This is a genomic window from Citrobacter telavivensis (genome assembly GCF_041807075.1).
Taxonomy (GTDB): Bacteria; Pseudomonadota; Gammaproteobacteria; order Enterobacterales; family Enterobacteriaceae; genus Citrobacter_A; species Citrobacter_A telavivensis.
Genome location: NZ_JBGUBF010000006.1, coordinates 173,015 through 221,426 on the forward strand (window position 1 = coordinate 173,015; position 48,412 = coordinate 221,426).

A 48,412-nucleotide genomic window follows, 5' to 3' on the forward strand; every position below is an offset into this window, starting at 1 on the left:
GATGACGGCGCAGGTCTTTATTCAGACCGCCGAAGCAAAAAACGTCTTGCGCGTGCCGGTCGCCGCGCTCGGGCAGGCGCTGGACACCGAGCGATACACCATCACCACCGTTGAAGACGGAAAAACGCGCACCAGCACGATCCGCATCGGGATCAACGATCGGCAGTACGCCGAGGTGCTGGAGGGATTGCAGGCTGGCGATCGCGTGGTGCTGGCGCAGGACACGGTGCGAGGGTAGCGGATGGAACCGATTATCGTCTTACGCCAGGTTTGCCGGACATTCAGCGCGGGGAGCGAAACGCTTGCGGTACTGAGCGATATTTCGCTGACCATCCACGGCGGTGAGATGGTGGCGATTGTGGGCGCCTCTGGTTCGGGGAAATCCACGCTGATGAACATCATCGGCTGTCTGGACAAGCCTTCTTCCGGTGAGGTGTTGATCAACGGTACGCCGGTGCATGACGCTGACAGTTTGCACCTGGCCGATCTGCGCAGCCGCTATCTGGGGTTTATTTTCCAGCGCTATCACCTGATGCCGTATCTGACGGCGGAAGAGAACATCGCCATTCCCGCGCTGTACACCGCGATGTCGGAAGCCGAGCGTAAAGCGCGCACCCAGCGGCTTGCGGGCCAGCTCGGCCTGGAAAACCGGCTCCAGCATCGTCCTGCCCAGCTTTCGGGCGGGCAGCAGCAGCGCGTGAGCATCTGTCGGGCGCTGATCAACGGTGCGCATATCATTCTGGCGGATGAACCTACCGGTGCGCTCGACAGCGTCAGCGGCAAAGCGTTGATGGACGTGCTGCACCAGCTACATGCGGTGGGGCACACGGTCATCATCGTCACCCACGATCGCGACGTCGCCCGACAGGCGCAGCGAATTATTGAAATCAGCGACGGGCGGATGATTAGCGATGTTCAGCATGCCGCCGCCCGCCAACCGAGTGCGCTGCCGGAGCAGGATAACGGGCGCGCCTCGTTGGGGCGCCGTCTTCGTGAGTCGGTCCGCATGGCCTGGCGTTCGCTGCTCGGACACCGGATGCGCGCGTTTCTGTCCATGCTGGGGATCATCATCGGCATTGCGTCGGTGGTGTCGTCGATGGCGGTAGGCGAAGGCGCACGGCAGGCGATCATGAGCGAGATTGGCAAGCTGGGAAGTACCACGCTGGAGATCCATCCCGGTACGGGGTGGGGCAGTAAGCGCCCGGACATGGAGCGCGCGCTGTCGATGGACGATGTGCGCAGTTTGCAGGCGCAGCCGTGGATCATGGGCGTCTCGCCGGTGGTCAGCAGCACAACGCTCGCGGTACGCAAGGGGCTCGACTCCTCCATGATGCTCTCCGGCGTTTCTCAGGACTTTTTTGCTCTGCAAGGGCTGCGTTTTGTGCAGGGAAATGGTTTTACCGCGCGCGACGTCGCGGAAGGCGAACCGGTGTTGATTCTTGATGAGACCGGGCGCGATACGCTGTTCCCCGGTGGTGAAAATCCGCTTGATGAGATAGTCCAGATTGGCGGCGCGCCGTGGCGGGTAATCGGCGTGGCGACGCGACCCGGTCCGAAAGTGGTGGGCGGATTTATGACTGCCTGGGTTCCGCATACGTCATTACAGCAGCGGCTCACCGGTGAAAAGCCATTGGAATCGTTGATTCTGCGTTTTCAACCGCCGCTGGAACCGCATGAGGCGGCGCAACGAGCGGAGCGTCATCTGCTGCGGGAACATGGCCGAAAAGATTTTTTTATCCAGACCGACGATCAGCTGGCAAACGCGCTGCAAAAAACCTCTGACTCCCTGTCGCTGTTGATCACCGCCATTGCGGCGATCTCCTTGCTGGTGGGCGGCGTCGGGGTGATGAACATCATGCTGGTATCAGTGACCGAACGGACCCATGAGATTGGCATCCGCTTATCGGTTGGCGCGCGTCCCTCGGACATCATGAACCAGTTTCTGATTGAGGCGGTGATGATCTGCGCCCTCGGCGGCCTGCTGGGGGTTTTGGGATCGTGGGTGGCGGGGCATCTTTTCGCCTTTGCGACCGATGCGTTCTCGATGGTGTTCACCGCGTTCCCGGTGCTGATGGCCTGTGGGTTTTCCGCCCTGATCGGTCTGACGTTTGGCTATTTTCCGGCGCGCAGAGCGGCTCGCCTCAATCCGACCGAGGCGCTGGCTCGCGAATGAAAAGACTCCTTTTGTTACCCGTATTCTTATTGCTGGCAGGTTGTAGCTCGCTGACCCGCAGCGACTACCAGCGGCCGCTGTTGTCATTGCCCACCCGGTGGCAACCTGCAACCGACACGGTGTCGGAATATGGCTGGCAGCGCTTTGGCGATCCCCGGCTGTCGCGGGTGATTGAACAGGTGCTGGAAAGCAATAACGATCTCGCTGCGGCGGCGATCACCGTGCAGCAGGCGCGCGTTGCTGCAGGGTTAACCGACACCAATATGACACCTGACGTGGCGGTTAGCGGGTCCGCCAGTAACAGCAAAAACGTGCGCCGTGGGACATCGTCGCAGGAAAGCTACAGCAGCGGCATCACCATCGCCTGGGAACTGGATCTGTGGGGAAAGCTGGCGCGAACCCGTGAACAAAGCGAATGGGAAGCGGTGGCGAGCGAGCAGGATTACCATGCGACGGTACTGACCACGATGGGCACTACCGCCCAGCTTTACTGGCGTATCGCGCTGTATAACCAACAGATTCGCAATCAGCGTGACGGTCTGGCTATCTCGCAGCAAACCGTGCAGCAGGTGCAGTCATGGTTTAACGCCGGGAAGGTTGGCCAGCTCGATGTGTTGCAGTCGCAGCAGTCCCTGCTGGAACGAGAGAATCAGTGGCGAACGCTGGTTCAGCAGCGCCAGAACACGCGCAATGCGCTGGCGCTGTTGCTCAACAGACCGGCGGAACAGCATGCCGATGAATCGCCCGCGCTGGATGCCAACCAGCAGGTGCCGATCGCGCAAAAAACACCGCTGCGGGTGATCGCGCAGCGGCCTGACATTCAGGCGGCAGAGTCGCGCCTGCGTGCGGCGCTTGCCGGTTACGACGCCTCGCGACTGCAGTTCTATCCCGCACTTTCTCTTGATGCCTCGCTGAATGCCGGCAGCCAGATCTTCAGTCAATGGTTCAGCGACCCGATCCGCTCGATTGGCGGCGCGCTGACGCTGCCGTTTATCCAGTGGAATACCCAACAGCTCACCGTGAAGCAGGCAGATCTCGCGGTGAAACAGGCGGCGATAACCTTTCGCTCGACGGCCTATGCGGCGCTCGCAGAAGTGGATGAGGCAATGGAGAACCGCCTGAGCGCCGATGAACAACGCGCGCGACTTCACCAGTCGCTGGTCCTCAGCCAGCGGCGTTTAACCCTGACGGAAAGCCGCTATCGCGCGGGCGCCGTGGATTTTCAGACGTTGTTGAACGCGCAGGACGATCTGTTGACGTTAGAGAACTCCCTCGCACAAACCCAATACGACTACCTCTACGCCACGTTGCAGCTCTGGCTGGCACAAGGGGGTGGCGAAACGCAATACAGGATGATGCAACATGAAGCTGAATAATGAATTTAAGCGGGTCGTCGTTACCGGGTATGGCGCCGTGACCCCACTTGGCGCAACGGCGGATGAAAGCTGGCAGGCGATGATGGATAACCGCCTGGGCTATCGCTACGTCGATAAAACGGCGCTGAATATCAAAACCCATTTTCTCGGGCTGGTGGATAACGAACCGAGCTTGGCAGGTATTCCTGCGGTTATTCGCCGTCGGCTGCCGCGCTTTGCCCGGCTGACCGTCGGCGCGGCGCGTCAGGCGATGACGATGGCTTTTGGCGTCAGGCCGCCGCAGGAGTACTACAGCACGCTCGACTGCGGCGTGATCATGGGGACCGGCTGGGCGGGGCTGGACGAAAGCTACGACGCGCAAAGTGAGTTTGCGACCACGGGCGTCGCCTCGCCGTTTAACTGTTTCTACTCGATGCCCAGCGTCACCACCGCGGCCTGCAGCCAGTACTGGGGACTCAATGGCTATCAGAACACCGTGATTGCCGCCTGCGCGACGGGGACGATCGCCATTGGCGACGCTTACGAGGTGATCCGCAGCGGCAGGGCGAAGATGATGCTGGCCGGTGCCGGAGAGTCTCTCACCAGCCACTGCGCGGTGTGGAACATTGACGTGCTGGGCGCACTGAGTAAGGAGGCGTCGGATCCGCAGCGCGCCAGCTGTCCGTTTAGCGCCCATCGTAGCGGCTTTGTATTGTCGGAAGGGGCGGCGGTGCTGTGCCTGGAAGAGCGCGAAGGGGCGCTGGCACGCGGCGCGACGATTCTCGGCGAGATTACGGGCTACGCCAATTTCTCTGACGCGTGGGATTTCACCTCGCCGGCGGAAGACTGTCTGGCCCGCGTACAAACCATTACCCACGCGTTGCAACAGGCGGCGCTGGAGCCGGATCAACTCGACTACATTAACGCCCACGGCACCTCGACGCCGCTGAACGATATCAATGAAACGCAGTCGCTGAAAATGGCGCTGGGGGACGCAGTGTGGTCTATTCCGGTTTCCAGTACGAAATCGTACTCCGGACACTTAATCTCCGCGGCGGGCACCTTCGAGAGCATCGTCTGTCTGCAGGCGATCGCCAACGGCATTATCCCCGCAACGGCCAATTTCCAGCAGGCGGATGAATGCTGCGATCTGGATTATGTGGTTGAAGGCCATCGGGCGGGCAATGTCCGTCGCACGCTGAATCTGAGCTTCGGCTTTGGTGGCGCGAATGCGGCGCTGGTTCTGGAGAAGCACGTATGATGCCCCTTCATTACGGTCAACGGGATGCCCGACGCTGGGCCGCGTTTTCGGGCGATTACAACCCGGTGCATTTTGACGAGGCGTGGGTGAAAGCGCAGGGGGGAAGCGGGCTCAGCGTGCATGGCATGCGCGCCTTGCTGGACGTAAAACGGTTTATCAGCCCGCCGGTTGATGATGCCCCGTTTCTGAAATGTACCGTGCGTTTGCGCCGACCGCTGTGGCGGGATACCGCCTATCGCCTGACGCGCGATGTGAATAAGCGTGTTGCGGCATCGGTGCGCGAGTTTTCTGCCGAAGAGGCCTGCCTTTCCTGCCAGCTTACACCGGAAAACCACCTGCCGTTGGCCGATGGAGAAAGCCGGCGGGTGCTGGATACAGCGGCGCTGGCCGCGCTGCATCAGACGTTCATGCCGTTGCTTCCCGATGCTCAGCAATGGCACTTTCTCGATGCTTTGCTGTTTCGTCATCTTCTTCAGGATACCGCGCTGTTACGCCAGCAGGCCATTGCCGCCATTTTGCCGACGTGTCGGACGCTGGATGCGCTGTTTTCTCACTTTCCTGTCGTGCAAACCCATCAGGAAGTCATTTTCGACAGCCATCTGCTGGCTCCCTGGCAAGCAGAGTCGCTACCGGAAAACCTTGAAATCGACACATTGCCCGCCCTGGTGGTTGGCGATCTTGCGAGTGGCGCGGTGGTGGTGCGAATCGCCGCGCGAACCTGTTATCAACATCACTACATTAGCAATGCCGTGACGCTTAAAGTCGGCGCGCTGACAAAAGGAAAATCGAATGAGCCAGCATGAAATGATCTACGACAAAATCAGTGAAATGATCTGCGACGCAAAAGACCTGACGCCGGAGGCGTTGACGCCAGAGACGACGCTGCCTGAACTGGAACTGGACAGCCTCGACTATGTTGAGCTGATGGTGCTGGCGAAGCGTGAATTTAACGTCACGCTTAACCCCGAAATGTTTATGAAAAATCCAACCATGACGCTTCGCGAACTCAGCCAGCGTATTGCGCAGGAAATGGCGGATTGATATGGCAAAGAAATGGATGCTCATCACTGGCGGCAGCCGGGGAATCGGCCAGGCGCTCGTGAGTCACCTGCTACCCGAATGGAACATTGTCTTTACTGGTCGTAACGAGGTCGGTATCGCCCACACGCTGGACATCGCGAAAAGCCAGAGTACATCGACCTGGGTAAAAGGATTTCGCTGTGACGGCAGCGACGAAGCCAGCGTTGCGCAGTTAGCCACGTCACTGCTTGACGTGCATGGCGCGCCCGCCGCCATCATCCATAACGCTGGCATGACTAATGATGCGCTGCACATCCACCAGAAAGCGCGCGACTGGCAGGAGGTGCTGGGAAATAATCTGGTCGCGGTGGTCAACTGGAATCGTATCCTGCTGCCCGCCATGATGACCCAGGGCAACGGTTCGATTGTGTTTATGTCGTCCGTGACGGCTATTAAAGGCAACAGTGGACAGACGGCTTATGCGGCCAGCAAGGCAGCGATGATTGGGCTGACGCATTCACTGGCGCGAGAAGTGGGGCGCTTTGGCATTCGGGTTAACTGTCTGGCACCGGGATTGATTGAAGGTGAAATGGTTCAGGCTATTCCGGAAGCCCGATTAAAAGCGATGCGGCAGAATATTCCTCTGCGCCGTCTCGGGCGTACGCAGGATGTTGCCCGCGCGGTCGCATTTCTGGCTGGAGAAGGGAGTAGCTACCTCACCGGTCAGACGCTGGTGCTGGACGGCGGTTTGTCCGCCTGAGAAGGGGATATCGCGAGAACGACGTCTCGCGGTTCAGGACAGGCTGAGTTGGTTTATTCTCTGAACCAGGGCGCGTCGCTCTTTGACGGACTCCTGAAAGATCTGCAATAACGCCCCACAATTTTGTCGCACAATGCCCGCCAGTTCGGGGGCGATTTCTGCGGTTTCTCCAACGCGCGCTTTAAATTCTGACGACAGCGTGACGCCCTGCAGCAATGACGCCAGCCAGATGCTGGCTTTCAGAATCTTCACCTCCGGAGGATGCGCGGCTTGTGCAATCACCGTCTTCTGGATCTGGCACCAGCGGGAAATATCCCGAATGGCTTCAATAGGATAGAGTTCATCCCAGACGGCATTTTCTTCCCCGGTATGTGCTGGCGCGGCGCACAGCGCCAGAGACGTCAGGTTGTGCAGCAGGCCACCTATTTCGATTTTCAGACACCGGACCGGGGGAATCCCCATTTCTCTGGCCAGAAAACCGGATATACGACCGACGACCAGAGAGTGCTGGACGCCGTTCTGGCTGAACCCATCAATAATAAACGCCAGCATGGTGGCGATATCGCGAAAGTTATGCAAAGAGATGGAGTCGTTATGGATGCGGGGGATGTCCTGGATGTAATCATCGAACTCTGTGGATTTAATTTTTAACCAGAAGTGCTCGCAGTTTGCTATTTTTCTGAATGCGTTGATAAATTCGGGGTTATACAGGATGTGTTCGCCGCCAACAATTATATTAATAATTTCATCTTTTACCGATATTATATCGCTGGAGCGGTAATGGGCGATTAAAACATCCAGACGATCCGCCAGATAAACAACATGGCTCTCTTTGGGCACTTTTTCACCGTTAACATGGTCACCCTTCCCATTATCCCAGTGGGTGTGGTGATAGCGAACAATGGGACTTAACGGGGTCAGTAAAGGGACACTGGCCAGTAATTCAGCGCCGACGGCCGCGTGATTATTGAGTTCATTGTCGTAATAGCTGAGGGGCTGAAGGCGTGACTCCTCGTTCAACCCTCCAATATCATGAAGCAGGGCCGCCAGCAGGGTTTTCCTGCACTGTGCCGGCGTGAACCGGGACTCACGGGCCAGGTGCCAGGCGATAAATGCCGTTCTGACATGATGCAGGTTAAGCCTGGGGTTAATCATGTCTATTATTTTTGAGATGCAAGCCAGTGATTCTATTAATTTTATATTCATATAATGAGCAATTTAACTTTCGCTGTGCTTCATGAAAGAAAACCACGCAAATTAATCTCGTTTGCAACCATATTGCGGGAATGCGTGGTTACCAAATAGTATGACATTTTTATTGAGTTTTTTTAGAAAAATTATTTTATCGTTCGGGCCTTTACCAAATAACAAACTATTAGCAATCTCATCATCAACATTGTCAGTATTATCATGTATAGTTTTGACACTCATTATCTTATACAGATTCGCATTGGCATTGTACGTTTCATATTTCATTTTAAGCGTTCGCGAGATTAAATACTTTTTTTCATTATGTGTGAGAAGGCCATCAATATTGACAAGAAGTTGCTCGTCCGTCATGTGAACAAAAATTAACCCTTCGGCCCGAATGTTGTCACCGTTGATACTCTGAATGACAGAAAACTGTGACTCGCAAGAGAAAACCGGAACCCGGGTTAAACAGTAAACGGTGCCGATCAATAAGAGACCGACACAGCTCAAAAGCAAGATGGCTTGTTTAGGCATTATTTTTTTCTCTGTAATAAAAACTCATGCAACTGTCTTTATCACATTTGATCAGGAGCAATTGTACAGTATCGCCCAGGGCACCTTTTACCTGCTGCTTGTAAATGTACAACTCCTTTTGCTGTGAGCAATCGAACGGTTGCGGGACAAAGTCAAAACTTTTTGTCACTTCTCGCAACGAGAGTGAAGAGGGCATAAAAATGACGCACTGGCCCTTAACCATTTTTTGTATATCGGTGTCGGCCCTGAATGACTCGGGATTTATTATGAGAAGGAGAAAGGCGATTGCCAGGGCGATAATGCGGGTAAACCGCTTCAAACCGTTTTTTTGCGGTTCAACGGGTTGCGGCTCAGGCTCCTTTTCTTCGAGAAATGGGGTTCGATACTCACGATCGTTATTGATAATGGCATCTTCCGCTATTTTGAAACCAATACGGGGAACCGTGACGATGATTTCTTTTTCGACACCCAGATCATTCAGGTTTCTACGCAATGTTGAGATATATTGATTTAGATTACTATTTGACGCTCTGGCACCGTATTTATCAAAAACGGCCTGAAAGATTTCATTTCTCGAAAGGATATCGCCGTGGTGATTGAGCAATTCTGCCAGCAGGCGCGTAGAGGTTTGGGATAATTCAACGCAATCCCCAGTCAACAGGTTTACGAGAGACGCATCCTCGGTGTCAAAAGTGATAAATCCCTCAATGTCGAACCTCATGTTCATCTCCACCCTAAACCTTGCTTTTTTCTAACACACAGCTTTTTTTTAATAAAACGGCGTGAATGTTAGATAAAAATTCTGAATTTACATTCATTTCAAGCTAATGTTGCTGGTTGACACAGGAGAACGCATACTGCTAACACCTTCAAAATCCAGGAGTCTGTAATGAAACTCTCGCTGTGTTCATATAACCCGGGTGCAGTACATCCAGGCTACAACGTACCTCATGACAATCTGCAGATGTTAGCGGCGGAAATGGGAATAAGTGACCTGGCGATGATCAGGGGTCCGGAACAAGTTTTTATTCTCAATCTATTAAAAGATCGCAGTACTCAAGGCCTGTCGACCAGGGAGCTTGCCGATCTGTGTGGCGTTTCAATTTATAAAGTCAGACACTTACTTCTTCCGCTGGAGAAATATGGTCAGGTTATAAGAGATAAAATGCAAAAACACCATCAGTGGTTTTTGTCAAAGGACTCTACAGATATTGATTGGCATTCTAACAAGCGGTATTTTCATTTGCAACAATGACCAGGAAGTCAATAAGATAACCCTGGGGATATGGAAAATACTGATTATTATCTCGCAAAATGTTAGGAAAAATCTCAATAAAATTTTAATATTCTCGCACTCACACTATTGCCTTTAGGGAACAGGTGGACCATATTTTACCGATAAGAACAAGAGTAATGCTTAACACTTTTTAACGGTGTATTACATTTTTGAACGGCTTGCTTATCAGATGCCCGTGAAACAGGGTGGCAACGGGCAACCATTTTCGCTAATTTTCTTTATATCCAGGCAAGGGTTCTTTCATCTGACTACGCCATGTGACTGCACTGGCATCCTGACTTCGTGCTGATGAGTTTATACGCCGCGGCGAGGTAAAATAAGATGACGACAATGCCCAAAGCAGCGATCCGCGAACAAAAATATATGTAGACAGACGGACCCGTGAAGGGCTATCGACCAAAGAGATCCTGAGATGTCTAAAGCGCTATATCGTCCGTGAGCGCTATCCACTGATTTTATCGGACCTCGCACATGCAAATCGTTAGCTCTTGACCTGGGAGCGTCAATGCGGTGGTCGAATCACTCTTCAGTTTGCTGAAAAAAGAACGCATCAGGAAGAGAATATACAAAACCCGGGATCTGGCCCAGGCGGATATCTTCGATGACATTGAAGTATTCTACAACCCGGGCCCGGCACCACAGTCACCCCGGCGGCGTCAGTCCGGAGGACTTCGAACAGGCCTCGTCGTGAGGACAAAATTTGTCCACTGTCGCGGGGGCAGTCCAGTACTATCGTTGCTTTACTGACATTTATTGTTCACATGGTGGTGGATATTCCATTCCATGGCGGGGTTTCTTAATTCAAAATAACATAATTTGATAACGCGATTTTTGAAAAATTATATATAGCTCGATGTAATATAACAGGATGGAACCATTTTATTTTACATCGAGTATTTTTTTTCAATTAAAATAATTGCACATGGCCTTGAACACAAAATGTAGTCATAGACTAAAAAACCTTCAAGAATAACGCTTACCGCTCATGGGCTCCGCTCTTTAAGCCACCTTAAATGACGCAGAGGTGTCTGTTAAAATCGTACGATTCAGTATCCCATTTTTGACAGGGTTCAACTATGTCGGCTTGGTTAATTACAAACAGCGCCTGCGGTTGATAAGTCTGCATCACACCACGCCAGAACTGCTCGTGGTACCGTTGTTGCCCATGATGCCAGTCACCGGTTCGTAGTGCGTTAGTTTCTGAATACGTTCTAGAATAAGCTGGTGAAGTATGTGAGGAAGTGATGCCAGCGGTTGTTCAACGGACTGGAGGCTGTCAGGTTTTTTCATGCGGGGTTCTCAGCGTGAAAAACAATAGTCCCCACGTCCCTGTCAGGGAGGCGGGGGATTCACAGAGATAAGATCTTTCTGGAATGATCAATAGCTTCCAGTCCTGGGGGCGATGACTTCGTTGACGGGGGTTAATACTCGAGCGCAGTCGACAGGATGCTGTGCAGCAAAACGTTAGCACCTTTTTCTGCCCATTCCGGCTGAATGTTTTCTGCTTCGTTATGACTGATGCCTTTTTCGCAAGGGATAAAAATCATGCTGGCGGGTGCGATTTTGCTTATATAACAGGTATCGTGACCGGCACCAGATACCATTCTTTTGCTGCTATATCCCAGTGCCTGGGCTGCATTTGCACTGCGCTGTAGGCTGGTCTCGTCAAATGCGATGGGGGCGTAATCGAAGATACGTTCCACATCGAGTTGAATGCCGCGCTGATTCAGATCTACCGCGGCCTTGCGAAGCGCCGCTTCCATTGCCTGGAGGGCGACAGTTTGTGGATGACGAAACTCCACGCTGCAATGTACTTCCCCTGGTACTACGTTACGCGATCCTGGTGAAATCTGCGCCATGCCAATTGTCGCTCTGCCGTCTGGTTCGTGTTGATTACCAATGTCTTCCACCGCCAGCGCCAGACGGGCGAAGGCGGTCAACGCATCGCGGCGGCTGGCCATTGGTGTGGTGCCTGCATGGGCGGCAAATCCGCGGATTACAACGTTGAACCAGCGCTGGCCCATAGCGGCATGCACCAGGCCGATATCAATACCTTCCTCTTCGAGGATCGGGCCTTGCTCGATATGTAACTCGTAACAGGTGTAGACAGGGAAGGCGATGGCAGGCTGGTCGCCACGGTAACCGATGGCCTCAAGCGCCTCGCCAACGCTGATGCCGTCCTGATCTTCACGCGCCCACGCGTATTGTTGTGAGAACTGCCCGCTCCAGACGCCGGAGGCCAGCATTGCTGGCGCAAAGCGCGCGCCTTCTTCATTGGTCCAGTTGACCAGTACAATATCGCGTTCGGTCTCAATGTTCTGATCGTTTAAAGTACGCAGCACTTCCAGCCCGGCCAGCACGCCGTAAATTCCATCATATCGCCCACCCAGCGGCTGAGAATCAACGTGTGAACCGGTCATAACCGGCGCAAGCTGTGGTTTTCTACCGGCGCGGCGAATAAACATGTTGCCCATGCTATCGATTTTGCAGCGAAATCCGGCTTCCTGCGCCCAGTCGCGCAGTAAATCACGGGCGAGGCGATCCTCATTGCTTAACGCCAGTCGGGTGACGCCACCGGCTGGCGTGCTGCCGATTTGCGCCATTGTCTCAAGCGTCGACCATAAACGTTCTGCATTCACGCGGATCATACGTCTTCCTTTTGAGTGCGATAGCGAAAGTCACAGCACGCGCCACCCTGCATGATGGTGGTCGTACGGGTCAGCTCCACGTCGGGCGCGTAGCCGACGATAAATTTCTCATCGCGGGCGCAGGAGAGCAGGTGGCCAATCTCGCCGAGGCCCATCTCGTGGTACATCTCGGCGTAACGGCAGCGGGTGACGTTATAGTTGTACTGCTTGTCGTCGGCGTCGATCACTTTGACATCCAGCGCGTTATCCTTCTCCCACAGGTATTGCAGGGCGATAAAACTCTTCACGTCTGTGCCATTCGGCTCCTTGCGCGCAAATTCTTTGCCGGCATCGATCGCCGCCTGCTCAATGGCTTCGCCAATGACCGCCTGGGCGCGGGCTTTCCCTATCTCGCGCACCAGGATTTCATAGATTGGTTTAATAATCTCTGCTTCTATTTTACGGCGGGCGAGAATGCCCAGCTCGTTATTATCACTCATCACATTGCCTCACTGCGTTACTTCGTTTTGGCGCCGCCCAGTACCGTTTGCGGCTGCCATTTGCCATCCACGACTTTGTAGACGGTGAAAGACGGCGATTTCAGGTTGCCTTCATTATCAAAAGCGATCTGCCCGGTAACGCCGGAATAGCTTATTGCGCGCAGAACGGGCAGATACTCAGACGGATCGACAGAGTCGGCTTTTTCCATCGCGGCAACCAGAACGCGGGTGGCGTCATAGGCGAATGGGGCGTGGAGTTCAATATGGGTGTGGTAGCGAGACTGATACTCTTGCTCGAACGCCTTACCGCCCGGCATCTGCTCAACCGGCAGGCCCGGCTCCAGCGCCACGACGCCTTCACCTTCTTTCTGGGCCAGTTGCAGGAAGGTCTGGCTGACGAAGCCGCCTGCGCCCATCAGCGTGGCGTTCATACCCAGCTGTTTGATCCGACGCGCCAGCGGCGCGGCCTGGCTATCCACGCCGCCGAAGAAGATCAGGTCAGCGTTTTTGCTACGAATGGCGGTCAGCACAGCGCTGAAGTCCACGGTTTTGTCGTCAACGTACTGGCGGTCAACAATCTTCACGCCCTGCGCTTCAAGTGATTTTATAAACTCGTCAGCCAGCCCCTGACCGAATGCGGTACGGTCGTCGATCACGGCAATACGTTTTGCCTTCAGGGTATTCACCGCGTACTGACCGGCAAACTGGCCGCCGTCATCGTCATGCCCCATCACCCGGAAGCTGGTATCAAAGCCCTGTCTGGTGTAGGCATGACCAGTCGCAACAGGTGCGACCTGGGCGATACCCGCATCGTGATAGACGCGGGCCGCCGGAATACTGGTGCCGGTATTCCAGTGGCCTACAACGCCTGCCACACCGCTGTCCACCAGACGTTGCGCTACGGCAACAGCAGTACGCGGGTCAGACTGATCGTCCTCGGACTGCAGTTTGAAGGTTACGGCTTTACCTCTGATGGTCGGGTGCTGCTTGTTGATATCGTCAATCGCCAGTTGGGCACCGTTCTCCAGATCTTTACCAATACGGGCAGACGGGCCGGTAAGCGGGCCTGCAAGACCGATTATCACGGTTTCGCTTTCCGCTGACCATGCACCTGTTGAGGCAAAACTACTGAGTAGAATAGCGGCGCTGAGCGCACTGATTTTTACTGTTTTCATTGTTTTTCCCTGCTGTTGGTGAGTGTGTTAAACAGGCATTTCGCCCAAATAAATCTGTGCAATTTGATCGTCATTAAGCATTGCTTTCGACTCGCCGTGATGCACAATGCTGCCGCTGTCCATCACCCAGGCGCTGTCGGTTACTTCCAGCGCCAGTCGGGCGTTTTGTTCAATGAGCAGCAGGGCGACGCCGCGTGCGCGCAGCCCGGCGATCACGGTAAAAATGTTTTCCACCATCCTGGGGGCTAGCCCCATAGACGGCTCGTCGAGGATCAGTAAACGCGGGCGGCTCAGCAGGGCGCGGTTGAGCGCCAACAGCTGCTGTTCGCCGCCAGAGAGCAGTCCTGCAAGCTGGTGCTGGCGTTCGCCAAGACGCGGGAAACGCTCAAAAATCTCTGCCATTTCGCGCTTAACGCTGGCGGTGTCACGCCTTAACCATGCCCCCATCTGCAAATTTTCAAGCACCGTCATGCGGGTAAAGATGCCGCGACCTTCCGGCACCATCACCAGCCCGTTGCGCAGCAGCGTCTCCGGTTTCTGTTTGCGTACGGCTTTACCATTGAATTCAATGTTGCCGTTAAAACTTTCCAGCCCGCTGATGGCGCGCACGGTGGAACTTTTACCCGCGCCGTTGGCGCCAATCAGCGTGGCTTGTTCACCCTCATGCAGGGTAAAGGAGATATCACGAACGGCCTGAATACCGCCGTAATGTACATCCAGGCGTTCCACCTTCAGTAACTCAGACATGCTTATTGCCTCCAAGCCAGGCAGCGATAACTGCCGGATCGCGACGCACGCTATCCGGCGTGCCGCAGGCCAGCGTTTTGCCGTAATCGAGTACCGTCAGGCGGTCGCAGATGTTCATCACCAGCTTGACGTCGTGCTCGATCATCAGCAGGGTTTTGCCATCTTCACGAATACGGATTAACAGCTCACCAAGCGCGACCTTCTCGGCGGCATTCATCCCCGCAGCAGGTTCGTCAAGCGCCAGAAGCAGCGGATCTGTAGCCAGCGCGCGGGCGATCTCAAGACGACGCTGGTGGCCGTAGGCCAGATCGCAGGCGCGGTAATGGGCAAACTTTGCAATGCCGGTGTACTCCAGCCAGCGCCAGGCCTGTTCGCGGGTTTGCGCTTCTTCCTCACGGGCGCGCTTATGACGGCTCAGTGCAGCCCATAGCCCATTACGGGTACGAACGTGGCGACCGACCATCACGTTTTCCAGCACCGACATCTCGTTGAACAGACGCACGTTTTGAAAAGTGCGTGCAATCCCGGCGGCGGTGACTTTCTCTATCTGTTTTGGGTAATAGGGGTGGTCTGCAATAAAAAACGCCCCCCTGTCTGCCGGGTAAAGTCCGGTTATCAGGTTAAAACAGGTGGTTTTTCCGGCTCCGTTGGGGCCGATCAGACCGTAGATCTCGCCTTTATTAATGGAAAGCGAAACATCGTCCACGGCGGTCAGGCCGCCAAAGCGTTTGGACATATTGCTCACGGTTAACAGGCTCATGCTTTCACCTCTTTGTGGCGAACCGGCCAGATACCGGATGGGCGAACCAGCATTACCAGCACCAGTGCAAGGCCGTAGAAGAGCTGACGCAAAATTTCTGGGTCAATCAGTACCGTGCCGAACAACATCTGTTGAACAGGGGCCGCCTGGCTACGGAGCAGTTCCGGCAGGGCGGTCAGGAGCACCGCACCGAGGATCACGCCGGGGATATGGCCCATACCGCCCAGCACCACCATCGCCAGCACGGCAATGGACTCTTGCAGGGTGAAGGATTCCGGGGAGACAAATCCCTGAAACGCGCCAAACAGCGCGCCAGCGACGCCGCCAAACGAGGCGCCCATAGCAAAAGCCAGCAGCTTATAGTTGCGCACGTTAATGCCCATCGCACGGGCCACGTCTTCGTCTTCACGAATCGCGTGCCAGGCGCGACCGATACGTGAATGTTGCAGGCGCAGGCAGACAAAAATGATCGCCACAATGACCAACATCAGCAGGTAGTACCACAGCCACAGTGCGGGCACTTTAAAGCCTATCCAGTGATAAACACCGCTGAATTTCAGGCCAAACAGGTTAAGCGTATCCACGCCGGTAATGCCTTTGGCGCCGTTGGTGATATTCACCGGGCGATCGAGGTTGCGCATCAGAATGCGGATAATCTCGCCAAAGCCCAGCGTAACAATTGCCAGATAATCCCCGCGCAGCTTCAGCGTTGGTGCGCCAAGCAAAATGCCGCATACGGCAGCGACCAGTGCCGCAGCCGGAACGATCAGCAGATACGAGGTATGTAGCCCGTCCGGGAACCAGACGGCGAGGATGGGGAACACCTCAGCCAGATGGGGAGAGGCCAGCAGAGCGGCCAGATAAGCCCCAACGGCATAAAAGGCAATAAACCCCATATCCAGCAGGCCGGTATAGCCCACGACGATATTGAGCCCCAGCGCCAGCATGATGTAGAGCAGGGCGAAATCGATCACGCGGACCCAGTAGTTACCGCCAAACTGGCTGGCAACGACAGGAGCAATCAGCAATGCGATGCAAAACAAGGTCATGCCTGACCAGAATTTGCGCGTCGTGGCCGGAGCTTGCAGTTGTACGGTTGTCATTGATTTTCCCTTACGCTCTGTGCGCCACGCGCTCGCCCAGCAAACCTGCAGGACGGAATACCAGCACCAGGATCAGCACGATGAAGGCAAACACGTCCTGGTAATTACTGCCAAAGACGCCGTTAGTGAGTTCACCGAGATAGCCCGCACCAAGCGCTTCTATGACACCCAGTAAAATCCCGCCGATCATCGCGCCGCGAATATTGCCAATGCCGCCAAGCACGGCGGCGGTGAACGCTTTTATTCCGGGTAGAAAGCCCATTGAGAAGCTGGCGTTACCGTAGTTGCTTGCCATCATCACACCGGCCAGCGCCGCAAAAATGCCGCCGATAGCAAACGTCAGGGTGATGATGGCGTTTGGGTTAACGCCCATCAGCGTGGCGACCCGCGGATTCTCTGCCACTGCGCGCATGCCTCGCCCGAGGCGAGTGTATTCAACCAGCAGCCACAGACCGGTCATGACCGCCAGTGCCAGCCCGACGGTGACAATGCCGGTGAGAGTGATAATCGCGGGGGGGTGAGTTTCGCTTCCGGAGGTCACGGCGATCGGGGCCATCGACAGGATCTGCGGGAACATCAGCGGATTGCGGGTCCAGACGATCATCGCCATGGTTTGCAGTAATACGGAAACGCCGATACCGGAGATCAGCGGAGCCAGCCGCGGGGCGTTACGCAGCCTGCGATAGGCGAAACGTTCAACCGCCATCGCCAGCAGGGCGCAGACGGCCATCGCAATGAGCAGCGCTACACCGAGTTGCAGTAACTGCGGCATAGCAGGGAAGGTATGATTCAGGACGTTGATGGCGGAGAGCGTAGTAAGCGCGCCAACCATCAGGATATCGCCGTGAGCAAAGTTAATAATACGCAAAATACCATACACCATGGTATAGCCCAGCGCGATCAGCGCGTAGATGCTGCCCAGCATCACACCGTTTATCAGTTGTTGTATGAGTGTGTCCAACGTTTGTACCCGACAGATTGCTCTTTCAGTGGGTACCATCTAATAATTGAATAAAATTGTAAAATACACATATATTATTTCTTATGATAAACAGATATTTTTATATCTTAATGATTAATAAGATTATTTTGTTAATAACAAAACAAGGTTATAGCCTAAAGAAATCAATATATGAATAAAACAGAACAATTGACGACATTACCCTCCTTTGCGGAGAGTCGCCTTGCCAACGATCCTCCGCTACGGGCGGTGCGTGCCTTTGAAGCCATTGCCCGATTAGGAAGCGTGACCCAGGCCGCGAAAGAGCTGGCAATTTCGCCCTCTGCGGTTAGTCATCAGCTCAAATTACTTGAAGGGTATCTGCAAATCGCGCTCACCGAACGGCATGGACGACGACTGGCGCTGAGCCAGCAAGGACGTGAATATTATCGTTCGATCCGTGCGGCGTTTAACGTTTTGCGTCAGGCGACGGAGCATCTGGTGGAGCAGGAGCAGGCCCGGCAGGTAACGATTAGCCTGATTCCTCTTTTTGGGATGGGGTGGTTTATTCCTCGCCTGCCGATGTTTACGCGCGCGAATCCGCATACTGAGATTAACGTGGTGTATGCCAATCACCGCAACTATCTGAGTGACGCTTCAGATATGTCGATCCGCTTCGGAGATGGCAACTGGACGGGATACCAGAGTGAAAAACTGATTTCCGGGCGCATGGTACCGGTATGCAGCCAGGCGTTTTTGCGACTGCATGGTCATATTGATACCCCGGAGCAACTGATGCAGATGCCGCTGCTGCATGATGAAGAACGAACCACCTGGCATCAATGGTTTATTCAGCAGGGCGTGAAGCGTTCCCCGCCGCGCAGCGGCCCCTTGTTTGAGGACGGTCTACTCACGCTGGCTGGCGTACAGGCAGGACTGGGATGCGCCCTGATGCGCGAGCCCCTCATTATGCCGTACCTGGACAAAGGCGAGCTGGTAAAGATTTTTGATCTGCCAATAGATGACGGGCGCGACTACTATTTGTGCGTTCGCCAGGATAATGAGATGACGCAGGATGGCAAGCTATTACAGAACTGGTTAAGGCGCGAAGCGTCTGCCGTATAATGATGTCACTGCATATGAAGAGAATAAGGAGGCGGCATCATGAAATGCCGTTTTCAGCGCAGCGTTTCATCGCCTCTATTCCCACTCCATCAGCAGACGACTTGCCGCAGGCCTCGCCAGGGATTATTGCTGCCAGTATTTTTGTCTTCCTCGAATCGCTGGATAAGTTTACCGGTACCTTTTCTGTCGGCGTGCCGGATATCACTACGCTACCGCTGCTACTGTATAACGCCAGTATGTCGGGTAACTATCAGGTATTGTCCATTACCGCCCTGATTCTGTCTGGTTAATCAGTTCAATGCGAATCGTGCGCCGTCAGCACGCCCGTGATCGTCAACGAGCGTACTCGATATTGTCCGCTGCACTCTGGTCGCCAGGCGAGTTCCTGCATATAGCTAACCCGACCGGCCACATCGTAATGTCATCCAGTCATGCATAACATCATGCAGCGTTCCATTAATGAGTCGGGAATGACATTCAACACTTCTCAAGTGTCATTCCAGTCCTTTGTAAGGTACGTACAGAGCGGCTATTTGGATTGACCCCACTCCGGTAGGTGTTTCTGGCACATAAGCGACAGTCAGCCTGAATATTGTTAAGAACAGGAAAGTGTCAGTCCTGAATTTCTGCTCAGCAGTAAGCACTGCAGAGATATAAACGTCGCCATTAACCTCGCTTGCCGGAGGCATAACAGTGGCGGGGAGTAAGTTGGTTGAAGGAGGGGGTCATAACCGATTTTATTGAGAACCGTGAACAAGGTCGGGAATCCTTCCCGGCGTTGTGAGGGGGCGAGCAAGCCAGGCGGCGCGGTAGTGTTTTGCATAGATCAGAATCGAAGGGATGACGCTTGCGTTCCCCAGACCGGACAAAGACCGGATTCGGCCTTGCTGTGATGAATCCATCAGCCAGGCATACAAGTTGGAGATCGTGTTTATTGGCCGTTTGAAGCCGAACAGGCAACGACATCGGGACCGGAAGGGCAGGGAGCCGCTAAAGGGAAATGCTCAGGTGGGATTCAAGAGATAAAGCAGTGACACCTGTGGCTAAGACTACCAGATATCTACCGGAAGGAACCTCAGAAAGCAAAAAACCCGCCATAGGCGGGTTCTTCTAAATAGTGGTGCCCGGACTCGGAATCGAACCAAGGACACGGGGATTTTCAATCCCCTGCTCTACCGACTGAGCTATCCGGGCAACGGGGCGCATTAAACCGTAATCATGCCTGACAGTCAACCAAATTTAGGGGAAAGCTGTTCAACTGCTTAAGTTTGCGGCAATCTGTGCGTTTCTGCATTCAGTTTGCACAAATATTCCAGACAGACGCGTTCTGAACAGGCAATGCTGACAGCGAGAGGAGGGCAGTATGGCAAACGACTGGCTTGAGCTGCGACAACATGCCGATACCGGTATTGAAACAATCAAAGCCCATTTTGAAGGGCATGCGTTCGATCCGCACTGGCACGACAGCTATCTGGTCGGCATTACCCTTTCCGGCACGCAGCAATTTCACTGTCGGCGTGAACGTCACCGCAGCCAGCCTGGTGATGCTTTTTTACTGGAACCGGGTGAGATTCACGATGGCGATGCGCCGGTGGCCGGTGGGTTTACCTATCTCACCTTTTATCTGGATGAACAGTGGCTGACAAAAACGTTGCAGGGCCTTTATGACACCACGCCGGACCGCTATTCCCTGCATTTTAGCCGCACGTTGTCGCGTGAGCCGCAACTGGTGCGTGCCATCGGCGAAACGTTTAGCGCCTTGCATACCGAAGAGATGCGCATTGTGCAGCAAAGCACGATGGATAATCTGCTTTCGCAACTCACCACCCATTGCCACTGGCGAAAGCGTCTTCCTTCACAGATACAGAGCGCAGCGATAGCCCATCGCGCCCGTGATTATCTGCATGCGCATATGGGCGACAATATTGGCCTTTCCGATCTGGCGCGCGAAACCGGAACGGACCGTTTTACGCTGACGCGCAGCTTTAAACGCGAGTTTCACCTGGCGCCGCACGCGTGGCTGATTCAGCTTCGGCTGGCAAAGGCACGCCAGATGTTGGGGAAAGGTGCGCTGCCGGTCGATGTGGCGGCGGCGCTGGGGTTCGCCGATCAAAGCCACCTGGGGCGCTGGTTCCAGCGTGCGTATCGCATTTCGCCTGCGCACTACCGTCGTTTGTGCACAAACCTTCCAGACGGTAACAGGAAATAAGGTCACAGTCAGAACTCAACTAAAAAGGAGTCTGCCTGTGAGTATCGCGCCATTTTTGCTGTTTGCGTTTGTTGCCTCTATCACCCCCGGTCCCACCAATATCCTCATCCTGGCGAACAGCCAGCATCATGGTGTGAAAGCGACGCTGCCTGCGTTGATCAGTGGCTGTGTGGCGGCGAGTATGATTGTGTTGATTTCAGGTGCCGGGGCAGGGGAAATACTGCGTCAGTATCCGCTGGTACGACAGGCGATGAGTTGGGGGGGCGTGGCGTGGTTAAGCTGGATGAGCTGGCAATTATATAGCGCCCCGGCCGCGAATTTGTCCGCAAAGCAATCTCATCGTTTTACCGCGCGGGCGGCGGCGCTTTTGCAGGTGGTGAATCCGAAAACGTGGATGATGGCGCTGGCGGTGGTGAGCCTGTTTGCGCCGACGGGGAGTCATGCGCTGCGCGATATTGCGTTCATGGCGCTGTGGTTTTTGCTGATCTCTGTCGGATGCCTGCTGTGTTGGGCGTGGCTGGGGAAGGCAGTGAACAGGGTGTTTCGCACCACCGTGGCGATGGTGCGTTTTCAGCGTCTGATGGCGCTGTGCCTGCTGATTTCAGCGTGGGCGGGGGGGCTGGCTTAGGTCAGCGCGCCACCCTGACGGCACTGGGCAAAGCGCAGAATATCTTCCGCCAGACGATGCGCCGTCTCTACATCCGCATGGCTGCGATTGACCAGCATGCGGCTCAGACAGCCTTCCAGCACCAGTTCCATCTGTTTGGCCACCATCGCCGGATCGTCAATCTCCAGCGTGGTCAGCAGTTCGTGGGTAAAGTCGTGCGCCGCGCTTTTCTGCTGATCCGCCAGTTGATGAATGGGGTGTGATGGATCGGGATAAAACGTACAGGCGGCGATAAACAGGCAACCCGGGTAGCGATTATTACTCACGCATTCTGCCAGCGCATTGTAGCGGGCCAGCAGCTTTTGTTCAGCACTCAGGGAGTCATCCAGCAACAGCTGGCGACGCCAGATATCCACCTGCTGGCTGAGATAGCGCAGCGCGTCATACAAAATAGCCTCTTTGTCCGGCCAGAAACGTTGCATTTCGTCGAGCGGATAATCAACGCGCTCAGCCACCATCTCCAGCGTGGTGTTCGCAATCCCATGGATCTCGAGTAATTTTAGGGCTTCTCCCAGGACATCTTCACGTTGCACGGTCATTCCTCCGTCTTTACCTCTGAAAGTGTCGCTCACGGTTGGCGATCGTGCAAATGCGCACTAAACGTCGCCGCATCCATAAAGCCCGTTACCCGTGCCTGCGGGTGCTCCTGACCTTGTGCATCAAAGAACAGGATGGTTGGCAGTCCTAATACCTGCAAATGCTTCAGCAGCGCCACATCCTGCGCGTTATTGGCGGTGACGTTAGCCTGTAACTGCACCGTATCGCCCAGCGCCTGCTTTACCTGCGGATGGCTGAAGGTGTACTTTTCAAACTCTTTACAGGCTACACACCAGTCGGCGTACAGGTCCAGCATAACCGGTTTGCCTTTCGCCTCGACCAGCGCCTGATTGAGTTCCTCAACGCTTGCCACCGGTTTGAAGTCCAGATGCGCCTGCGCCTGCGTCATCGTTGTGCCAAACGCCCAGTCCTGGAGCGGACGTACGCTGACCAGTGCCGCCGCCAACAGAATTATCTGTACGAGGCGCATCCAGCCACGTGTTGCTTGCAGACTGGTGATAAACGCCCAGCCAAAGAAGGCCACGCCCAGCAGCGACCACAGGCGTAAACCCCACGTATCACCGATGATACGCTCCAGCAAAAAGACCGGCAGCGCGAGGATAACAAAGCCAAACGCCGTTTTGACCTGCGCCATCCACGGCCCGCTTTTGGGCAGCAGACGGTTACCAAAAACGGTGACCAGCATCAGCGGCAGCCCCATTCCCAGCGCGTAGAGGTACAGCGTACCGCCGCCGAGCCACAGGTTCCCGCTCTGGGCGATGTACAGCAAGATGGCGCTGAGCGGCGCGGTCGTACACGGCGAACAAATCAGCCCGGCAATCGCGCCCATGGCAAAAACGCCACCCGCGGAACCGCCCTGCTGACGGTTACTCATCAGCGTGAGGCGTGTTTGCAGCGACGAGGGCAGTTGCAGGGTGAACAGGCCGAACATCGACAGGGCAAGCAGGGTAAAGACCACTGCCAGACCGATTAAGACATAGGGATGCTGAAGGGCGGCCTGGAATTGCAATCCGGCGGCGGCCACCACCAGACCCAGAGCGGTATAGGTCAGCGCCATTCCCTGCACATAGATGAATGTCAGTAGCAGTGCGCGTCCGGTAGAAAGACGCTGTTTACCGCCAAGTACGATGCCGGAAATCAGTGGATACATCGGCAGCACGCAGGGGGTAAAGGCGATGCCAATGCCGATCAGCAGCGCCCACAGGGCGGAAAAGGGAAGTTGCGCTGGCGCGTTTTCCGGTTGCGGCGGCTGTGCCGCTGCTGGTGTAGCCGGTTTCGGATCCACACTGGCGATCACCGCGCTTAACGGCACGGTTTTGCTTTCCGGCGGATAGCAAAAACCCGCGTCGGCACAGCCCTGATACGTTACCGTTAGCGTCGCGCCAGATTGCGCCTGGTTGATGGTCACCGGGATCGTGAGCGTATTGCGATAAATTTCGCTTTTACCGTAGAACTCATCTTCATGCCAGACGCCCGCCGGCAGAGTGACTTCCGCGATTTCTGCCTGAGCAGGGGTAATACTGATCTGCTTGCGATACAGGTAATACCCGTCTTTCACCTGCCAGGTGAGATTCAGATCGTGTTGGTTTTGCTGAAAGTCAAAGGCAAAGGCCTGGTCAGCAGGGACAAAATTCGAGCGACCCGGCGCGTCGAAAAGTCCGGCAAAAGTTGATGTGCTGCAAAGAAGCAGGATCAGCGTAAGGATGCGTTGAGCCATGAGAGGTAATCACTGTCTCCATGAGTAACGGGTAAAACCAGAAGTTCGGGCGTTTGATACGGGTGATGAGACTTCAGGCAGTCGAGTAAGGCATCCTGATGTCTCACCGAGGTTTTTAAGATCATCTGGACTTCGTATTCCTGCTCCAGTTTCCCCTCCCAGTAATACAGCGAGGTTGCACCGGGAATAATCGTGGCACAGGCCGCCAGTTTTTCTGCCAGCACTTTGGCTGCCAGATCCTGGGCTGTGGCTTCATCCGGCGCGGTGCAGAGCACAACAACGGCATCGGGGAGGGAGATATCCTGACGACTAACATCATGCATAAACACCTCGAATGAACAGAATGACCCGCAAAAGAGTGGTCACTATACAACGGACGAGGAAAGGATGTTAGACAAAGGGAGGGAAATGCGGGGCGCGAACACGCCCCGCAGGTAACACTTACAGCATGAAGCTGCCCAGCAGGAAGCCGAAGCAGACCGCCAGTACCACACCCAGCGTACCTGGGATGAAGAACGGGTGGTTAAAGACGAATTTACCGATACGTGTTGTCCCGGTGTCATCCATCTGTACCGCCGCAACCAGCGTTGGATAAGTTGGCAGAATGAACAGACCAGAAACCGCAGCGAAAGAGGCAACGGCAGTCAGCGGAGAAACGTTCAGCGCCAGCGCCATCGGCATCAGTGCTTTAGCGGTTGCTGCCTGAGAGTACAGCAGCGCAGAAGCAAAGAAGAAGATCACCGCCAGCAGCCACGGGTGGCCCTGAATCACTTCACCTGCAGTGTCTTTGATCCAGTCAATGTTGTGAGAGACGAAAGTATCACCCAGCCATGCAACACCCAGGATACAAATACAGGCGCTCATACCGGCTTTGAAGGTGCTGGAGTTGAGGATAGCGTCAGTTTCCACTTTGCACAGGATAGTGGTCAACGTCGCGACGCTCAGCATGATGATCAGGATAGCGTTAGTGGTGTTCATCAGCGGTTTCTCAACCAGACCGAGGCTCGGGCTGTTGACGATCGCATAAACGACTACGCACACTACGCCCAGCAGGAACATCCAGACGGAGTTTTTCGCCATCGGTTTGATTTCAACCTGCTTCTCACCGCGCAGTTCAACCAAACCTTCTTCCAGACGCTTGCGGTACACCGGATCGTCAGAGAGTTTGGAGTTGAACAGCATGGTCACCAGGAAAGACATTACCAACACTGCCAACAGCGTGGACGGAATGACCACGGACAGTAGGTGGATGTAGCTAATGCCATGACCTTCCATCACTGAAGACATGTAAACGACCGCTGCGGAGATTGGCGATGCAGTGATCGCAATCTGAGCGGACACCACGGCGGTAGAGAGCGGACGGCAAGGCTTGATGCCCTGTTCCTTCGCAACTTCAGCAATAACCGGCAGCGTTGCCAGGGAGATGTTCCCGGTACCTGCAAAGATAGTCAGGAAATAGGTCACGATCGGTGCAAGGATCGTGATGTATTTCGGGTTCCGACGCAGCAGTTTTTCTGTCTGGTTAACCAGATAGTCCAGACCGCCCGCAACCTGCATCGCGGAGATAGCAGCAATGACCGCCATGATGATGGAAATGACATCGAACGGGATATTACCCGGTTTCACGCCGATAGCGGCAAGAACCAGAACACCCAGTCCACCTGCAAATCCAATCCCGATGCCCCCAAGTCTGGCGCCCAAAAAGATTGCCAGCAAAACAATGATAAGTTCGACAACTATCATATTAGCCTTCCTTGTTGTTTAACAAGTTGATATTAAATTGTTGTTATTTAGTAACTTCTTATAAGAAAAAAGGCACGTCATCTGACGTGCCCTCCTTGGTACTACCCTGTACGATTACTGTTCACTTTCATCAGTATAACGTTTTGCTTTGTAAGCCGGGTGCATCAGGTTCTGTGCGGAGAAAATATCGTCCAGCTCAGCTTCAGTCAACAGACCGCGCTCCAGCACCACTTCACGTACGCTCTTACCGGTTTCGGCGCAAATCTTACCAACGATGTCGCCGTTGTGGTGGCCGATGAACGGGTTGAGGTAAGTGACGATACCGATAGAGTTGTAGACATACCCTTCGCACACTTCTTTGTTAGCGGTGATACCGTTAACACATTTCTCCAGCAGGTTGTAGCAGGCGTTGCTGAGGATGTGAATGGATTCAAACATCGCCTGACCAATCACGGGTTCCATCACGTTCAGCTGCAGCTGACCGGCTTCAGACGCCATGGTGACGGTGATGTCGTTACCGATGACTTTGAAGCACACCTGGTTGACGACTTCCGGTACGACCGGGTTCACTTTCGCCGGCATGATAGAAGAGCCCGCCTGCAGTTCCGGCAGGTTGATCTCGTTCAGGCCAGCACGTGGGCCAGAGGAGAGCAAGCGCAGGTCGTTACAGATTTTGGACATCTTCACAGCCAGGCGCTTCAGGGCACCGTGTACCATAACGTAAGCGCCGCAGTCAGAGGTCGCTTCGATCAGGTCTTCAGCCGGAACGCAGGCAAAACCGGTTACTTCAGCCAGTTTCTGTACGGCTAGCGGAGAGTACTCTTTCGGAGTATTCAGACCAGTACCGATAGCCGTTGCGCCGAGGTTAACCTCCAGCAGCAGTTCAGCGGTACGTTCGATGTTTTTCACTTCTTCTTTCAGCAGTACGCTGAAAGCGCGGAATTCCTGACCCAGGGTCATCGGAACCGCATCCTGCAACTGGGTACGACCCATTTTCAGGATGTCCTGGAACTCGACAGCTTTACGCTCGAAACCTTCACGCAGTTGGTTGATGGCGTCGACCAGTTTAACGATAGAAGCGTAAACGGCGATGCGGAAACCGGTTGGGTAAGCGTCGTTAGTAGACTGACATTTGTTCACGTGGTCGTTCGGGTTCAGGTACTGATATTCACCTTTCTGGTGACCCATCAGCTCCAGCCCGATATTGGCCAGCACTTCGTTGGTATTCATGTTGACGGAGGTGCCTGCACCGCCCTGGTAAACGTCTACCGGGAACTGGTCCATGCATTTGCCGTTATTCAGGACTTCATCACATGCGGCAATGATGGCATTCGCTACACTCTTAGGAATGGTCTGCAACTCTTTGTTTGCCAGCGCAGCTGCCTTCTTAACCATTACCATGCCGCGCACAAACTCAGGGATGTCACTGATTTTGTTATTGCTGATGTAGAAGTTTTCAATCGCTCTCAGAGTGTGAACACCATAGTAGGCTTCGGCTGGAACTTCCCTGGTACCCAACAGATCTTCTTCGATACGAATGTTGTTTAACATGTGAACCTTCTTTATTTAAAGCTGCCAATGAATGCACTAAACACACAGAATATATGTGGTTTCGATTGTTTCTTGACCGACGATTATCCCCTACATCGGTCTGGTCAACGAGATCATATTCTGCTCCAGAAATTGTGCCGTAATCTGGATCACTTTAAGTGTGGTAAATTACTCCTTAATTATTATTTTGTGAAATAGGTCACCGCTTTAGGATTAACTCTAAAAATAAGTGCGTAAACAGCTTGAAATTTTGTGAACTACCCCTACATCCGACTAATGCGAATCGCAACTATTTTCGGGCCGACGTGCGCATCACGGCGGCCGTTTGAGGAGAAACCTTTTGCGCTGGATACCGTTACTTGCAGTCTTTCTCTATGTTTATATTGAGATTTCTATCTTCATTCAGGTCGCCCATGTGATGGGGGTACTGATGACGCTCATCCTGGTGATTTTTACCTCAGTCATTGGGATGTCGCTGGTACGTAATCAGGGATTTAAGAACTTTTTGTTGATGCAGCAGAAAATGGCGGCAGGAGAGAGCCCTGCTGAAGAGATGATTAAGAGTGTTTCGCTGATCATCGCGGGCCTGTTGCTGTTGCTGCCAGGCTTTTTCACCGACTTCCTCGGTCTTCTCCTTTTACTACCGCCTGTGCAGAAGCACCTGACGATGAAGCTGCTGCCGCATTTGCGTTTTTCCCGGATGCCGGGTGGCGGCTTTAGCGCCGGAACGGGCGGTGGCGATACCTTTGACGGCGAGTTCCAGCGCAAAGACGACGAGCGTGACCGTATCGAACATAAAGACGATCGTCGCGACTGATGACATCTAAAGACATTGTAGACTTGTCGGCCCGGTAAGCATAAACGCCACCGGGCTCTTGCGTTTATCCGGTCTATCCCTGATGTTCAGCCATCTTCCGTTTCGGCAAAAACAGCCACAGTATTGCCAGCATAATCAGCGCATACAGACTCTTCCAGCCGACCATCGCCAACAAAAGAAGGCATAATAATCCACCCACCATCGCCAGCGCGCGATACCGACCTTTCAACAAGCGACAGCCTGCCAGCATGCACAACAGATAGATCATAATAAAGATGCCGTTTGCGTAGACGATGAGCGCATCGAGATTGATCGCCAACGCATAGATGCACAGCGTACTGACCACGCAACAGCCCAGCACGGCATTGAGCGCGTTGCGCGGAATATGGCGGTGAGAGAGGCGGGCAAGATAATGGTCTGGTTTGTACTGCGCCTGTGACCACACCAGACGGGCAAAACTCTGTATATAAATGTTGAGACTGGCAAAACAGGCCAGATAACCGATCACACAGGCCACCCACAACGCCTGAACGCCAAACAGTTGCACCACGATTTTCGGCAACGAGGCCGCTGCCGCCATCGTTTCGCCATAGGCGTCAAAATGCAGAACGACAACGGTGCAGGCCCAGTAGACCGAACCGGCCAGCAGCAGACCAATCATCAGCGCACGCGGGAAATCCCGTTCGGGATCCTTGAATTCAGAGGCCAGATGAGCGAACGCTTCCAGACCGACGAAACACCAGAACATCACCGACAGCGCGGAGAACAGCCCTGACATCTCAATATCGCCTGGCGCAGGGAAAGGAATTTCTGTCGGTTTGAGGTCGCCGGCCCACCAGATGGCGACAATCAGCGCCACAATCAGACCCGCAATCACCGTTTGCAGGTTTGCACTGGAGCTGGCCCCGCGTGAGCCGATGAACCACACCAGCGCCAGGGTGCCGAGCTCGGCCAGCAACAGTTGCCCGTCGTGCCAGCCAAACATCGCCTGACCAAACCCGGCAGCAATGTGCAGCGCCGCAGGAAGCCCCACGGGGATAACGGACAGAAACAGCCAGCCGGTGACCCGTTCGAGATGTGGGCCAAATGCCATACCGACGAAATGGGCGACGCCGCCTGCGCTGGGATAGTGGCGGCCTAACAGGGCAAAAACAATCGCAACGGGAAACACCAGAACAATCAAAACGGGCCAGGCCCACAGGCTGTTATTACCTGCCACCAGTGCCGCCAGGGCCGGGACGGCAAACACGCCTGTTCCTAATAATGATGTCGACAACAGGCCAATGCCCTGAGCCAGTCCAAGCTCTTGTTTCAGTCCACTCATGAGTTGTTATCCGTTTGCGCCTGGATTCCAGGCAACTGCGCAGGTTTTCGATGTTATCACAATCAGATTTGCTTATGACGCCAGCGATTAAATAGGCGAGAAATGTGAGATAAGTACGGTTTTTGCAGGATTTTTGCCTGAAGAAAATTTTTTTTCACATTGCCCCTTGAAGGGGCAAAACCCCATCCCCATCTCTCTGGTCACTAGCCGGGAACCTTAACGGGCCGGCGTCACCCATAACTGATAAAGACCTTCTCAAAGGAGAGCTATCAATGAGTATTCGTCCGTTACATGATCGCGTGATCGTTAAACGTAAAGAAGTTGAGTCCAAATCTGCTGGCGGCATCGTTCTGACCGGTTCTGCAGCGGGTAAATCAACTCGTGGCGAAATCATCGCTGTCGGTAAGGGTCGCATCCTGGATAACGGTACCGTGCAACCGCTGGATGTGAAAATCGGCGACATCGTGATTTTCAACGATGGTTACGGTGTGAAATCTGAGAAGATCGACAATGAAGAAGTGTTGATCATGTCTGAAAGCGACATTCTGGCAATTGTTGAAGCGTAATCCGCGAACGACACTGAACATACGAATTTAAGGGAAAGAGAAAATGGCAGCTAAAGACGTAAAATTCGGTAACGACGCTCGTGTGAAAATGCTGCGCGGCGTAAACGTACTGGCAGACGCAGTGAAAGTTACCCTCGGTCCGAAAGGCCGTAACGTGGTTCTGGATAAATCCTTCGGTGCACCGACCATCACCAAAGATGGTGTTTCCGTCGCACGTGAAATCGAACTGGAAGACAAGTTCGAAAACATGGGCGCGCAGATGGTGAAAGAAGTTGCCTCTAAAGCGAACGACGCAGCGGGCGACGGTACCACCACCGCGACCGTACTGGCTCAGTCCATCATCACTGAAGGTCTGAAAGCCGTTGCTGCGGGTATGAACCCGATGGATCTGAAGCGTGGTATCGACAAAGCGGTTGCGGCTGCGGTTGAAGAACTGAAAGCGCTGTCCGTACCGTGCTCTGACTCTAAAGCCATTGCTCAGGTGGGTACCATCTCCGCTAACTCCGACGAAACCGTGGGTAAACTGATCGCTGAAGCGATGGATAAAGTCGGTAAAGAAGGCGTGATCACCGTTGAAGACGGTACCGGTCTGCAGGACGAACTGGACGTGGTTGAAGGTATGCAGTTCGACCGTGGCTACCTGTCCCCGTACTTCATCAACAAGCCGGAAACTGGCGCAGTAGAACTGGAAAGCCCGTTCATCCTGCTGGCTGACAAGAAAATCTCCAACATCCGCGAAATGCTGCCGGTTCTGGAAGCCGTTGCGAAAGCAGGCAAACCGCTGCTGATCATCGCTGAAGATGTGGAAGGCGAAGCGCTGGCGACCCTGGTGGTTAACACCATGCGCGGCATCGTGAAAGTGGCTGCGGTTAAAGCACCTGGCTTCGGCGATCGTCGTAAAGCGATGCTGCAGGATATCGCAACCCTGACTGGCGGTACTGTTATCTCTGAAGAGATCGGTATGGAGCTGGAAAAAGCGACTCTGGAAGACCTGGGCCAGGCAAAACGCGTTGTGATCAACAAAGACACCACCACCATCATCGATGGCGTGGGTGACGAAGCGGCAATCCAGGGTCGTGTGACTCAGATTCGTCAGCAGATCGAAGAAGCGACTTCTGATTACGACCGTGAAAAACTGCAGGAACGCGTAGCGAAACTGGCAGGCGGCGTGGCCGTCATCAAAGTCGGTGCAGCGACCGAAGTTGAAATGAAAGAGAAGAAAGCCCGCGTTGAAGATGCCCTGCACGCGACCCGTGCTGCGGTAGAAGAAGGTGTGGTTGCCGGTGGCGGTGTCGCGCTGATTCGCGTAGCAAGCAAACTGTCTGAACTGCGTGGTCAGAACGAAGACCAGAACGTGGGTATCAAAGTTGCGCTGCGCGCAATGGAATCCCCGCTGCGTCAGATCGTGCTGAACTGCGGCGAAGAACCGTCTGTTGTGGCTAACACCGTGAAAGCGGGTGACGGTAACTACGGTTACAACGCTGCAACTGAAGAATACGGCAACATGATCGACATGGGTATCCTGGATCCAACCAAAGTGACCCGTTCTGCTCTGCAGTACGCGGCATCTGTGGCTGGCCTGATGATCACCACTGAGTGCATGGTGACCGACCTGCCGAAAGGCGACGCGCCTGACTTAGGTGCTGCTGGTGGTATGGGCGGCATGGGTGGTATGGGCGGCATGATGTAATTTAATCTTCATACTTCAAGCCGCAGGTGCGTTGGCTGCGTTTATTCACCCCGGTCACTTACTAATGTAAGCTCCCGGGGAATCATAAACTTGCCGCCTGCCTGCAACCTGAATTATTCGATTAAATCAGCATTTCGCGAAAAATGAGAAACCCTCGGGCAGAAATGTTCGGGGGTTTTTCTTTTGGTCATCTTTTTAGTATAAGATTCAGTGACGGACAAAACGTCCAGCTCATTGATTATGGGGAATAACATGCACGCGAAATATTTTGCAGGGATTGTCGGTGCCGCGCTACTGATGGCGGGTTGTAGCTCCAGCAGCGAACTGAGTTCTGCAGGACAAAGCGTTCGCTTTGTTGAAGATAAGCCTGGCGCTGAATGTCAGCTAATTGGCACGGCAACCGGTAAGCAGAGCAACTGGCTTTCAGGTCAGCACGGTGAAGAAGGCGGCTCTATGCGTGGTGCGGCAAATGACCTGCGCAACCAGGCGGCAGCCATGGGCGGCAACGTGATTTATGGCGTCAGCAGCCCGAGTCAGAGCATGTTATCCAGCTTTGTCCCAACGGCCAGTGAGATGATTGGTCAGGTTTATAAGTGCCCTAACTAATAGACTTTGTGTCTGTGGTTGCCGGGTATTCCTCTTATCAGGCCTGTGTTCACACCTGTAGGCCTGATAAGCGTCGCGCCATCAGGCGTGTTGTGCTGTCGTATTAACGGACTGAACCCGTAAATGATGCAGCGCGCGCAGGCATTGCTCCTGGGTTAGCGTTTGCGTTTTATTCGCCGTCAGCGTTCTGACAAAGACCTGACACGGCTTACCTGCCAGCTTTTTCAGTCTCGGGCTAAAGTCGAGTAAACGCCGTAAAATGGCTTCCGTCTCCTGGCTACCAGACTGAACGCGGGTTTTCACGATGGCGCCGCTGAACTGCTCCTTTCCTGTTTCACCCGTAAAACGGTAGAGCACCGCAAGATAATGTGTGAAAAGCGAGTGCTTCCACTCTGGCTGCGCATAGGCGTCGTATTCCAGTCGCTCATGGTCCAGGCAGTCCGCATCATACAGCGGCAAAAAGTCCAGCAGCGAGGAGATTCGCAGCGCCAGCTCCCGCATGCCAGCGTTCTCTATCGCCCGAATAATGGCGTACACCAGAATCTCAATCTGCAATTCGTTCACCTGCAGGATGCAGGTATTGCCATCGTGAAGCGTGAAGGTCAGCGTTAAGCTGTCGCTGCTTCCATCGGTTAAGGCGACGGCGGTGACGCGGCGATGAATATCTGCATGTCGAAGTTCGTCTTCCACCATCGCAGGGATGTTTTCCTGCATTTTCTTGCTGATAACATCGCGCGTTTTTTCGTAATGCTGACGTTCAGCGACGCCCAGTTGCTGCTTCTGATGCAGACGACTCTCTACGGCGATCAGCAGATCGCGTAATTCCAGCGCGGGCAGAAAAAACAGCGATTCCTTGTTCCTCGGTTCTTTAATTTTCAGCGCCAGCGCTATGAATTCGTTAGCTTTACGGATAACACCCGTATTAACCCCTTTGATACTAATAGCCATAAAGGTTCTCCCTCACCAATGATAAATTCAGCGATTGGTTGTGACTTATAGATATGATTTTTAAATATATAGTTCGCAAGGCGTCGCTAAAATAACATACAGGGAGGAGGGAACCGGGGGTTTTGGTAGCAGGTGTCCGGAAGTGGACACCTGTTTGAGAAGTTATTGCTGACGCAGTTGTAAATCCAGTGGCGTTTTACTGGGCTCGCCGCCAATTTCCCGCGCCAGTTTGGGCACCATATAGCCCGATATCAGCGTGAGCAGTTCGCGCATAATCTGGCGGGCTTCATCGTCTGTCACCATGAAATGCGCGGCGCCCTGAACCTTATCCAGCACATGCAGATAATAGGGCATGACGCCTGCATCAAACAGTGCGTTGCTGAGGTTCGCCAGCGTCCGGGCGTTATCATTGACGCCGCGTAGCAGAACGCTCTGATTGAGCAGCGTAACGCCTGCGGTGCGCAGTTTTGCCATCGCCTGCCGGAAGGACTCATCGACTTCGTTGGCGTGGTTGATGTGATTCACCAGCAAGATTTGCAGCGAAGAACGGGTGAAGCGGTCAACCAGCTCCCCGGTAATTCGCGCAGGGATGACAATGGGCAGGCGACTATGAATACGCAGGCGTTTGATATGGGGAATGGCTTCCAGTTGCGTGAGCAGCCAGTCCAGCTCATGATCTTTGGCCATCAGCGGATCGCCGCCGGAGAAAATGATCTCATCCAGCTCGGTATGCGCGCTAATGTAGTCCAGCGCGGCCTGCCAGTTTCGCTTATTTCCCTGATTTTCCGCATACGGGAAGTGGCGGCGGAAGCAATAGCGGCAATTTACCGCACAGCCACCTTTCACCAACAGCAGCGCCCGGTTACGGTATTTATGCAGCAGTCCCGGTACGACGCTGTGTTGTTCCTCAAGCGGATCGGTGGAGAAACCCGGCGCGGCAATAAACTCATCCTCGGAGGTAAGTACCTGACGTAAAAGCGGATCGTCAGGATTGCCTTTTTCCATTCGCGCGATAAAGGCACGTGGCACGCGCAGAGCGAACAGACGTCTGGCATCACGCCCGGCCAACAGTTTTTCATCTGCGTCTATATTCAAAAGACGCAGGAGTTCATCGGGATTGGTCACAACATCGGCAAGTTGCGATAACCAATCTTCTCTGGATGGGGTATTTAGGGTTACAATATGCGCCATTTTGTGGCTTAGCTACCAGTTAACAATTTTCAGAGGGCCTTATGGCAACGTACTATAGCAACGATTTTCGTGCTGGTCTTAAAATCATGATGGACGGCGAACCGTATGCGGTTGAAGCCAGCGAATTCGTTAAACCAGGTAAAGGCCAGGCATTCGCGCGCGTTAAGCTGCGTCGCCTGCTGACCGGCACCCGCGTTGAGAAAACCTTCAAATCCACCGACTCCGCCGAAGGCGCAGACGTGGTCGATATGAACCTGACCTTCCTGTACAACGACGGTGAGTTCTATCACTTCATGAACAACGAAACTTTCGAACAGCTGGCTGCTGATGAGAAAGCGGTAGGTGATAACGCGAAATGGCTGCTGGATCAGGCTGAGTGCATCGTGACCCTGTGGAACGGTCAGCCTATCTCTGTGACGCCGCCGAACTTTGTTGAACTGGAAATCGTTGATACCGATCCGGGTCTGAAAGGCGATACCGCAGGTACGGGTGGTAAGCCGGCCACGCTGTCTACTGGCGCAGTGGTGAAAGTGCCTCTGTTCGTTCAGATTGGCGAAGTGATTAAAGTGGATACGCGTTCAGGCGAGTACGTCTCTCGCGTTAAATAATCCGCGTTATTTCCATATATACCCTAAATAATTCGAGTTGCAGGACAAAGCCCAAAGGGCTTTGAACAGCGCTAGCGCTGGCCCCGGAGGGGCGAAGCCGCAGGCTGGCCTTCGGTGAGAGACAGGATGTCTCTCATTTATCCCCAGGAGCTTACATAAGTAAGTGACTGGGGGAATGAGTGCAGCCAACGCACATGCAACTTGAAGTATGACGGGTATAATGGTGCAGCGCTTTTGCTGCGCCATTATTTCTCCAGGGCAGGAATGATGAAACGTCTTCTCGGTCTTGTAACACTGGCTCTTCTCGCCGCCTCGTTGCTGGCGGGTTGCAATACTGCACGCGGCTTTGGTGAGGATATTAAGCACCTCGGTAATTCCATTTCCCACGCGGCCAGCTAATTTTCTTCTCGTCGTCCTAAAAAGCGTCTATCTCCCGCCATTGTTCGGGATCTTGTCTATGATTAAGTGGCACTACACAAACAACATAGGCTAGAAAAGGAAGACGTTATGGTTAAAAAGACAATTGCAGCGATCTTATCTGTGTTGGTACTTTCCTCCGTGTTAACTGCCTGTAATACCACGCGCGGCATGGGTGAGGATATTTCCGACGGCGGCAACGCCATTTCGGGCGCCGCAACCAAAGCTCAGCAGTAGCCGCGTAAACGGTACGGCGAGTTTTGTCGTGCCGTTAATTTTTCAGCTCAGACGGCGCAAGAAACGGCGAAAAGCGATTATCCATGTGTAATTTCATGCGGATATTGCGTTTGTAGGTGTACACCGTTTTGCCATGAATGCTGAGCGCACAGGCAATCGCGTTGTTACTCGCCCCTTCCATCCACATCGTCAGCACTTTCTCTTCCTGTGGCGTAAGCAGCGTCGAGGCGTTGCCGGGCGCTTCGGATACCGAACCGGTTAGCAGCGCGTTGTGAATATTTTCAGCCAGCTCCGCCAGAGAAACCTGTTTGGTTAATGACGCACAGACCGGATAGCGCAGCGTCTCCGCCATCGCACCACCAGACTCCAGTAATATCAACGGACTGCCACCGCAGGCGAGAAAAAACGGGGCAATATACTGGGCCGACTGGGTGTCGTTGAGAAAACCGTACAAGTCCGCGATCACCAGGTGAGGTTTCCACTGCTGGATGTGCTCTTTAACCAGTAAGAGGTTATTGAGCCCAGAGACCAGAAACGACGTATTAAAGAGTTCGGAATGATTAAGCCATGCCTCGATCCCTGTGCGGGTGAAGTGGCAACGGTCAATCACTAATATTTTCAACATAGCGTTTTCGCATTCAGAAGTAAGGCAAATGGCTTCCTGACTTCAGAAAGCGTCCCATCATAGAGAAGTCGGATGAGTGCTGAATGGGCAAAATGCGCTGCGAAATGCGCCTAATTCAACCTTTTAGGTGCGAAAAGATAAAAATGTTGAAATTCACCGCCGCTCGGGCAAGAATGTTTTTTCTACCATCAGCGTTACAGGACGACCTGCTAACGCTTCTTTCACCGGGGACGGCCCCATTTCTCTGGAGCCTGATATGTCCTGGATAATCTTACTCATCGCCGGTCTGCTTGAAGTGGTTTGGGCCGTGGGTCTGAAATATACTCACGGTTTTAGTCGCCTGACGCCGAGTATCATCACCATTGCCGCGATGATCGTCAGTATGGCGCTCCTTGCGTGGGCGATGAAAACGCTCCCCGTGGGCACTGCATACGCCGTGTGGACGGGGATTGGCGCCGTCGGTGCTGCCATCACCGGCATTCTGTTGCTGGGTGAATCGGCTAATCCCATGCGTCTGGCAAGTCTGGCGTTAATCGTAGTCGGTATTATTGGTCTGAAATTAAGCACCCACTAAGCACCGGACTGCTTCACCCAGATTAGTTTACTGACATCAAACCCTTCCCGGGTCGCGACGGCCAGCATCTGCTGCTTCATTTCGTCAGAAAGCGTCGGCGTGCGAGAGAGTATCCACAGGTAGTCGCGATCCGGGCCGCAGACCAGCGCGTGCCGGTACTCTCTGTCGATCGCGATAACGTTATAGCCACCGTAGAACGGACCGAAGAAGGAGACTTTCAGCGCGGCGCGGCTGGGGTCGCCGGTGAAATACGCTTTCCCCTCGCTTTTCTGCCACATCGCTCTGTCCGGGTTCCAGCCTTTATTGATCACGTTGAGACCGCCGTCATCGCGCGGACTGTAGGTCGCTGTGACCTTTTCCAGTCCCCGTTCGAAGCGATGATCAAAACGGGCAATTTCGTACCAGGTCCCGAGATAGCGTTTGGCATCGAAGTTATTCACCACGGTGACGCCCTGTGGCGGAGTAGGGGTACTACAGGAGACCACCAGAAACGCAGTCGTCACAGCGGCAACGATAGGGAGCAGGCGCATAGGTTTATCCTTAGGGTGTTTTTCCTAAGTGTAGAACCTGGTGGAGAAAATAACGGTGGGGACGAAAAAAACGCCCTCTTATCAGCAGATAAGAGGGCGGATTGCTTTAGACAGACAGAATGCCAATCGCCGTTACGACGGTCAGGATGGCTGCAAGACCGTAGAACACCCATTTGCCAGCCGGCACATGGATTTTCAGGTCATGCATCGCGTGGTGCATACGGTGTAAGCCACACCACAGCGGCAGGACAATCATCAGGAACAGGAAAGCACGGCCGATAAAGCTCTGAGCAAACGCCAGTACGCGCTCATAGCTCAGGGCATCGCCCGGGAACAGACCCAGCGGCAGCAGAATCCCCACCAGCAGAACCATCACTGGCGCGATAATCGCACCCCACATACCGCCTGCGCCAAACAGACCCCAGAATACGGGTTCGTCAGAACGTTTTGGATTTGGATTAATCATCCCGGACTCCTTACCAGAACAGGGCAACAAACAGTATGACTACGGTCGCCACCACAGTAACCGCCCAGAGACCTTTGATGATCGGCTCTGGCCCCATTTTTTCGCTTTTTACGATGATGTTGGCTGCTTTCGGCGCCAGCTCAAACCAGGTTTTGGTGTGCAGCAGTGCTGCCGCCAGGGCGATCACGTTGAGGATCACCACCACCGGGTTTTGCAGAAAACCAACGAAGCCTTCCCAGGATTCCACACCGTGCTTCAGTGCGAACAGGCCGAAAATCAGCTCAATGCTAAACCAGACTGCCGGAACGGCTGTGCCTTCGCGCAGCATGTAAAAGCGATAAAACGGCAATTTCTTCCACCAGGTGGACGTCATCGGCCGCACATAGGGTTTGCGTTTAGTCGTCATGTTGCACTCCTTAGCGTGGTTTCAGGGTGGCGATAAGAAAGTCTTTCGAGCTTTCCACTTTACCCTGCTGAATGGCAGCCGCCGGATCGACGTGCTTCGGACAAACTTCGGAGCAGTAGCCCACGAAAGTACAGGTCCATACGCCGTTCGGACTATTCAACTGTGCCATACGCTCCTTCTTACCGTGGTCGCGACTGTCTTCGTTGTAACGATGCGCCAGGGTAATCGCAGCCGGTCCGATGAACTCAGGGTTCAGGCCGAACTGCGGGCATGCGGCATAGCACAGACCACAGTTGATGCAACCAGAGAACTGGTGATACTTCGCCATCTGCGCCGGGGTCTGGGTGTTTGGCCCCTGATCCGGCGTACGCGGGTTACCGATGATGTACGGCTTAATCGCTTCCAGACTTTCGATAAAGTGCGTCATATCGACGACCAGATCGCGCTCAATCGGGAAGTTGCCCAGCGCTTCAACCTTAATGCCGTTGGTGTATTCACGCAGGAAGGTTTTGCACGCCAGTTTCGGTACGTTGTTGACCATCATGCCGCAGGAGCCGCAGATCGCCATACGGCAGGACCAGCGATAGCTCAGGTCTGGCGCCAGGTTATCTTTGATGTAGCCCAACGCATCCAGCAGTGACGTTGTTTCATCATAAGGCACTTCATAGAAAGCACTGTGCGGCGCGGTGTCGGTCTCAGGGTTATAGCGCACCACCTCAACTTTCAGGTTTTTCATCTCAGCCATTACGCCTTCTCCTTCTTATCGGCTGCTTCCGCTTCCGCACCGTAAACACGTTTTGCAGGCGGCAGCGTGGTGATTTTCACGTCGCTATAGTCGAGGCGAGTCGTGCCATCAGCATCGCGGAAGGCGAGAGTATGTTTGAGGAAGTTGACGTCGTCACGCTCGGTGCAACCTTCGTCCAGACGTTGGTGCGCGCCACGTGATTCCTTACGAGCCAGCGCGGAATGCGCCATACATTCAGCGACGTTCAGACCATGACCCAGCTCAATGGTGTACAGCAGGTCGGTGTTGAATACGCTGGAGGTGTCGGTGATGCGAACGCGCTTGAAGCGCTCCTGCAATTCGGCCAGTTTATCAACCGTTTTCTGCATGAGTTCCGGCGTACGGTAGATACCGCAACCTTCTTCCATGGAGAGTCCCATTTCGTCGCGAATCTTCGACCAGTTCTCGTTACCTTCCTGGTTAACCAGGTTTTTCAGCCGTTGTTCAACGCCCGCAACCTGTGCGTCGAGCGCGGCGTCGTTAGCGGTGCCCGCTGTCGATGCACGCTCCATCGCCTGCTCACCCGCCAGACGGCCAAAGACCACCAGTTCAGCCAGTGAGTTAGAACCCAGACGGTTCGCGCCGTGCAGACCCACAGAAGAACATTCACCGACGGCAAACAGACCTTTGATGCGGGTTTCGCAATTCTGATCGGTTTCGATACCGCCCATGGTGTAGTGCGCGGTCGGACGAACCGGAATCGGCTCTTTCACCGGATCGACGCCCACGTAAGCTTTTGCCAGTTCACAAATGAACGGCAGACGTTCCAGCAGTTTCTTCTCACCCAGATGACGCAGGTCGAGGTAAACCACATCGCCACGCGGCGTGGAGATGGTGTTGCCTTTACGCCATTCATGCCAGAAGGCCTGAGAAACTTTGTCGCGCGGACCCAGCTCCATGTATTTGTTTTTCGGCTCGCCCAGCGGTGTTTCCGGACCCATGCCGTAATCCTGCAGATAACGGTAGCCGTTTTTGTTGACCAGAATACCGCCTTCACCACGGCAGCCTTCGGTCATCAGGATACCGGAACCCGGCAGGCCGGTCGGGTGATACTGAACAAATTCCATATCACGCAGCGGAACGCCGTGGCTCAGCGCCATGCCCATGCCATCGCCGGTAACGATGCCGCCGTTGGTGTTATAGCGATACACACGACCTGCGCCGCCTGTTGCCATCACCACCGCGTTAGCACGGATTTGCATCAGCGTGCCTTCCATCATGTTCATCGCCACCAGGCCGCGAGCATGACCATCATCGACCAGGATATCCAGCACAAAGTGTTCGTCAAAGCGCTGGATCTGTGGGAACTGCAGAGAGGTCTGGAACAGGGTATGCAGCATATGGAAGCCGGTTTTATCCGCAGCAAACCAGGTACGCTCAATTTTCATCCCGCCAAAGCGACGAACGTTGACGCTACCGTCTTCGCGGCGACTCCACGGGCAGCCCCATTGTTCCAGTTGGGTCATCTCGGTAGGACAGTGGTGGACAAAATAATCCACGACATCCTGTTCACACAGCCAGTCTCCGCCCGCTACCGTATCGTGAAAATGGTAGTCGAAGCTGTCATGATCCTGGGCGACAGCGGCTGAGCCCCCTTCGGCAGCAACGGTGTGGCTGCGCATTGGGTACACTTTTGAAATCAGTGCGATTTTCGCATTAGGATTTGCCTGCGCTGCGGCAATTGCAGCACGTAATCCCGCGCCACCGGCGCCTATAATGGCAAGATCGGCTTGAAAGGTTTGCACGACATTCCTCCAGATTATTGTAATTTCGCCACCACATATCTCGTAAAAGAGCCTGAAAAAGGTGGGTAGCGAACGTGTTTCCACTGCTCCTTTATAGGTACAACAGTATAGTCGCTGCTATGTGCTGGAAATTTGACGTGTTCGATTTTTTTGGCGTGTCGGAAGGGCGAATTATCATTGATTTTGATTAATTTAATTACTAAACCATCCTTCTACGGTTTTTTAACTCTTTAGCCGCGCTTGAGTATTCCTGAGCAAAATTTGTTTCATTGCCGCGTTACGAGTAGACTTCGTGCCCTTGTCTTAAACTGGAGAAAGAACCATGAGCGAAACGGCAACCTGGCAGCCGAGCGCGTCCATACCTAACCTGTTAAAACGCGCGGCAATTATGACGGAAATTCGTCGTTTCTTTGCCGATCGCGGAGTGCTGGAGGTTGAGACGCCCTGCATGAGTCAGGCGACGGTCACAGACATTAATCTGTTCCCGTTCGAAACGCGTTTCGTCGGCCCCGGCCATTCGCAGGGGATGAACCTCTATTTAATGACCAGCCCGGAATACCACATGAAACGTCTGCTGGTGGCAGGGTGTGGTCCGGTCTTTCAGCTGTGCCGTAGTTTCCGTAATGAAGAGATGGGGCGCCATCACAACCCTGAGTTCACGATGCTCGAGTGGTATCGTCCGCATTACGACATGTACCGGTTGATGAACGAGGTGGACGATCTGCTGCAGCAGGTGCTGGAATGCCCGGCGGCGGAGAGCCTCTCTTATCAGCAGGCGTTCCAGCGTCATCTGGAGATAGACCCACTCTCTGCGGATAAAACGCAACTGCGCGACGTCGCCGCGAAGCTGGACTTAAGCAACATTGCCGACACTGAAGAAGATCGCGATACCTTACTGCAACTGCTGTTTGCGATGGGTGTTGAGCCGCACATTGGCAAGGATAAACCGACGTTTGTTTATCACTTCCCGGCAAGTCAGGCATCACTGGCGCAGATCAGTACGGAAGATCACCGCGTGGCGGAACGTTTCGAGGTCTACTTCAAAGGTATTGAACTGGCGAATGGTTTCCATGAACTGACGGATGCGCGTGAACAGCAGCAGCGTTTTGAACAGGACAACCGCAAGCGCGCCGCGCGCGGATTGCCGCAGCAGCCTATCGATAACAATTTGATCGAGGCGCTAAAGGTCGGCATGCCGGACTGCTCGGGTGTTGCGCTGGGCGTCGATCGTCTGGTGATGCTGGCGCTGGGCGCGGAAAGCCTCGCGGAAGTGATTGCTTTTACGGTTGATCGTGCATAACGCGTTCTGATGTGATGAAAAGCGGCGCGTTGTGCACCACTTTTCATCTCTACAAGCCCGTTCCGTCTGCCCTGCCGGGTATGACGAAGACTTACAAACTCCCCGCCGGGCGACTTCTTCTGCCGGCAGAACTGAGCATTTTCCCCGTTTGTCTGCCATTCAAACTCTCCAGACGCATCTGGAACGGTGGGAACGGCATATCGATACCGTGCTCGCGGAAGCCTGCCAGAATCAACTGGTGGATTTCATGGCGCAGCGGCATACGGTGACCCATCTCGGCGGCATAGATACGCAGCTCAAAGATCTGGATCCCTTGCTGGAGATCGACCAGGAAGACTTCCGGTGCCGGGTTGTCGATCACCAGTGAGCAGCGGTGCGCGGCGGTTAGCAGGATCTGCGTCACCTCTTCGCTGTTCACATCGGACGGTGCCGGAATGGTCAGCACCACACGCGTCACGGAATCGGACAGCGACCAGTTGATGAACTGCTCGGTGATAAACGCTTTGTTCGGCACGATGATCTCTTTGCGATCCCAGTCGCTGATGGTGGTCGCGCGGGTATTGATCTTCGTTACGCTGCCGGTCAGATCGCGAATGGTCACCGTATCGCCAATACGAATCGGTTTTTCGAACAGGATGATCAGGCCGGAGATAAAGTTGGCGAAGATTTCCTGCAAGCCAAAGCCCAGACCAACACCGAGTGCCGCCACCAGCCATTGCAGTTTTGCCCACTCAATCCCAATCATCGAGAAGCCCACCAGACCGCCAATCAGCATCAGCAGGTACTTGGTGATGGTAGTGATGGCGTAGCCGGTACCCGGCGTGAGATCGAGGTGTTGCAGCAACGCCAGTTCGAGAAGCGCAGGCAGATTACGCACCAGTTGGGTGGTGATGATAAACACCAGAATGGCGATCAGCACCGCACCCAGCGTAATGGGCTCTAAACTTTCGACCCCCTGTACCGTAGAGGTGACGTCCCACAGCGAGATGTTTTCGAGGAAGCCGAATGCGGAATGAATTTCCGACCACAGCACAATGACCGACAGCAGGGCGATCAGCATCAGAATGGAACGTACCAGACGTAGCGACTGGGTGCTGATGGCGTCAAGGTCGACTTCACTCTCGTCAACGTCAATGGTCCCTTCCAGGCTGGTTGAATGGGCTGGTTCCTCTTCGCCACGCGCGCGCTGGGCCAGCATTTCCGCGCGACGATGCTTGGCGCGGTCAAAGGCCAGTCTGCGGCGTTGAATGAGCATCCAGCGGCGAATGACGTGGTAAATCACCAACAGCAGGAACCAGATGGCAACGGAGGTTTCCAGTCGCGCCAGCAGCGCCTGTGATGTCGCCAGATAACCCACGGCAGCCGCCAGTATCGCCACCACCGGTGCGCCAGTCATCAGGTTCCACAGCATGCTGTTCACAATATTATCGCCGCTGCCCTCTTTATCGAGATAGAGCGGAATGCCGGCTTTTTTCAGGCTCAGGGTGACCAGCGCCAGCGCACCGCAAATCAGAATAAAGCACAGACGACCGAGTGAGCCGGAGAACTCACGATCGTTCAGATTATCGAACATGATGAGCGCCATGATCAGCGGCACAATAAGCCCGATACTCATCAGGTAATAACGCATTGCGCGTGACACGCGTTCGCGCGGCCAGCCGAAGTGGGCAATAAACAGGCCATTTGGCCGGGCAAACGCCGCACAAATCATCACGACCCACAGCAGCGGTACAGTCGCCGTGACGCCATCGCCTATCGCAACGGCAAGAGGATAAGGCCAGGCTTCGCGCAGTCCATATCCCAGCGTCATCCAGAGTACCGGCAGCGGAGAGGCCACCAGTATCGACCAGAACACGGTACGCAGCGTGAGCCAGAAGTGGTCCTGCGTCACCTTGCCCACTCTGGCGGCGGAACGTTCCAGAAAACGGGTGAAGTGGCGACGTGAGTAAATACTGAAACCGACCAGAATCAACGCGCCAAACAGCGGTAGCAGGGTATCCCTGCTGGTCAGCATCATCAGACTGGCCTGACCTAACTGGCTGAAGGTGTCGAGTGAGATCAATCGACGCAGATCCTGCACGATATCTATCGGCCACGAGAAAGACATTGGGCGAACGTCAGAGGTCCAGAACAGATAGCGGTGGGTCGCTTCGTTCACCTCTTTCAGCGCATCCTCAAGCTGACTATTGGACACTTTCAGTTTGGTTAGCTCGAGGATTAACGTGTCGCCGCCCTGTAACAGCGAATTCAGCAGCTCGCGTTGGGTGCGCAGCTGTGCTTCAAGAATGCGGTTTTGTTCCGCAGTGAGCGGTTGTCCGTCCGCCTGATGGAGCTGGCGCAGCTGAGGCTGTTTGTTGAGTTGATCTTCATAGCGCAGACGCTGGACGCGCAGTTGCGCCATTTCGGTATCCAGCTGCTGGGGTTTAGGCATTTCCGGCAGACGCGCCACCTGAGCGCGTAATGCTTCGCCCAACAGGTTAGACGAACCTAACCACTGCGACTGTTCGCGAAGTGTCGTTAATGCCTGTCGTACCTGCTGAGTCTGACTGGCGGCCTGACGTTGCTGAGAGGCGACGAGATCCATGCGCTGCGCCTGCTGATTCAGCGCGGCTGACAGTTCCCGGTTCACTTTGAACTGGGCAACAATGTCCGGCGGTAAATCAGCGCTGTTCTCTGCCAGGAGCTCGGTGCTTTCCAGCGCGCGTTCAGCTTCACGCTGACGCTGGCTGTTGAGCTGATTGCGCAGAGCCTGTAAATACGCATCCAGTTGCTGACTCTGTTTTTCCGCCAGTTCGGAGCGCATACGCGCCAGTTCCTGACGGTTGTTAGCCGAAAGCTGCGCCAGCTCCAGCTCATCAACCAGCGCTTTCAGGCGGGCGGATTCCGCCTGCATACTGAAATTTTGTGCCTGGTTGAGCGGGGTGTTGCCGGTGGCGGTACCGATGCGGCGCTCAATCTCATTGAGCTGTCGACGGGCATCGGTTTGCTGCTGGGGCAGTTGGCTCAGCGAGTCGGCAATCTCACGGGCGCGCTCTTGCTCCTGCTGGGCCTGACGGCTTTTTTCCAGCAGTTGACTGCTAACCTGAAGGATTTCCTGATTCAGCGCATCGGTCGTCATGCCCGGCGACACGCTGCGGGGTTCATCGCGCAGGTTGGTTAACTGCGCGCGCAGACTGGCGGACATTTTCGGGAAGTTATCGATAACCTGCTGGTATTGCTGAACGCGCTCGAGAGAACCTTTGCGTTCATCAAGCGCGTTCAACGCAGACTGAAGGGCTTCGACGACATCGGGCTGGGCAGGCTTTGCGGATTTTGCCTGCTCCAGTTCCTGGGTGATTTGTTTGGCGTCGGGGGCGGTTGCAGCGTACGCCCCCAGGCTGAGGCACCAGGCCATCAGAAACGTTATAATCAGGCGCACAGCAGCTTCCCTCTACACGTCATCATTTAAGCGGCTTGATGCTTCTCGCATGATGCTATGTATGTATTAAGTTTCGTCTTTCTTATCGTCGACCAGCGGACTGGCGTCGTGCTCGGCGTTAATTTCTTCTTCCGGTAACGGTGCAGGTTCCGCTTCTGGCATCACAAACGTTTCGGTAGATATCGCCAGCGGCTGACCAATTTTGGTCACGGAAAGGCTTTCAAGCTGCTCGACCAGATTCACTTTGCCCGGTGCGAACAGATTGATTACGGTGGAACCCAGCTTGAAGCGGCCCATTTCCTGACCTTTCAGCAGTGCAACCGAACCTTCACTTTCGCCCGCAGGCCAGGTCCAGCGTTTGATCACGCCTTCGCGCGGCGGCGTGATGGTCCCTGCCCAGACGGTTTCGATACTGCCAACAATCGTAGCACCGACCAGAATTTGCGCCATTGGGCCAAACTCAGTATCGAACAGGCAGATAACACGCTCATTACGGGCAAACAGGTTCGGGACGTTCTGGGCGGTCAGATGGTTGACCGAGAACAGATCGCCCGGCACATAGATCATCTCACGCAGAATACCGTTGCACGGCATGTGCACGCGGTGGTAGTCGCGCGGTGACAGATAGGTGGTCACAAACGAACCGTTGCGGAAAAGATCCGCCATCAGGTAGTTGCCTGCCAGCAGGGCTTCCAGACTGTAGTTGCGGCCTTTAGCCTGCAGGAGCTTATCTTCTTCGATAGCGCCTAACTGGCTGATGACGCCGTCAGCCGGCATGACCAGTACGTTTGGATCGGTATTCAGCGGGCGAACGTCGTCACGCAGTGGACGGACAAAGAAATCATTGAATGAGCGGTAGCTGGCGGTATCCGGCTTCTGCGCTTCTTTCATATCGACCTTGTAGTACTTCACGAACAGATCGATAACCAGTTTAGTCAGCCATCCCGCTCGTTTGCTCGCGCCCCAGCCCGCCAGGCGAGTGAGCCATAGTTTCGGCAGAATGTATTGTAGCGAAAGTTTAAATGAGTTTAACAAGGTAGCCTCCAGGCCATTGTTTTATCGTTCCTGATCCGGCGTTCGCACCGGATCCTGAAAAAGGGGGACGATTCTAGCGATGCTTAGCTTAGTTGTCAGTCATCGGTATCAGAAAAGTTTTTACGCGTTTTTACCTGCGACATACTTTCAAGAATACGGTGATAATTTTCGAAACGGGTTTCCGCAATTTTCCCGTCTTCAACGGCAGCACGGATGGCGCAGCCTGGGTCTGCGTCGTGCTTACAGTCACGATATTTACACCGTCCCAGATAGTCATGAAATTCGACAAAGCCGTGGGTGATTTGTTCCGGCTCCAGGTGCCACAGACCGAACTCTCGCACGCCAGGGGAATCAATGACATCGCCGCCATGCGGGAAGTGATAGAGACGGGCAGCGGTGGTGGTGTGCTGTCCCAGACCGGAGTTGTCGGAAACATCGTTGGTAAGAATGGCTTCCTGCAGCCCCAGCAGCGCGTTGAGCAGGCTGGATTTGCCGACGCCGGACTGGCCAGCAAAGATGCTGATACGCCCTGTCAGCGCTTCTTCCAACGGTTTCAGACCATCCTGAGTATGGCTGGAGACCATCAGCACGCGATAACCGATATGACGATAGATATCCATCTGCTCATTCACAAAAGCGAGGCTTTCGTCATTCAGCAGATCAATTTTGTTGAGCACGATGATGGGTTCAACCTGCAATGTCTCGCAGGCCACCAGATACCTGTCGATAATATTGAGTGACAGCTCCGGTAAAATCGCGGAGACAATGACAATCTGGTCGATGTTGGCGGCAATCGGTTTTACGCCATCGTAAAAGTCCGGGCGTGTCAGTACCGAGGTACGTTCATGTACCGCCTCGACGATGCCTTTGACGTTGACACCTTCCGCCGCCGTTTTACCGGGACGCCAGACCACGCGGTCGCCGGTTACCAGCGAACGGATTGTGCGACGAATATTGCAGCGATGAATTTCACCGTCGGCAGATTCGACGTCGGCGTGCATGCCAAAACGGCTAATGACGATACCTTCAGCGGTCTCGCCAAACAGGTTGTCATCGTAGTCTGGCTTCTCCTTAGACGTTTTAAGACGACGCTGGTGATTAGCGTTCACGCGGCGCTGTTGGCCTTTGGAGAGTTTATTTTTACTCAATCGTACTGGCTCCTGGTCGCCCATGTTGGGCAAAACATCTATGATACACACAATTCTAGATGAGAGTAGTCACACTGAATGTGACGTATGAGGGGTGGAAAATAGCATGAGTGCCAATGAAAACAACCTGATTTGGATTGATCTTGAGATGACCGGTCTGGATCCCGAGCGCGATCGCATAATTGAAATCGCCACGCTGGTCACCGATGCCAACCTGAATATTCTGGCAGAAGGGCCGACCATCGCTGTTCATCAGTCCGATGAACAGCTGGCGCTGATGGATGACTGGAACGTGCGTACCCATACCGGCAGCGGGCTGGTGGAACGTGTGAAGGCGAGCACGATGGGCGATCGCGAAGCGGAACTGGCGACGCTTGAGTTTCTGAAAGCGTGGGTGCCGGCGGGTAAGTCACCGATCTGCGGGAACAGCATTGGGCAGGATCGCCGCTTTTTGTTTAAGTACATGCCGGAACTGGAAGCGTATTTCCATTACCGCTACCTGGATGTGAGCACACTGAAAGAGCTGGCGCGTCGCTGGAAACCCGAAATTCTGGACGGTTTGAGCAAGGAGGGATCACATAAGGCGATGGACGATATCCGCGAGTCGGTGGCGGAACTGGCTTATTACCGTGAGAACTTTATAAAGTTGTAAGTTTGCTACCCGACAGGCTTGCACTGTCGGGTTTTTGTCGCTAAATTGTGCAGCCTGCTGCTTAATTAATCACTTGAACCTGATTTCAAAAAAATCGCTTTTAGAGGGGTTGCAGGCGGGAAGATTTCTCGTATAATGCGCCTCCCGTAACGACAGAGAATTACACGTTACGACAGCAACAAATTTGCGGGAATAGCTCAGTTGGTAGAGCACGACCTTGCCAAGGTCGGGGTCGCGAGTTCGAGTCTCGTTTCCCGCTCCAAAATTTGAAAGTGCTTGTTTAGCACGGACCACCCAATCGCAGGATTTCGA

Annotated in this window: 48 protein-coding genes, 2 tRNA genes and 3 pseudogenes (1 of these 53 only partly in view); 25 read left to right on the forward strand and 28 right to left on the reverse strand. The window is 54.2% G+C overall.

The features are described 5' to 3' along the window. The 7 genes in view from ACERJC_RS20745 to ACERJC_RS20775 are tightly spaced (at most 3 nt apart) and all read left to right on the forward strand, a layout consistent with a single transcriptional unit that may run on beyond the window. Positions 1 to 238 carry the final stretch of an efflux RND transporter periplasmic adaptor subunit gene (locus tag ACERJC_RS20745; RefSeq protein WP_373672397.1) on the forward strand. It extends 914 nt beyond the left edge of the window, so 238 of the gene's 1,152 nt are visible here — the last part of the coding sequence; its start codon lies beyond the left edge, outside the window; its stop codon occupies positions 236 to 238. Between the two features lie 3 nt (positions 239 to 241). Then, entirely contained in the window at positions 242 to 2,173 is a 1,932-nt protein-coding gene (locus ACERJC_RS20750) for an ABC transporter permease (RefSeq protein WP_373672398.1), read from the forward strand. Continuing rightward, positions 2,170 to 3,549, forward strand: coding sequence for a TolC family protein (locus ACERJC_RS20755; protein WP_286631431.1), 1,380 nt, complete (start codon positions 2,170 to 2,172; stop codon positions 3,547 to 3,549). Before ACERJC_RS20750 ends, ACERJC_RS20755 begins: the two co-directional genes overlap by 4 nt. Continuing rightward, positions 3,536 to 4,789: a beta-ketoacyl-[acyl-carrier-protein] synthase family protein gene (locus ACERJC_RS20760; RefSeq protein WP_152401592.1), complete on the forward strand. Its 1,254-nt coding sequence runs from the start codon at positions 3,536 to 3,538 to the stop codon at positions 4,787 to 4,789. Before ACERJC_RS20755 ends, ACERJC_RS20760 begins: the two co-directional genes overlap by 14 nt. Beyond that, positions 4,786 to 5,592 (forward strand): protein dehydratase, encoded by an 807-nt coding sequence (locus ACERJC_RS20765; protein ID WP_373672399.1) that lies wholly within the window; start codon positions 4,786 to 4,788, stop codon positions 5,590 to 5,592. The genes ACERJC_RS20760 and ACERJC_RS20765 overlap by 4 nt, the downstream gene beginning before the upstream one ends. Next, positions 5,579 to 5,830, forward strand: a complete 252-nt coding sequence (locus ACERJC_RS20770; RefSeq protein WP_152401597.1) for an acyl carrier protein — start codon at positions 5,579 to 5,581, stop codon at positions 5,828 to 5,830. The genes ACERJC_RS20765 and ACERJC_RS20770 overlap by 14 nt, the downstream gene beginning before the upstream one ends. Position 5,831: 1 nt before the next feature. Next, entirely contained in the window at positions 5,832 to 6,569 is a 738-nt protein-coding gene (locus ACERJC_RS20775) for an SDR family oxidoreductase (RefSeq protein WP_178823923.1), read from the forward strand. A gap of 33 nt (positions 6,570 to 6,602) precedes the next feature. Here ACERJC_RS20775 and ACERJC_RS20780 read toward each other — a convergent pair whose 3' ends face one another. From ACERJC_RS20780 to ACERJC_RS20790, 3 genes are read right to left on the reverse strand one after another with little or no spacing between them, the layout of a single operon-like run. Then, complete coding sequence (locus ACERJC_RS20780; RefSeq protein ID WP_178823925.1) at positions 6,603 to 7,775, reverse strand: HD domain-containing protein; 1,173 nt, start codon at positions 7,773 to 7,775, stop codon at positions 6,603 to 6,605. Positions 7,776 to 7,826: 51 nt separating this feature from the next. Next, on the reverse strand, positions 7,827 to 8,294 hold the full coding sequence (locus ACERJC_RS20785; protein ID WP_152401601.1) for a FidL-like protein: 468 nt from the start codon (positions 8,292 to 8,294) through the stop codon (positions 7,827 to 7,829). Continuing rightward, a complete protein-coding gene (locus ACERJC_RS20790) occupies positions 8,287 to 9,015 on the reverse strand; it encodes a winged helix-turn-helix domain-containing protein (RefSeq protein ID WP_178823927.1) in 729 nt (242 codons plus the stop codon). Before ACERJC_RS20790 ends, ACERJC_RS20785 begins: the two co-directional genes overlap by 8 nt. Positions 9,016 to 9,183: 168 nt before the next feature. Here ACERJC_RS20790 and ACERJC_RS20795 point away from each other — a divergent pair, with 168 nt between their 5' ends. The 3 genes and pseudogenes from ACERJC_RS20795 to ACERJC_RS20805 form a co-directional block, all read left to right on the forward strand. Next, complete coding sequence (locus tag ACERJC_RS20795; RefSeq protein ID WP_373672400.1) at positions 9,184 to 9,549, forward strand: FaeA/PapI family transcriptional regulator; 366 nt, start codon at positions 9,184 to 9,186, stop codon at positions 9,547 to 9,549. A gap of 383 nt (positions 9,550 to 9,932) precedes the next feature. Then, positions 9,933 to 10,076, forward strand: a pseudogene (locus tag ACERJC_RS20800) (IS110 family RNA-guided transposase); the annotation flags it as partial. A 19-nt stretch (positions 10,077 to 10,095) separates the two neighbouring features. Beyond that, positions 10,096 to 10,282 (forward strand): annotated as a pseudogene (locus ACERJC_RS20805) (IS3 family transposase); the annotation flags it as partial. A gap of 730 nt (positions 10,283 to 11,012) precedes the next feature. Here ACERJC_RS20805 and ACERJC_RS20810 read toward each other — a convergent pair. From ACERJC_RS20810 to ACERJC_RS20840, 7 genes are read right to left on the reverse strand one after another with little or no spacing between them, the layout of a single operon-like run. Beyond that, positions 11,013 to 12,239: a Zn-dependent hydrolase gene (locus tag ACERJC_RS20810; RefSeq protein WP_373672401.1), complete on the reverse strand. Its 1,227-nt coding sequence runs from the start codon at positions 12,237 to 12,239 to the stop codon at positions 11,013 to 11,015. Further along, entirely contained in the window at positions 12,236 to 12,718 is a 483-nt protein-coding gene (locus ACERJC_RS20815; protein WP_286631438.1) for an L-2-amino-thiazoline-4-carboxylic acid hydrolase, read from the reverse strand. Before ACERJC_RS20815 ends, ACERJC_RS20810 begins: the two co-directional genes overlap by 4 nt. 17 nt (positions 12,719 to 12,735) lie before the next feature. Then, positions 12,736 to 13,893, reverse strand: a complete 1,158-nt coding sequence (locus tag ACERJC_RS20820; RefSeq protein ID WP_373672402.1) for a branched-chain amino acid ABC transporter substrate-binding protein — start codon at positions 13,891 to 13,893, stop codon at positions 12,736 to 12,738. A 27-nt stretch (positions 13,894 to 13,920) separates the two neighbouring features. After that, the gene (locus tag ACERJC_RS20825) at positions 13,921 to 14,640 is read right to left on the reverse strand and encodes an ABC transporter ATP-binding protein (RefSeq protein ID WP_373672403.1); all 720 of its coding nucleotides are present in this window, start codon (positions 14,638 to 14,640) and stop codon (positions 13,921 to 13,923) included. Then, entirely contained in the window at positions 14,633 to 15,400 is a 768-nt protein-coding gene (locus ACERJC_RS20830) for an ABC transporter ATP-binding protein (RefSeq protein WP_373672404.1), read from the reverse strand. Before ACERJC_RS20830 ends, ACERJC_RS20825 begins: the two co-directional genes overlap by 8 nt. After that, a complete protein-coding gene (locus ACERJC_RS20835) occupies positions 15,397 to 16,503 on the reverse strand; it encodes a branched-chain amino acid ABC transporter permease (RefSeq protein ID WP_373672405.1) in 1,107 nt (368 codons plus the stop codon). The genes ACERJC_RS20830 and ACERJC_RS20835 overlap by 4 nt, the downstream gene beginning before the upstream one ends. Positions 16,504 to 16,513: 10 nt before the next feature. Further along, positions 16,514 to 17,464 carry a branched-chain amino acid ABC transporter permease gene (locus ACERJC_RS20840; protein ID WP_373672406.1) on the reverse strand — a complete coding sequence of 317 codons (951 nt, stop codon included), beginning with the start codon at positions 17,462 to 17,464 and terminating at the stop codon, positions 16,514 to 16,516. A 171-nt stretch (positions 17,465 to 17,635) separates the two neighbouring features. Between ACERJC_RS20840 and ACERJC_RS20845 the strand changes: the two genes are divergently transcribed. Further along, the gene (locus ACERJC_RS20845) at positions 17,636 to 18,568 is read left to right on the forward strand and encodes a LysR substrate-binding domain-containing protein (protein ID WP_373672407.1); all 933 of its coding nucleotides are present in this window, start codon (positions 17,636 to 17,638) and stop codon (positions 18,566 to 18,568) included. Between the two features lie 101 nt (positions 18,569 to 18,669). After that, a pseudogene (locus tag ACERJC_RS20850) lies at positions 18,670 to 18,849 on the forward strand (ABC transporter permease); the annotation flags it as partial. An 837-nt stretch (positions 18,850 to 19,686) separates the two neighbouring features. Here ACERJC_RS20850 and ACERJC_RS20855 read toward each other — a convergent pair. Further along, a tRNA-Phe gene (locus tag ACERJC_RS20855) sits at positions 19,687 to 19,762 on the reverse strand. Between the two features lie 169 nt (positions 19,763 to 19,931). Between ACERJC_RS20855 and ACERJC_RS20860 the strand changes: the two genes are divergently transcribed. Both ACERJC_RS20860 and ACERJC_RS20865 read left to right on the forward strand, forming a co-directional pair. After that, positions 19,932 to 20,777: an AraC family transcriptional regulator gene (locus ACERJC_RS20860; protein ID WP_178825096.1), complete on the forward strand. Its 846-nt coding sequence runs from the start codon at positions 19,932 to 19,934 to the stop codon at positions 20,775 to 20,777. 37 nt (positions 20,778 to 20,814) lie between these two features. Continuing rightward, positions 20,815 to 21,405 (forward strand): LysE family translocator, encoded by a 591-nt coding sequence (locus tag ACERJC_RS20865; protein WP_178825097.1) that lies wholly within the window; start codon positions 20,815 to 20,817, stop codon positions 21,403 to 21,405. On the opposite strand, the gene ACERJC_RS20870 is transcribed toward ACERJC_RS20865, so the two are convergent. The 5 genes from ACERJC_RS20870 to aspA form a co-directional block, all read right to left on the reverse strand. Continuing rightward, a complete protein-coding gene (locus ACERJC_RS20870) occupies positions 21,402 to 21,977 on the reverse strand; it encodes a transcriptional regulator (RefSeq protein WP_152401619.1) in 576 nt (191 codons plus the stop codon). The two genes, ACERJC_RS20865 and ACERJC_RS20870, sit on opposite strands and share 4 nt — an antisense overlap. A gap of 35 nt (positions 21,978 to 22,012) precedes the next feature. After that, positions 22,013 to 23,719 carry a protein-disulfide reductase DsbD gene (locus tag ACERJC_RS20875; RefSeq protein ID WP_373672408.1) on the reverse strand — a complete coding sequence of 569 codons (1,707 nt, stop codon included), beginning with the start codon at positions 23,717 to 23,719 and terminating at the stop codon, positions 22,013 to 22,015. Further along, positions 23,695 to 24,042, reverse strand: a complete 348-nt coding sequence (gene cutA, locus ACERJC_RS20880; protein ID WP_373672409.1) for a divalent cation tolerance protein CutA — start codon at positions 24,040 to 24,042, stop codon at positions 23,695 to 23,697. The genes ACERJC_RS20875 and cutA overlap by 25 nt, the downstream gene beginning before the upstream one ends. Positions 24,043 to 24,160: 118 nt before the next feature. Then, positions 24,161 to 25,462 carry an anaerobic C4-dicarboxylate transporter DcuA gene (gene dcuA, locus ACERJC_RS20885; RefSeq protein WP_046494335.1) on the reverse strand — a complete coding sequence of 434 codons (1,302 nt, stop codon included), beginning with the start codon at positions 25,460 to 25,462 and terminating at the stop codon, positions 24,161 to 24,163. A gap of 114 nt (positions 25,463 to 25,576) precedes the next feature. Next, positions 25,577 to 27,013, reverse strand: coding sequence for an aspartate ammonia-lyase (aspA, locus tag ACERJC_RS20890; protein WP_042321348.1), 1,437 nt, complete (start codon positions 27,011 to 27,013; stop codon positions 25,577 to 25,579). A 340-nt stretch (positions 27,014 to 27,353) separates the two neighbouring features. Here aspA and ACERJC_RS20895 point away from each other — a divergent pair, with 340 nt between their 5' ends. Continuing rightward, positions 27,354 to 27,830, forward strand: a complete 477-nt coding sequence (locus ACERJC_RS20895) for an FxsA family protein (RefSeq protein ID WP_042321350.1) — start codon at positions 27,354 to 27,356, stop codon at positions 27,828 to 27,830. A 73-nt stretch (positions 27,831 to 27,903) separates the two neighbouring features. On the opposite strand, the gene yjeH is transcribed toward ACERJC_RS20895, so the two are convergent. Continuing rightward, positions 27,904 to 29,154: an L-methionine/branched-chain amino acid transporter gene (gene yjeH, locus ACERJC_RS20900; protein ID WP_178825103.1), complete on the reverse strand. Its 1,251-nt coding sequence runs from the start codon at positions 29,152 to 29,154 to the stop codon at positions 27,904 to 27,906. A gap of 272 nt (positions 29,155 to 29,426) precedes the next feature. On the opposite strand from yjeH, the gene ACERJC_RS20905 reads away from it, so the two are divergent. The 3 genes from ACERJC_RS20905 to ACERJC_RS20915 all read left to right on the forward strand — a co-directional run bounded on the left by ACERJC_RS20905 (position 29,427) and on the right by ACERJC_RS20915 (position 32,016). Next, positions 29,427 to 29,720 carry a co-chaperone GroES gene (locus ACERJC_RS20905; RefSeq protein WP_152401628.1) on the forward strand — a complete coding sequence of 98 codons (294 nt, stop codon included), beginning with the start codon at positions 29,427 to 29,429 and terminating at the stop codon, positions 29,718 to 29,720. Positions 29,721 to 29,763: 43 nt separating this feature from the next. Beyond that, positions 29,764 to 31,410, forward strand: a complete 1,647-nt coding sequence (gene groL, locus ACERJC_RS20910) for a chaperonin GroEL (protein ID WP_152401630.1) — start codon at positions 29,764 to 29,766, stop codon at positions 31,408 to 31,410. A gap of 252 nt (positions 31,411 to 31,662) precedes the next feature. Beyond that, positions 31,663 to 32,016, forward strand: coding sequence for a DUF4156 domain-containing protein (locus ACERJC_RS20915; protein WP_046494343.1), 354 nt, complete (start codon positions 31,663 to 31,665; stop codon positions 32,014 to 32,016). Positions 32,017 to 32,097: 81 nt separating this feature from the next. Here ACERJC_RS20915 and yjeJ read toward each other — a convergent pair whose 3' ends face one another. Both yjeJ and epmB read right to left on the reverse strand, forming a co-directional pair. Next, positions 32,098 to 32,964 carry a YjeJ family protein gene (gene yjeJ / locus ACERJC_RS20920; protein ID WP_373672410.1) on the reverse strand — a complete coding sequence of 289 codons (867 nt, stop codon included), beginning with the start codon at positions 32,962 to 32,964 and terminating at the stop codon, positions 32,098 to 32,100. A 162-nt stretch (positions 32,965 to 33,126) separates the two neighbouring features. Further along, on the reverse strand, positions 33,127 to 34,155 hold the full coding sequence (gene epmB, locus ACERJC_RS20925; RefSeq protein ID WP_152401635.1) for an EF-P beta-lysylation protein EpmB: 1,029 nt from the start codon (positions 34,153 to 34,155) through the stop codon (positions 33,127 to 33,129). A 41-nt stretch (positions 34,156 to 34,196) separates the two neighbouring features. Between epmB and efp the strand changes: the two genes are divergently transcribed. The 3 genes from efp to ecnB all read left to right on the forward strand — a co-directional run bounded on the left by efp (position 34,197) and on the right by ecnB (position 35,417). After that, on the forward strand, positions 34,197 to 34,763 hold the full coding sequence (gene efp, locus ACERJC_RS20930) for an elongation factor P (protein ID WP_046494350.1): 567 nt from the start codon (positions 34,197 to 34,199) through the stop codon (positions 34,761 to 34,763). A 264-nt stretch (positions 34,764 to 35,027) separates the two neighbouring features. Beyond that, on the forward strand, positions 35,028 to 35,162 hold the full coding sequence (locus ACERJC_RS20935) for an entericidin A/B family lipoprotein (protein ID WP_042321364.1): 135 nt from the start codon (positions 35,028 to 35,030) through the stop codon (positions 35,160 to 35,162). Between the two features lie 108 nt (positions 35,163 to 35,270). Beyond that, positions 35,271 to 35,417, forward strand: a complete 147-nt coding sequence (gene ecnB, locus ACERJC_RS20940; protein WP_046494356.1) for a lipoprotein toxin entericidin B — start codon at positions 35,271 to 35,273, stop codon at positions 35,415 to 35,417. A gap of 34 nt (positions 35,418 to 35,451) precedes the next feature. Here ecnB and ACERJC_RS20945 read toward each other — a convergent pair whose 3' ends face one another. Further along, the gene (locus tag ACERJC_RS20945) at positions 35,452 to 36,042 is read right to left on the reverse strand and encodes a LuxR C-terminal-related transcriptional regulator (protein ID WP_178823681.1); all 591 of its coding nucleotides are present in this window, start codon (positions 36,040 to 36,042) and stop codon (positions 35,452 to 35,454) included. A 256-nt stretch (positions 36,043 to 36,298) separates the two neighbouring features. On the opposite strand from ACERJC_RS20945, the gene sugE reads away from it, so the two are divergent. Continuing rightward, the gene (gene sugE, locus ACERJC_RS20950) at positions 36,299 to 36,616 is read left to right on the forward strand and encodes a quaternary ammonium compound efflux SMR transporter SugE (RefSeq protein WP_042321373.1); all 318 of its coding nucleotides are present in this window, start codon (positions 36,299 to 36,301) and stop codon (positions 36,614 to 36,616) included. Here the strand turns inward: sugE and ACERJC_RS20955 are convergent. The 5 genes from ACERJC_RS20955 to frdA all read right to left on the reverse strand — a co-directional run bounded on the left by ACERJC_RS20955 (position 36,613) and on the right by frdA (position 40,547). After that, positions 36,613 to 37,146, reverse strand: a complete 534-nt coding sequence (locus ACERJC_RS20955; protein ID WP_373672411.1) for a lipocalin family protein — start codon at positions 37,144 to 37,146, stop codon at positions 36,613 to 36,615. The genes sugE and ACERJC_RS20955 overlap by 4 nt on opposite strands. A gap of 106 nt (positions 37,147 to 37,252) precedes the next feature. Further along, positions 37,253 to 37,612: a fumarate reductase subunit FrdD gene (gene frdD, locus ACERJC_RS20960; protein WP_042999169.1), complete on the reverse strand. Its 360-nt coding sequence runs from the start codon at positions 37,610 to 37,612 to the stop codon at positions 37,253 to 37,255. Between the two features lie 10 nt (positions 37,613 to 37,622). Then, positions 37,623 to 38,018 carry a fumarate reductase subunit FrdC gene (gene frdC / locus ACERJC_RS20965; RefSeq protein ID WP_152401641.1) on the reverse strand — a complete coding sequence of 132 codons (396 nt, stop codon included), beginning with the start codon at positions 38,016 to 38,018 and terminating at the stop codon, positions 37,623 to 37,625. A gap of 10 nt (positions 38,019 to 38,028) precedes the next feature. Next, positions 38,029 to 38,763, reverse strand: coding sequence for a fumarate reductase iron-sulfur protein (gene frdB, locus ACERJC_RS20970; RefSeq protein WP_152401643.1), 735 nt, complete (start codon positions 38,761 to 38,763; stop codon positions 38,029 to 38,031). Further along, positions 38,763 to 40,547: a fumarate reductase (quinol) flavoprotein subunit gene (gene frdA / locus ACERJC_RS20975; protein ID WP_152401645.1), complete on the reverse strand. Its 1,785-nt coding sequence runs from the start codon at positions 40,545 to 40,547 to the stop codon at positions 38,763 to 38,765. The genes frdB and frdA overlap by 1 nt, the downstream gene beginning before the upstream one ends. Positions 40,548 to 40,869: 322 nt before the next feature. On the opposite strand from frdA, the gene epmA reads away from it, so the two are divergent. Next, positions 40,870 to 41,847, forward strand: coding sequence for an elongation factor P--(R)-beta-lysine ligase (gene epmA, locus ACERJC_RS20980; protein ID WP_152401647.1), 978 nt, complete (start codon positions 40,870 to 40,872; stop codon positions 41,845 to 41,847). A gap of 91 nt (positions 41,848 to 41,938) precedes the next feature. Here epmA and mscM read toward each other — a convergent pair whose 3' ends face one another. From mscM to rsgA, 3 genes are all read right to left on the reverse strand, one after another. Beyond that, positions 41,939 to 45,265 carry a miniconductance mechanosensitive channel MscM gene (gene mscM, locus ACERJC_RS20985; protein ID WP_371896473.1) on the reverse strand — a complete coding sequence of 1,109 codons (3,327 nt, stop codon included), beginning with the start codon at positions 45,263 to 45,265 and terminating at the stop codon, positions 41,939 to 41,941. Between the two features lie 66 nt (positions 45,266 to 45,331). Next, positions 45,332 to 46,300 (reverse strand): archaetidylserine decarboxylase, encoded by a 969-nt coding sequence (gene asd / locus ACERJC_RS20990; protein WP_373672412.1) that lies wholly within the window; start codon positions 46,298 to 46,300, stop codon positions 45,332 to 45,334. A gap of 95 nt (positions 46,301 to 46,395) precedes the next feature. Continuing rightward, entirely contained in the window at positions 46,396 to 47,448 is a 1,053-nt protein-coding gene (gene rsgA, locus ACERJC_RS20995) for a small ribosomal subunit biogenesis GTPase RsgA (protein ID WP_373672413.1), read from the reverse strand. A 106-nt stretch (positions 47,449 to 47,554) separates the two neighbouring features. On the opposite strand from rsgA, the gene orn reads away from it, so the two are divergent. Together orn and ACERJC_RS21005 are read left to right on the forward strand one after the other, a co-directional pair. After that, positions 47,555 to 48,100, forward strand: a complete 546-nt coding sequence (gene orn, locus ACERJC_RS21000; protein ID WP_152401654.1) for an oligoribonuclease — start codon at positions 47,555 to 47,557, stop codon at positions 48,098 to 48,100. Between the two features lie 186 nt (positions 48,101 to 48,286). Beyond that, a tRNA-Gly gene (locus ACERJC_RS21005) sits at positions 48,287 to 48,362 on the forward strand. Positions 48,363 to 48,412 lie beyond the last annotated feature (50 nt).

What these genes read in the sequence shown, in the direction of transcription:
- ACERJC_RS20750 (WP_373672398.1), top strand. Translation starts at nt 242, where the DNA reads ATGGAACCGATTATCGTCTTACGCCAGGTTTGCCGGACATTCAGCGCG.
- ACERJC_RS20755 (WP_286631431.1), top strand. Translation starts at nt 2,170, where the DNA reads ATGAAAAGACTCCTTTTGTTACCCGTATTCTTATTGCTGGCAGGTTGT.
- ACERJC_RS20760 (WP_152401592.1), top strand. Translation starts at nt 3,536, where the DNA reads ATGAAGCTGAATAATGAATTTAAGCGGGTCGTCGTTACCGGGTATGGC.
- ACERJC_RS20765 (WP_373672399.1), top strand. Translation starts at nt 4,786, where the DNA reads ATGATGCCCCTTCATTACGGTCAACGGGATGCCCGACGCTGGGCCGCG.
- ACERJC_RS20770 (WP_152401597.1), top strand. Translation starts at nt 5,579, where the DNA reads ATGAGCCAGCATGAAATGATCTACGACAAAATCAGTGAAATGATCTGC.
- ACERJC_RS20775 (WP_178823923.1), top strand. Translation starts at nt 5,832, where the DNA reads ATGGCAAAGAAATGGATGCTCATCACTGGCGGCAGCCGGGGAATCGGC.
- ACERJC_RS20780 (WP_178823925.1), bottom strand. Translation starts at nt 7,775, where the DNA reads ATGAATATAAAATTAATAGAATCACTGGCTTGCATCTCAAAAATAATA.
- ACERJC_RS20785 (WP_152401601.1), bottom strand. Translation starts at nt 8,294, where the DNA reads ATGCCTAAACAAGCCATCTTGCTTTTGAGCTGTGTCGGTCTCTTATTG.
- ACERJC_RS20790 (WP_178823927.1), bottom strand. Translation starts at nt 9,015, where the DNA reads ATGAGGTTCGACATTGAGGGATTTATCACTTTTGACACCGAGGATGCG.
- ACERJC_RS20795 (WP_373672400.1), top strand. Translation starts at nt 9,184, where the DNA reads ATGAAACTCTCGCTGTGTTCATATAACCCGGGTGCAGTACATCCAGGC.
- ACERJC_RS20810 (WP_373672401.1), bottom strand. Translation starts at nt 12,239, where the DNA reads ATGATCCGCGTGAATGCAGAACGTTTATGGTCGACGCTTGAGACAATG.
- ACERJC_RS20815 (WP_286631438.1), bottom strand. Translation starts at nt 12,718, where the DNA reads ATGAGTGATAATAACGAGCTGGGCATTCTCGCCCGCCGTAAAATAGAA.
- ACERJC_RS20820 (WP_373672402.1), bottom strand. Translation starts at nt 13,893, where the DNA reads ATGAAAACAGTAAAAATCAGTGCGCTCAGCGCCGCTATTCTACTCAGT.
- ACERJC_RS20825 (WP_373672403.1), bottom strand. Translation starts at nt 14,640, where the DNA reads ATGTCTGAGTTACTGAAGGTGGAACGCCTGGATGTACATTACGGCGGT.
- ACERJC_RS20830 (WP_373672404.1), bottom strand. Translation starts at nt 15,400, where the DNA reads ATGAGCCTGTTAACCGTGAGCAATATGTCCAAACGCTTTGGCGGCCTG.
- ACERJC_RS20835 (WP_373672405.1), bottom strand. Translation starts at nt 16,503, where the DNA reads ATGACAACCGTACAACTGCAAGCTCCGGCCACGACGCGCAAATTCTGG.
- ACERJC_RS20845 (WP_373672407.1), top strand. Translation starts at nt 17,636, where the DNA reads ATGAATAAAACAGAACAATTGACGACATTACCCTCCTTTGCGGAGAGT.
- ACERJC_RS20860 (WP_178825096.1), top strand. Translation starts at nt 19,932, where the DNA reads ATGGCAAACGACTGGCTTGAGCTGCGACAACATGCCGATACCGGTATT.
- ACERJC_RS20875 (WP_373672408.1), bottom strand. Translation starts at nt 23,719, where the DNA reads ATGGCTCAACGCATCCTTACGCTGATCCTGCTTCTTTGCAGCACATCA.
- cutA (WP_373672409.1), bottom strand. Translation starts at nt 24,042, where the DNA reads ATGCATGATGTTAGTCGTCAGGATATCTCCCTCCCCGATGCCGTTGTT.
- dcuA (WP_046494335.1), bottom strand. Translation starts at nt 25,462, where the DNA reads ATGATAGTTGTCGAACTTATCATTGTTTTGCTGGCAATCTTTTTGGGC.
- aspA (WP_042321348.1), bottom strand. Translation starts at nt 27,013, where the DNA reads ATGTTAAACAACATTCGTATCGAAGAAGATCTGTTGGGTACCAGGGAA.
- yjeH (WP_178825103.1), bottom strand. Translation starts at nt 29,154, where the DNA reads ATGAGTGGACTGAAACAAGAGCTTGGACTGGCTCAGGGCATTGGCCTG.
- ACERJC_RS20905 (WP_152401628.1), top strand. Translation starts at nt 29,427, where the DNA reads ATGAGTATTCGTCCGTTACATGATCGCGTGATCGTTAAACGTAAAGAA.
- groL (WP_152401630.1), top strand. Translation starts at nt 29,764, where the DNA reads ATGGCAGCTAAAGACGTAAAATTCGGTAACGACGCTCGTGTGAAAATG.
- ACERJC_RS20915 (WP_046494343.1), top strand. Translation starts at nt 31,663, where the DNA reads ATGCACGCGAAATATTTTGCAGGGATTGTCGGTGCCGCGCTACTGATG.
- yjeJ (WP_373672410.1), bottom strand. Translation starts at nt 32,964, where the DNA reads ATGGCTATTAGTATCAAAGGGGTTAATACGGGTGTTATCCGTAAAGCT.
- epmB (WP_152401635.1), bottom strand. Translation starts at nt 34,155, where the DNA reads ATGGCGCATATTGTAACCCTAAATACCCCATCCAGAGAAGATTGGTTA.
- efp (WP_046494350.1), top strand. Translation starts at nt 34,197, where the DNA reads ATGGCAACGTACTATAGCAACGATTTTCGTGCTGGTCTTAAAATCATG.
- ACERJC_RS20935 (WP_042321364.1), top strand. Translation starts at nt 35,028, where the DNA reads ATGATGAAACGTCTTCTCGGTCTTGTAACACTGGCTCTTCTCGCCGCC.
- ecnB (WP_046494356.1), top strand. Translation starts at nt 35,271, where the DNA reads ATGGTTAAAAAGACAATTGCAGCGATCTTATCTGTGTTGGTACTTTCC.
- ACERJC_RS20945 (WP_178823681.1), bottom strand. Translation starts at nt 36,042, where the DNA reads ATGTTGAAAATATTAGTGATTGACCGTTGCCACTTCACCCGCACAGGG.
- sugE (WP_042321373.1), top strand. Translation starts at nt 36,299, where the DNA reads ATGTCCTGGATAATCTTACTCATCGCCGGTCTGCTTGAAGTGGTTTGG.
- ACERJC_RS20955 (WP_373672411.1), bottom strand. Translation starts at nt 37,146, where the DNA reads ATGCGCCTGCTCCCTATCGTTGCCGCTGTGACGACTGCGTTTCTGGTG.
- frdD (WP_042999169.1), bottom strand. Translation starts at nt 37,612, where the DNA reads ATGATTAATCCAAATCCAAAACGTTCTGACGAACCCGTATTCTGGGGT.
- frdC (WP_152401641.1), bottom strand. Translation starts at nt 38,018, where the DNA reads ATGACGACTAAACGCAAACCCTATGTGCGGCCGATGACGTCCACCTGG.
- frdB (WP_152401643.1), bottom strand. Translation starts at nt 38,763, where the DNA reads ATGGCTGAGATGAAAAACCTGAAAGTTGAGGTGGTGCGCTATAACCCT.
- epmA (WP_152401647.1), top strand. Translation starts at nt 40,870, where the DNA reads ATGAGCGAAACGGCAACCTGGCAGCCGAGCGCGTCCATACCTAACCTG.
- orn (WP_152401654.1), top strand. Translation starts at nt 47,555, where the DNA reads ATGAGTGCCAATGAAAACAACCTGATTTGGATTGATCTTGAGATGACC.